Here is a 55438-nt window from a genome sequence, read left to right as displayed (position 1 = left end):
ATGACAATCACTACGCCCGGGTGCGCCCGCCTTTCACGGTCACAGGCCTTGAGCATGTTGATGCCGTTGCCGAGGCGGTGAGGGTTGCAAGATGAGCGCGCCATGACGGACGGCCCAATCCTTGTCACTGGCGCAGGCGGGTTTGTCTGCTCCGAGATTGCCTTGGCGCTGGCGCGGGTGGGCCAGGATGTGGTGGCGGTGGATCAGGCTTTCGATGCGGAGACCGCCGCCCGGCTTGCCGGTGTCCGCCGGGTCGAAGGTCCGCTCGAAGAGATACTACCGGAGCTTGCCAACCTGTCTCTCTCGGCTGTCATCCATGGTGCCGCCATCACGGCCTCGCCGGAGCGTTTGCGGATGTCCAAAGCGGCCCATATCCGCCGTAATATGGAACTCCTGACCGGCGCGCTGGATGTGGCGCAGCGGGCCGGGGCCACGCGGTTCCTCTTTCTGAGTTCGATGGGCGTCTTTGAGCCGCAAGATGGGCCGATCCAGGCCGGACGATTTACCGAAGCGACCCAGCCCAGTGCAGCCTGTACCTACGCCGCCGCCAAATCCGCTGGCGAGCTTTTGACCGCCGCCGCAGCGGAGCCCGGCTTCGCCACGCTAAGCCTGCGCCTTGGCAATATCTTCGGCCCGCATGAGGCCGTCCGCGAGACCCGCCAGCATCTTTGTCTGGTGCAACGTATGCTGGCCGAAACGCGGGCCACTGGCGTTATCACGGTGCAGACGCCCGAGGCCAATCGCGAGTGGTCTTGGTTGCCTGATCTGGCCGAAGGTATCGCGGGATTGATGGCTCATTTCCCCGTGTCCGGTCCAACGGTTCTGCATGCTGGCACACCTCCCGCCGAGACCGATATGGCCGTCGCCCGCGCCATTGCCGACCGGCTGCGGGGCACGCTGATCCGCCTAGCGCCGCCGCCGCACCCGCCGATCCGGCCGCCGATGGGCAGCGATCATCCGAGTGTCTTCCAAACGATTGATTGGACCGGCATGGATCATGCTCTGGATCAGCTTATCCCGGCAGAGGTGACCTCATGACCCCCCTTCGCCTGATCGTTGTTGGCCTTGGCGCGCGGGCACGGACTTGGCTGCAAGTGGTGGGTGACAATCCCGATATCGAGATCGTCGCCTTCTGTGACCCTGATCCAAACGCGCGCAGCCGTGCCGCTGATCAATTTCCCGATTTGCCAATCGGTGAGGCCCTGGACGATGTCATCGGCACCGAGGCCGATGCGGTTCTGCTCTGCACGCCTCCGTCCGGGCGGGAGGCACAGATCGCGGCGTGTTGTAGCTATGGGCTGGCGATCCTTGCGGAAAAGCCGCTCTCGGATGATGTGGCCACGGCGGCGCGCTTCGTGGAGATGGCCGAGGCGGCCAGCGTTCCGCTCATTGTTGGTCTCAACTTCCGCTATCTCGGCGTGACCCAGGCGATGCGGCGTCTTTTGACCGAACGGGCCATCGGCAAACCGGAGTTTGGCCGCTTCATCTATGAGCGTTGGCGCGACGGGACGCAGGACTGGCTGAACTCCTACCCGCTGACCATGGATCACCCGATGCTTTGGGAGCAGTCGATCCATCATTTCGACTTGATGCGCTACGTTTATGGCACGGAGCCTGCGTCTATTCAGGCGCATACGTTCAATCCAAGCTGGACGATGTATCAGGGCGACACGAATGTCTCGGCCCTGATCGCGTTCGAGAACGGGATGACCGTCAACTACCAGGGCACCTGGCAGTCGGGCCACGAGCCGATGAACTTCAACTGGCGAACCGATGGCTCCGAGGGCATCGTCGTGCAACGCGAGATGTTCGGAGATTTGGCATTCGCGCGCCGGATGGAACCCGATCTCACCCCCATCCCGCTGCCAGATCATAAGCCCTGGATCAGCGATGCAACCGCACTTCTGGCCTCTTTCGTGGCGACCTGCCGGGGCACCGCGCCGCCCGAATGTACCGGGCGTGATCACCTGCAATCCCTCTTCATGCTGCAAGCCTGCATTTTGGCCTCAGACCGCCGTGCCGCGGTTGAGATCGAGGAGGTTCGGACCGATGCAACGGCCCGGGCCTGAACGAACCAGAGAAGCTCGGGAAACCGGGCCCAAGATGACTTCAATGACGGCCTACTCCATCAAAAGAAGGATGTAAGACGTGAAAAGTATGACAAAGTTTTTGGCTGCCGCCCTGGTTTCTGGCGCACCCTCTGCCGTCTTGGCCCAACCATCCGAAGATACCCTTGTCGTCGGCCTCAGCGCGGATGCCAGTACCTTTGAGCCGGCTGAGATCCGATCCTTGGATAACTCCAACATCGCGCGCCATATCTTCACGGCGCTCACCAGCATTGGCGATAATGGAGAAATCCTGCCGCGTCTCGCGACCGACTGGAACACCAGCGCGGACGGGACGCGGTTGGAATTCACATTGCCCGAGGGCCGCGTTTGCGAGGATGGCGAACCGCTCACCGCCGAAGATGTCGCCTATTCCTGGAACCGCGCCGCTGACCCAGAAAACGCCTTTGCGGGCAACACGCCTGGATTTGTCTATACCTCGATGCAATTCGCCGGCGCCGAGGTGGTGGATGATTTGACCGTTGCGATCAATGTCCGCTCCCGCACCGGCATGGCATTGGGCTTTAGCTCGCAGGTCTTCATCCATTGCAAAGACAGCTATGAGGCGATGACCGAGGATCAGATCGCGCGCGCGCCGGTGTCTTCGGGGGAATACCGGCTGGTGGATTGGAACATCGGCTCCAATCTCACGCTTGAGAAATGGCAGGGGGAAGGCAATTTCGATCGGATAGAGTTCCGCATCATCCCCGAGGCGTCGACCCGCATTGCCGAGCTTCTGACCGGCAATGTGGATATCATCACAAATGTCTCGCCCGATCAGATGGATGTGGTGAATGCCAGCGGCGTGGCGGATGTCCAAGTCGTCCAGGGGCTGCGCCGGATGTATATCGGGTTCAACCAGTCCGACCAGTTCGACGGAGTCGCCGGGGAGGCTGTTCGGAACGCTGACGTGCGCCGTGCGCTGCAATACGCGGTGAATGTCCCAGCGATCTGCTCGCAATTGCTGAATTTCGAGTGCGAACGAGCGACTGGCCTTGTGAACCCGCCGAACGACAACCCGAACCTTGAGCCATATCCCTATGACCCGGCGACCGCTGAACGTTTGCTGGACGAGGCGGGCTATCCGCGCGGCGACGACGGGGTGCGCTTCGACATCACGCTGCAAGCGCCACGCGGTCGGTATCTGAACGACGCCAATGTCGCCCTCGCCGTGGGCAGCTTCCTGACCGAGGTTGGTGTCAGGACCGAGGTCGAGCTTCTGGAATGGTCGTCGGTCTATGTCCCGCTGATCCGCGGGCATGATGCCGGGCCGCTGTTCTTTCTGGGCTCAGGTGGCGCGCTTTGGAGCCCGCTTTACGACATGGCGGCCTTGGCCACTGTGGAAAGCGGGCCGAACTACACCGACTGGGCTGATCCGCGATGGTTCGACCGGTGGGTGGATATCGCCAGCGCAACCACCCCCGAAGAGGAACGTGAGGTGATCAACGAGATGCTTCAGGTCTTCTACGACGACGGGCCCTGGCTGCACATGTACTTCCAACCCGATTTCTACGGCGTGAGCCGACGGATCGAGTGGCAGGCCCGGCGGGATGAACACGTCAATCTATGGAACGCCCGCCTGGCGGAGTGACCCAAATTCCGGGCGGATGTGACCTCTTCGCATCCGCCCGACAGCACAAAGGAGACATCATGTTAAACGTCGGCATCATCGGGGCCAGCTTCGCCCGCGACGCGTATTTGCCCGCATTTGCTCATATTGAGGGGGCCAAGGTCGTGGCGCTGGCCTCGGGCCGTCTGGAAAGTGCAAAGGCGGCGGCCGCGCCGCATGGGATCACGGTGGTCTATGATGATTGGGAAAAGATGCTGGCCGAGCATGCGCTCGATCTGGTCTGCATCGCGACGCCCACGGTGATGCATGCGCCGATGGTCCTGGCCGCGATTGCGCGGGGGGCGCATGTTCTGTGCGAAAAACCAACCGCGATGAATGCAGGCGAGGCGCGCGCGATGCTGGATGCGGCGCGAGATGCCAATCGGCTGCACATGATCGACCATGAGCTGCGCTTCAACCCGACGCGGGCGCGGATCGCCGCGTTGATCCATGGTGGCGATCTTGGCGAGATCCGACATGTGAACATCACCAATATCGGCGCGTCCTGGGCCGATCCGGCCTCGCGCCCCAAGGGCGATTGGTGGTCGGACGCGGCGATGGGCGGCGGGCGTTTGGGCGCCAATGGCTCGCATCAGGTTGACATGCTGCGCTGGTGGCTTGGGGAACCCGCCTCGGTCATCGGGCAGGCCCTGACCATGGTGCCGAACCGGCTTTGCAAAAACACAGGCGAGCCGTGGACGGCGACGTCCGATGACCTGTCGCATTTCACGCTTGAGATGCAATCGGGCGCGCTGGCCCAGGTCTTCATGAGCGGGGTTGCGGCGGCGAATATGGGCAATGAAACGCAAGTGTTTGGGTCAAAAGGCACGATCACCTTGTCCAACAGCGACGAGAAGCTCTACTTCGCGAAGGCAGGTGAAAGTTTCAATGATATCAGTGTGGAAGACCCCAATGCCACGCTTGAGGGGTTGAACAAAGGCATCTGGAATGTCTCTGTTTTGGCGGCTTTGCAGGAGCTAACCGCAGCCATCATCGAGGAGCGCGGGTTGAAACGGGGTGCAAGCTTCGTCGATGGGCTGCGCAATCAGATGGTCCTGGATGCGGTCGTCGCCTCAACGGTGAGCCGCAAATGGGAAGATCTCAACATGTCCGGGGCGGTGTGATGCCCGCGCTCTCGGATCAACGGGTGCTTATCACCGGGGCGGGGCAGGGGCTTGGCGCCGCCATCGCCCGGGTCTTCGCGGACCATGGCGCCGATCTGGTGCTGATGGATGTGGATGCGGCGGGGTTGCAGGCGGTCCAGGATCAGATCGGTGGCGGGGCGCTGGCCCTGACGGTCGATCTGGCGGATGCAGAGGCCACGGCCAGGGCCATCGCGGCGATCCCCGGCCCGGTCGATACGCTGATCCACAATGCGGCGATCCTGCGACCGGAACCGCTGCAACAGGTGAGCCTTTCCACCTTCACGGCGACCATGAATGTCGGTATCCAAGCGGCGTTTCAGCTCAGCCAGGCGGTTTGGCCGGGCATGAAAGCCAAAGGCGGCGGCGCGTTGATTTTCGTGTCGTCCCAATCCGGCATCAAAGGCTTTGTTGACGAGACCGCCTATTGCGCGGCGAAACACGCGCTGGAGGGGTTCTCGAAATGCCTGGCAATGGAGGGGGAGGCCGATGGCATCCTGTCCTGCACCATCACGCCGGGCAAAGCGATGCATACCCCGATGTCGGAGCGCAACTACCCGCCTGAACTGAAAGCCGAATGGATCGATCCCGCACGCCTTGCGCCGGCCTTCGTGCAGATCGCCACCACCCGCGACCGCGCGTTGAGCGGGCAGCGCCTGAACGCGTGGGACATGTCAGAGCCGGAGGTCAACTGATGCAAGATATCTATGACTATATCGACGCGCATGCCGATGAATTTGTGAAGGATTTACAGGCCTTTGTGCAGCAACCCTCGATCTCGGCCCAAGATATCGGCCTACGGGAATGTGCCGCGCTGATCCGCGATATGATGCATCGCGACGGGCTGCCGGCAGAGTTTCATGAGTTGGAAGACGGCCCCCCGGTTGTCTACGGCGAAATCCCGTCGAAATCCCGCAAGACGCTGCTCTGTTATTCCCATTACGACGTCCAACCGCCCGAACCGATCGAGGCCTGGACCCATGGCGGCCCGTGGTCCGGTGCGGTGGTGGATGGCGTGCTGTATGGGCGCGGCGCGACCGACAATAAATCCGGGGTTTTGGCCTTCAACAAGGCGGCAAAGGCGTTCCTTGCGGTGCGCGGCGAAGTCCCTGTTGGCCTGAAACTGCTGATCGAGGGGGAGGAGGAGATCGGTTCGCCCAATCTTGGGCCCTGGGCGCAGAAAAACGCTGAGATGTTGGAGGCCGATGGGATGCACTGCCTCGACGGGTCGCTTGAGATTGGGGTCGAGGTGCCGGATGTCTCGCTTGGCCTGAAATCGGTGCTGTTTGTCGAGCTGATCGCGCGCGGCCCGAGGACGGATGTGCACTCGCTGAACGCGCCTTTGGTGCCGAACCCGGTTTGGGATTTGGTGCATGCCCTGGCCACCATCATGGATCGGGAGAAAAACATCCTCATCCCGGATTGGGCCGAGGGCATTTATGTGCCCAATGACGAGGATATGGGCTATCTGAAGGACAAAGCGGCGCGGATCGACTTTGACATGCTCAAAGAGGAGATGGGGGTGGATGCCTTCGCGCTTGGGCGCGATGGGGTCGACGCATTGAAGGCGCGTACCTATGAGCCGACCGCCAATATCCAAGGCATTACCGGCGGCTACACCGGCAAGGGCACCAAAACGATTGTGCCGTCAGAGGCGCGTGTGCGGATGGATTTCCGACTGATCCCCAATATCTCCCCCGCCAAAGCCATCGTGAAACTGCGTGATCATCTCAAGGCGCAGGGCTTTGACAATATCGAGGTCAAGGGCGAGGCGCGCACCGAAGACCCCTATAAAATCTCCGCCCGTGAAGACATCTCCGTCTCGATCATCGCGGCGGCGAACGAGGTCTATGGCGAACCGCCGATCGTCAATGGCGTCTCGGCCGAAGGGGCGATCCTGAAACATGTCTGGATTCCATGCGTGCTGACCGGATTTGCCAACCCGGGCTGCAACCTTCATGCGCCCGACGAAAACATCCATGTCGATAAATACATCCAAGGCATCAAATACGCTGCTGCCATCATGGACCATTTTGGCCGCAGCTAAGCGGTTCACTTAAAAGGAAAACCCGATGCCGAAAGTCGATATCGCCTTTGACACCTACTACACCTATCAGCAGATGACGGCGCATCTGCACGCGCTTGCCGAGGCATATCCGCATCTCTGCACGCTGACCTCCATCGCTAAGAGCTTTCGGGGCCGCGATGTCTGGTTCCTGACGATCACCAACCCCGAAACGGGTCCGGCATTGGAGAAACCGGGTTTCTACATCGACGCCCAGATCCATGCCGAGGAGCATGCCACATCCGCCACCGCGCTCTACGCGTGTTGGTATCTGCTGACCAATTACGGCACCGATGAAGAGGTCACCCGCCTCGTGGACGGGCAGGTCTTTTACATCATTCCGCGCATCAATCCCGACGGGGCCGAATACGCGCTGACCGCGCCTTATCACCCCTGGTGCGGCAATGGTCGGTTCTTGCCGGGTGAAGACCGGATCGAAGGTTTGATCCCACAGGATATCAATGGCGACGGCTACATCGTGCAGATGCGGGTGCCCGACACCAAGGGCGAGTGGAAGAAGGACGCCGAAAACCCCGATATCATGGTGCAGCGCGAACCGGGCGAGGAGGGCGGCGAATATTACCGTCTCTACCCGGAGGGCATGATCCGCAATTACGACGGCGTGCATGTCCATATCGAGATGCAGCAAGACGGGAATATGAACCGCAACTTCCCGACCAACTGGACCCCGCAGGAATATGGCGCAGGCGACTATCCGTTCTCCGAGCCCGAGGCGGCTGGGATGCGGGACGTGATCCTGGGCCATCCCAACATCACCGGAATGTGCGCTTATCACACCCATGGCGGGATTATCCTGCGCCCCTCGATGTTGCGGATGGATAGCGAGATGAGCGCGCCGGACCTGTCGCTCTACAAAGCGCTTGGCGACGTCGGGGAACGGCTCACCGGCTACCCGACGATCTCTGTCTATGAGGATTTCACGCCGGATAAGACCAAGGCGCGCCACGGGTCACTGACCGATTGGACCTATGAAGAGATGGGGATCATCTCCTTCGCGACCGAGCTTTGGGATCTGGAGCGCACGGCGGGTGTGCCGAAGGACGGGTATTACAACTTGGGTCCGCGCGATGCAGCCACGCAACGGCTGGTCCACAATTGGGTCGTCGAGAATGTGGGCGATCATGGTTTCCGCGACTGGGAAGCCTTTGATCACCCGCAGCTTGGCCCGGTGGAGGTCGGCGGCATGGTCTATATCTGGAGCTACCGGAATCCGCCCGGCAATATGCTGGAAGAGATTTGCCATAAGAACGTGATGTTCAATCTCAAACATGCCGCCGCCGCGCCCCGAGTTGCGATCGACAGTCTAGAAGTCGAGGCCCTTGGCGCGGGCTTGCACAAGGTCACGGCCGTGGTGTCGAACCACGGTTATCTGCCGACAAACCTGTCGGATGTCGCCGTGCAGAACGGCGTCGCCAAGCCGGTGACGCTGACATTGGAGTGCGAGGGGGCCGAGTTGATCATGAACCCTGGCGATGTGAAACTTGGCAATCTCGCGGGCCGGAATGAACGCCGCTATGCTTACTCCAATTGGGGCCAGCAATGGTCGCCAGTGACGAAAAAGGTCGAGTGGCTGGTGAAATCGCATGAGCCAGAAGGGTCGATCACTGTCACGGCCCGGTCCGAAAAGGGCGGTACTCATCGTCGCAGCACAGGGCTCGGAGAGGTCTAGCCCCCGGACGCCGGTGCGCTCCACGGCCATCTAGGGTGCACCGGCGTCCTGACGCTCCTCTGAGTCCGTCATACTTATCCGAGCACCGAGCCGCGCTGAGACGGCTGGACGCTCAGGGTCGCAGCGGTCAGGTACCTGTTTTAGCGTCGGTTTTCTCTGTTTTTCCGTCCCGTTGGCGAAATGGTTCAGTGGGTTATGCCTCTCCCCACAGCCTTGGCCTCTCGGCTCGCAAGACGGTGCGATGATCTGAGTCGACCCCAGGCAATCGCTCCTCCACCAAAGCTCAGCGTCCCCTCCGGCGGCGCCCGTCGGAGGTTTTCCGCCGATGCCCAAGTGATTGCAAACTATGATAGTGTATGATGCAACGGTTTCAGCGATGCTTTGAAATCGGGCCGCGACAGAAATTTCTGGACTGCCCAGATCGCGCCCTTCGCCAACACATGGGAGATAAACATGACCAGATTAAGCGCTCTATTTACATCCACAATCCTGGCTTGCGCGATCAGCGTACCGGCAGCAGCCCAAAACACCCATCCCGTAACTGGCGAGCCGCTGGCCGAAGATCAGACGTTCCAGTACCGTCTGCTGGATCAGTTTCCCTCCATCGATCCGCAGTTGATTGAAGAGACCGCTGGCGGCCATGTGGCCCGGCAGATCTTCGAGGGTCTTTTGACCCAGAATGCCGATGGCACCCTGCGCCCGGGCGTGGCCGAAGAATGGTCCTCGGAAGACAACCAGACCTGGGTCTTCACACTCCGTGAGGATGCGCGCTGGTCAAATGGCGAGCCGGTTACGGCGCAGGATTTCGTCTTTGCTTGGCAACGCGCGGCCGACCCGGCGACAGCCTCGGAATACGCCTGGTATGTAGAGCTGAGCCAGATTCGTAATGCCGCTGCCGCGATAGCGGGCGAGGTCGGCCCAGAAGAGCTGGGCGTGCGCGCCATTGACGATCGCACACTTGAGGTGACGCTGAGCCAGCCGCTGCCGTATTTCCCACAGATGACCGTCCATTACACCTTCATGCCGACCCATCAGGCGACTGTTGAGGCCCATGGTGCCGATTGGACCCGGCCCGAAAACATCGTCTCCAACGGCGCCTATGTGCTGGACGAGATCGCGGTCAATGAGTTCTTCCGCCTGGTCCCGAACACGGAATACTGGGGTGCCGAAGATGTGATCATCACCGAGGTCACCGGCCTTGTGATTAATGATGCCAACCAAGCCCTGACCCGATTCCAGGCCGGTGAGTTTGACATGATGGATGACCTGCCCGCGGGCAGCTATCCGCGGCTTGAAGCCGATATGCCGGATGTGGCCCATTCGGTGCCGCGGCTCTGCTCCTATTACTACACGGTGAACCAGTCCGAGAGCGGCCATGAGGCGTTGCAGGACCCCCGTGTGCGCACCGCTCTCAGCTATGCGATCAACCGCAATGTGATCACCGATCAGGTGCTGCAAGCGGGCCAAGCCCCAGCCTTTAGCTTCACCCATTGGGCGACGGCGGGCTTCGAGCTGCCTGAGATCGACTATGCGACCTGGACCCAGGAAGAGCGCATGGCGCGCGCGATGGAGTTGATGGAAGAGGCGGGATATGGCCCTGACAACCCGATTGAGCTGAACCTGATCTACAACACGTCCGAGAACCACCGCCAAATCGCGACTGTGGTCAGCCAGATGTGGCGACCTTTGGGTGTGACCACCGTGCTCAACAATTTCGAGTGGCAGTCCTATCTCGAAATCCGCGGCAATCAGAACTTTGACGTGGCGCGGTCGGCTTGGTGTGGCGATTATAATGAGGCGTCGACCTTCCTTGACCTTCTGACGTCGAACAACGCCAACAATGACGGCAAATATGCCAATGACGAGGTCGACCGGTTGATGGCGGAGAGCGTTGCGCTGGCCGATCCGCAGCCGATCTACACGCAGGTCGAGCAGATCTTGGCGGAGGATATGGCGATCCTGCCGATCTACCACTACACGCAGAACTTCGTTTTGGACCCGTCGATCCGGAACTGGGCGATGCAAAACACGGAAAACAACTGGTACGTCCGTGACATTTATCGCGTCGCTGCAGAGTGACCTTGCGTCGGGGCGGGTGACTTCACCCGCCCCTGTGCTACATCGCTCCGATGATTGCTTTCATAATAAAACGTCTCCTGGTCGCGATCCCGGTCCTGCTGATCCTGATCATTGGTACATTCGTGTTGATGTACACCGCCCCCGGCAGCCCGTTTGCCAGCGAGCGCGGTGTGCCGCCAGCGGTGCTGGCCAATCTTGAGGCGCAATACGGGCTGGATCAGCCGTTTTTCGTGCAGATCTGGCGCTATGTCGTTGGAATCGTGACCCAGTTCGATTTCGGGCCTTCCTTCATCTATCGCGATCAGGATGTGAATGACCTGATCGGCCAAGGCTTCCCTGTGACGCTGACCTATGGGTTCTGGAGCTTTGTTGTTGCGGTGCTGGTCGGGGGTACGCTTGGGATTCTTGCAGCCGTGCGTCACAACACCTGGCTCGACTATCTTGCCGTCGGCGTTTCGATCGGCGCGCAGGTTTTGCCGAATTTCGTTCTGGCCCCGATCTTGGTGCTGGTTTTCACGCTCTGGCTGGGTTGGTTGCCTGGCGGCGGCTGGCAAGGCGGGCAGTGGCAGTTCATCATCCTGCCGGTGATCGCGCTGTCGACCAGTTTCATGGCCTCGATCGCCCGCATCTCGCGCGCCTCGATGTTGGAGGTGCTCACCTCGAACTTCATCCGCACCGCCCGAGCCAAGGGCCTGCCGATGCGCCGCGTGATCTTCCGCCATGCGCTGAAACCCGCGCTTTTGCCGGTGATCTCTTATCTCGGCCCCGCCTTTGTGGGCATGATCACCGGCTCTGTGGTGATCGATATCTACTTTTCCACCGGCGGGATCGGGCAGTTCTTCGTCGCCTCCGCGCTCAACCGCGACTACGGCGTGATGATGGGCATCACCGTTCTGCTTGGCGCGCTCACCATCTTCTTCAACCTGTTGGTCGATATCCTCTATGCCTGGATCGACCCGAAAATCCGGTATTAAGCCCATGCTCGCGACCAAAGCCATCGCGGATGATCTGGCGGCTGCTGCCCCCATCAAGGGCCGGTCTCTTTGGGCCGATGCGCGTGCCCGTTTCTTCCGCAACCGCGCGGCTGTGGCCGGGCTCGTCGTTCTGGTGCTCGTGACGGCCTTCGCCCTGATCGGCCCGTTCATCGCGCCTTGGAATTATGAGGATATCGATTGGAATGTGCTGGGCAATGTGGCCGAGGCCGGGCGGCCCTCGCTCGAAACCGGCCATTGGTTCGGGACAGACGCGCTTGGCCGGGATCTCTTCGCCCGGACGGTGCAAGGCACGCAAGTCTCGCTCATGGTCGGGATTGTCGGTGCGCTGATCTCTGTTATCGTCGGCACGCTTTATGGCGCGATCGCGGGCTATTATGGCGGGCGGCTCGACAACATCATGATGCGGATCGTCGATGTGCTGATGTCGATCCCGTATATGTTTGTTTTGATCCTGCTGTTGGTGGTGTTTGGCCGCTCCATGCTGATGCTTTTCATCGGGATCGGGCTGATCAGTTGGCTCGACATGGCGCGGATCGCACGGGGTCAGACGCTCACCCTGCGCGGCAAGGAATTCGTCGAAGCCGCCGTGGCCACAGGCGTCGCGCCGTTTCGGATCATCCTGCGCCACATCATCCCAAATCTGCTTGGCGTCGTGATCGTTTACGCAACGCTGCTTGTCCCCTCGATGATCATCTATGAAAGCTTCATCAGCTTCCTGGGCCTGGGCGTGCAAGAGCCGCTGACCAGTTGGGGCGCGCTGATCAATGATGGTGCGGCTGAGATGAACAATGGCACGCTCTGGATGCTGTTGGCACCGCTTTTCTTTTTCGTCGTCACACTATTTGGCTTCTTCTTCGTGGGCGATGGCCTGCGTGATGCGCTCGACCCGAAGGATCGGTAATTCATGGCTTTGTTAGATGTCACCGATCTGAGTGTCAGCTTCGATACGCCGGATGGAAAGGTCCATGCGGTCAATGGGATGAACCTGTCGCTGAATGCTGGGGATAGCTTGGCGATTGTCGGCGAAAGCGGCTCCGGGAAGACGCAGCTTGCCTTCGCCATCCTCGGGCTGTTGGCCAAGAACGGTCATGCCAAAGGTTCGGTACGGTTTCAGGACCAAGAAATCCTCAACTTGCCCGAAGCGAAGATAAACAAGATCCGCGCCAATGAGATCGCGATGATCTTTCAGGACCCGATGACCTCTCTCAACCCCTATATGCGGGTCGGCGACCAGATGGCCGAGGTGCTGATGCTGCACAAGGGCACGTCGAAGCGCACGGCGTTGGATGAAAGCGCCAAGATGCTGGACGCGGTGCGCATCCCCGATGCCCGCTCGCGGCTTCGGATGTATCCGCATGAATTCTCCGGCGGCATGCGGCAGCGGATCATGGCAGCCATGGCGCTGCTTTGCCGTCCGAAACTGCTGATCGCTGACGAGCCGACCACCGCGCTTGATGTGACGGTTCAGAACCAGATCATGGAGCTGATGGCCGACATTCAACGCGATTTCGGCACGGCGCTGATCCTGATCACCCATGATCTGGCAATTGTCGCAGGGGCCTGTGCCGAAACGCTGGTGATGTATGGCGGGCAGGTGATGGAGATTGGGACGACCGATGATGTGTTTGAAGCACCGTCGCATCCCTACACACTTGGCCTTTTGAACGCGGTGCCGCGCCTTGATATCCCGCAAGCCTCGCTGCAAACCATCCCGGGCGATCCGCCCGATCTGACGGCCCTGCCGCCCGGATGCCCGTTTAGCCCGCGCTGCCCGGCGCGCCATGAACCCTGCGCGTTGTCAATGCCGCCCCTCGAAGGGTTCGGCGATGGCCGGTTCCGCGCCTGTCACGCGGCACGGGAGGATATCGCATGAGTGAGCCGCTTCTCGCCGTCAATGATGTCAGTGTCACCTTCAATGTGATGCGACATGGTGCCTGGCCTTGGACGCCTCCGGCCAAACTGCAAGCGGTGAAGGAAGCGTCCATTACGCTTGAGCCGGGCAAGACCCTTGGCCTGGTGGGTGAAAGCGGGTCGGGCAAATCCACGCTGGCCCGCGCGATTGTCGGCACTGTGCCGGTCAGCGCGGGGCAAGTTCTATGGCGTGGTGAAGACATCATGGCGATGAGTCCGGCCAAGCGACGCGCCCATGGGCGTCATGTGCAGATGGTGTTTCAAGACCCGCTGGCCGCCTTGAACCCGCGCATGACCGTCGGCCAGGTGGTCGCTGAACCCTTGGTCACCCATTACCCCGATCTGTCCAAGACTGAGGTGCGCGACAAGGTCGGCGCGATGATGGAGCGCGTCGGCCTCTTGCCCGCGCTGATCAACCGCTACCCGCATGAGTTCTCCGGCGGTCAGTGCCAGCGGATCGGGATCGCCCGGGCGCTGATCACCGAGCCGGAGTTGGTGGTCTGTGACGAGCCGGTCAGTGCGCTTGATGTCTCGGTGCAGGCGCAGGTGGTGAACTTGTTGCAGGATTTGCAGCGGGAAATGGACCTCTCGCTTCTGTTCATTGCCCATGACTTGAGCGTTGTGCGTCATATCTCGCACCGCATCGCGGTGATGTATCTGGGCCGGATCGTCGAGGCCGCGAGCGCGGCGGATCTGATCGCAAATCCGTGCCATCCCTATACCAAGGCGCTGATCGCGTCTGTCCCGATCCCGTCGCCCAAGGCCGAACGGGCACGTCATCGCCCGGTTTTGGAGGGTGAACTGCCATCACCGCTCGCGCCGCCCTCTGGCTGCGTGTTCCGCACCCGCTGCCCGATTGCGCGGCCTGCCTGCGCGGCAGAGATACCGACGGTTGCGGATATCGGGGATAACCACATCGTTGCCTGCCCGTATCATGCCGAGGCGGGGGATCCGGCGGCACAGCAAGACCTCGAAAACACACCGATGTGAAAAGCTTTGGCATGGGCGGGCAGGGACGTTTGCCCGCTTTCCTAAGCGAGGGAGGCGTCCGTTGTTCTGCGGGTCAGCCAGATCGTCAAAACCGCGCCGACCCACATGAAAAACACCGCGATGAGTGCGGTGATCGACAAGACCGCGCCGCCCGATACGCCCGCGCCCACGGCGCAACCCCCGGCCAGCATCGCCCCGAACCCCATCATGACGGCTCCGAAGAGGTAGCGCTCCATCGGCGCGTCGGGGCCGAACCGTTCGATCGAAAACTCCCGGTTCAGAACCGAGGCGGCGAACGATCCTGCGAACACACCGGGCACCAGGCCCAATCCGAAGGAGAGCGGCAGATTGCGCTCGGCGACCAAGGCCATCAATGTGTCGGTCGAGGGGCCGGTAAAGGTGACACTTGAGACCGGCACGATTTCAAAGGACGTGGCTGCTATGGAGGCTGTCAGGCCCCAGCCCATGGCCACCGCCCCGCCCACAAAGACACCTGCGAGGATCATGCCAGCGGACAAAGCGCGGCGCCGGGCCAAAACGAAAGCCCCCAGAAGGGCGAGACCGGTTATGAGAGCCGTCAGCGTCGGGCCAATGCCAAACGGGGCCAGCAAATGCCGCGCGGTGCCGCCATCGATGGTCCAGAGACCGGCGATGTTCTCTCGCGCTGGCGCCAACACACCGCGATAAGAGGCCTGGGCCACCAATGTCACCACTAGGCCGGTGACCAGCGCCCGCAGATTACCGGTTGCCGACAGAACGAGCAGGCGACTGGCGCAGCCGCGCGCGAAGATCATGCCTGCCCCGAACAGCAGCCCGCCGATCATGGCGCCCGACAGCGATCCCGTTCCGGCAAGTTGCCGCGTGCTGGAGACATCGAACACGCCCGAACCGACACCGGCTTGCGTCAGCGTCAGCGCGGTGAAGAACACAATCAACCAGATCGCCATGCGCGGACCGAAGCGGCCGCCCGCGACCTCAACCGTGGCGGCCCGCAAGCAGAACCGGGATCGTTGCGCGGCCCAACCAAAGATCACGCCCGTCGCGGCGCCGGCGAGCGCCAGCATGCGCGGCTCTCCCAATGTGATGAGCAGATCTTCAAGCATGATCACGCCTCCGTCCCGTCAGTGTGCCGGAGCTTAGCCGGTTGGCGCATGCGCCACGTTGACCAAGGTCAATACCGACGCCTGGTCGGGGTAGGGGACATGTTTCGGTCGCTGCCCTGCCAAAACGGTGAAGGGAAACGGCACCACCGGGGGGCGGTCGGCCTCCTATTCGTTGAGCGCTTCGAGGATGATCGCATCCAGCAAGGCTTCGACCTCTTGCATCGGACCGTCAGGATAGGCCCGGTGACCGATCATGACCTCTCCATCCATCTCGGCCACGAAGATGCCATAGGGACAGTGGGCAAGGTTCATCGGGTCAGCCTCCATCACCCGGCGCGATACGGCCGCCGAACAAAATACGAAGATGTCGGCCTGTTCGAAGATCACCACATCCGAACCGACATCGGCCGCCGTGCGGTTCAGCATGTCACCAACATGGCTGGTGTAATCGATCACCAAGCCGCGGTTCACGATCGCGTTTTCGACGGCGAAGGTCGCATCGTCGAAACTGCCATCATAGTCGAAGGTGATCGCCTGATCCGCCGCAGCCATCTGGCCCGTGATCAGTAGGGCCGCCATAAATGCGAGTGCTTTCTTCATAAGATCTCCTCCGGTTCAGGGACTTGGGCGGTCGAAGTTCAACCCGACCGCCCGCTTTGGGTTATCCAAACATGTCGGACGTGATCGCGGCATACCAATCCAGGCTTTCGCGATAGGTCTCCGCGCGCACCTCTGCGGTTTCGCCGACCTGGCTGACAAAGCCGCCGGTGGAGACAATGCCCTCGTCCGATGCCTCATAGGTCGCGCCGACCTTGATGCCGTCATCGGTGTCGATCAGCGACCAACAGGTGTTGGAGAAGCGCGGCGGGAAGGCCCGGCCATCACTTAGCGCCGCCACGATGGCATTGGCACAGACCTTGGCCTGGCTGTTGGCCGAGAAGCCCGATTTCGGCATCGCGCCTTGGGCCGCACTATCTCCGAGCACATGGATCTCGGGGTCCGCCCGGCTGGACAGATCATAGGCCGAAACGGGTGCCCAGTTGCCCTCGGTGATGTCGGCGGCAAAGGCGATGCTGCCCGCGCGTTGTGCCGGGATGACGTTGCAGACATCCACATTCTCAACCGCGCCATCGATCGACAAGGTCATGGCCTCGGCGTCGACTTCCACCACGTCGCCACCAAAATCCGGCCCGATCCGGGTGATCATACCGGGATAGTGGCGTTCCCATCCGTCTTCGAACAACCCCTGTTTGGAGAAGCCCTCTTTCGGGTCGGCGATCAGGATTTTGGCCGTTGGATTGGTTTGTTTGAGCATATGCGCCACCATCGAAATCCGCTCATACGGCCCGGGCGGGCAGCGGAACGGGTTGGGCGGCGCGACCATGGCATAGGTGCCGCCTTCGGGCATCGCTTCCACCTGGGCGCGCAAAAGCTGCGTCTGGCTGCCAGCCTTATAGGCGTGCGGCATGGCGTTCTGCGTCGCGAGCGACCAGCCGGGCACGCTATCTTCAACGAAGTCGATCCCGGGGCTGAGCACCAAGCGGTCATAGGGCACCGCGCCGCCGCCGGCCAAACGCACGGTCTTGGCATCGCGATCCACCGCGACGGCCCAGTCATGAACCACGTTCACACCATAGGTGGCGGCCAGATTGCCGTAGGAATGGCCAAGACTGTCATAGTCTCGGAAGCCGCCCAGATAGAGATTTGAGAAGAAGCAACTGTAATAGGCCCGCGTCGGTTCGATCAGTGTGACGTCGATGGCGCCCTGGCTATCATTCGCGATGTAGCGCGCGGCGGTGGCCCCGCCTGCGCCGCCGCCAACCACGACCACGCGTGGACGGCCTTGCGCGCTGATCACCATCGGTGTGGCAAGCGACGCCGTGACGGCGGCAGCCGAGCCCAGGAATATGCGTCTGTTGAATGTCATTGTCTTCCTCCCCTTTGCCCCGAAGGGCCGTTTCGTTCCGGTTAAATTGGACACCGGTCGGTCCGCGAAATCCCCCTCACTCTGTGGTTTCGAAATAGGCGGCGAGCGCGGCGATCTCCTCATCGCCAAGGCGCGCCGACAATGTGTTCATGACTTGATGCTCGCGGGTGCCATTGCGGTAGGCGACGATCCCGGCAATGAAGACCGAGGGCGCCATACCGGCGATCGACGGGATGTCTTCGCCACCCGTTGCGCGGTGGCAAGCCGTACATTCCGATGACAGATAGGCGCCATAAGCGACATCGCCCGTGATCTCCAAAATCGCGGCGATCTCAGGGTCGATGGCGGCGGGTTCGGCACCATTCTGAGACTCCGATGTGCCACTTTCGGCGCGCAGATAGCCGATCAGAGCGGCGCGATCTTCCGGTGATCGGATGCCGCGAAACACCATGCTGGTTTGGCGAAACGTATCGCGGGGACCGGCGAGAAACCGGTCCAGCAGTTCTTCGGACCAGATCACGCCACGGTCGCGTGCCGCAATCAGATCGTCGGAGTAGTCATACCCCTCAGCGCCGCCGATAGGCCGCCCAAAAAGGCCGTTCAGATGCGGGCCGACGCGGTGAACGGCCCCCTCACCAATCATGTGACACGCCCCGCAAGGCCGAAACAGCACCTCCCCCTCGGTCCGATCCGCCGCCTGCCCTGGCAGGGCCAAGACAGCAACGGCGAATGCGCCAGAGAGGAACGCGCGGGCCAACATGGTGCTATTCGCCTCCGTTGGCGCGGATATAGGCGATCACTGCGGCGATCTCCTCCTCCGAGCGCAGGCCTTGGAAGGCCATCCGGTTGCCACGCAGGAACCCGCGCGGATCGGTCAAATAAGCGGCGAGGGTTTCATCATCCCAGATCAGCCCGTCTTCGCCCGCCCCGCTCATTGCCGGGGAATAGCGGAACCCCTCGCGCGTGCCTGCGGTGGCCATATAGATACCGTTTAGCAGCGGGCCGGTGCGATTAACCGCGCCTTCGCCGATCTGATGACAGGTGGAGCAGCGGCGGTAGACGGCCTCACCCGCCGCGACCAATTCAGGGTCGGGGCCAGCGGCTTCGGGCATCGCCTCTTCTTCGACGACCGCGGCCTCTTCCGCGACGACCTCCTCACCTTCGGTCTCCGGCGTCACGTCCAAAACTGCGGCGCGCATGGTGATTTCCACCGGATCGCTGCAATCGGTCATGCAGGGCTCTTGGCTGAAGAGCGGCAATTCCACCTCGGCCCGGTTGTCGAGGAAAAATCCATCCTCATTGCGCAGCGCGATCTCGGCGAAGTTCTCGTTGGAGAGGACAAAATCATCCTCCACGACCTCGTTGAGATAGAGCAGATAGGCGAGGATCGCATAAACCTCGTCATCCTCCAGCGATTGCGCCGCGCCATAGGGCATCGCGCGGTGGATGTAGTCCCAAGCCGTTGAAAGATAAGGCCAATAGGAGCCCATGGTTTTCACCGGGTCCTCGCCATCCAGGCTACCGAAGCCCCCCGACAGAACCGGCCAACGGCCCACGGCTTCGCCAAAGTCACCATGGCAGGCCGAGCAATAGTCGACATAGGCCTCTTCACCGGTCCAAACATCGCCTTCGCCCACGGGCAGGCCCGCGCCATCCGGGCGAATGTCGATATCCCAGGCCGCGATCTCTTCGGGAAGCGCCGTGCGCCCGAGGCCATAGCCGCCATCGCGCGATGGGGCCGGGTTTTCCTGCGCCAGAGCGACCAAGGAGAACCCCATCACCAGGGCAGAGGCCGAAAGCAAAATCTTCTTCATGGCTTAGCCAACCTCCACATTTTCGGCTTGGCCCGTTTCGTCGATGGCCCAGGTTTGGATACTGTTGTTGTGATAGATCGAGTTCTCGCCTCGGATCTCGCGGAGCTGATCCTTCGTCGGCTGCACATATCCAGTGGAGTCATGCGCCCGGCTTTGCAACAGAAGCGGCCGCCCGTCCCAATCGAATTCGTAATAGAAGCGGTGCATCGACTTATCGAGGCTTGGCCCCGACATCCGTGCCTGCACCCAATTCGCGCCGCCATCCAGCGACACGTCGACCCGTGGGATCGTGCCGCGGCCAGACCAGGCAACGCCGGTGATCACGGTCGGCCCAGGGCCATGGGTGATCGGGGCTTGCGGGGAGGGGTTCGTGATGACCGACTTGGCGTCCATCTCCCAGGTGAAACGGCGCGCCTGGCCGTCTTCCAGAAGGTCGGTGTATTTCGATGTTTCTTCCCGGTGATGCCAGGGCTCATCGCCCACCTCGATCCGGCGGAGCCATTTGACCCACATATTGCCTTCCCAACCAGGCACGACGAGGCGGATCGGATAGCCTTGTTCCGGGCGCAGCCGCTCCCCGTTCATCGCGAAGGCGACCAGGCAATCATCCATCGCCTTTTCCAGCGGAACCGAGCGGGTCATCGCGGCGGCATCGGCACCTTCGGTAAGGACCCAAGCCGCGTTTGTGCGCAGGCCGGCCTCTTCGAGGAGCAGCCGCAGCGGCACGCCAGTATAGACCACATTGTGGATCATGCCATGGGTGAACTGGCAGCCATTGAGCTGCGCACCGCGCCATTCCATGCCGGTATTGGCGGCGCATTCCAGGAAATAGGTCCGGTTTTCGCGCGGGAACCGCAGGAGGTCTTCCATCGTGAAGACCAGCGGATTGTCCACCAGCCCGTTGATCATCAGGCGGTGCATGCCAGGGTCAATCTCGGCCACGCCGCCATGGTGGCGCTCAAAACAGAGGCCGTTGGGGGTGATGATGCCTTCGAGCTCATGCAGCGGCGTGAAGTTGACCGAACTCACCGCATCCGCCGTCAACCAGGGCACATTGCGGCGCACCACATGCGCCTCAAAGGGGGAGGGCATACCGTAAGGCGCGGCATCCACACCGGGGCCCAGATATTGCTGCCAAGGCTGCAACTCGGTGATCAACGGGTCCGGGCTTGCGGCCTGTGCATGCACCAGTTTGCCACTGGCCAGTACGCCGCCAGCCACGGCCGCCCCGCCGAGAAATTTCCTGCGGGAGGAAGAGAAGTTCGGATCATTGGCCATGCCTGGTCCTTTCGTCTGTTCGGTCATCCGTGTCATGCGCGTCAGGCCCTAGCCCGACACCACATCCACGCTGTTATTCGGTTCGATATTCACGGTGCCTTCGGCCCGGATATGGTCTTCCAACACATCCCAGATCGGCGGCCCTTCTGTGCCTTCGTTGACGCTGGCCCATCCGGCGACGACGTAATTGCGGCTCGGGTCCACCGGCTCGCCCGTGGCCAGGACGGTCATCTCGGAAATGCGGTTGCCGCTTTCGCCGCGCGGGTCGATCCGGTAGCCCATGCCGCCGATCCGCACCATGTCGCCGCCTTGCTGGTAATAGGGGTCGGGGTTGAAGATGTTCTCGGCCACATCCTCGAAAATCGTCTTCAGCCGCTCGCCGCTCATCTCGGTGCGATAGGCGTTGGGGTAGGACATGGCGGTGACGTTGTAGATGTCCTCGCGGGTGATCTCTTGGCCGGGCAGGATGGCCGCGCCCCACCGGAACCCGGGGCTGAGCGCAATCTCGGCGTCGCGCTGCGAGATCAGCGCATTGCAGATCACATCGTCCCAGGTGCCGTTGAAATTGCCACGGCGGAACAGAAGCGACCCCGAGGTGCCAATCACCTCCGCCATCTCGTCCTCAAACGGCGCGCGGGTTTCGGCGACCAAGGCGGCCATCTCTGGGTCTGGCGCGATCACATCGGAGAAGATCGGGATCAGCCGTGTCTCGAGGCCCATCATCCGGCCATCGCGCACGTCCAGGTCCAGCCGGGTCACAAATTTGCCGTGGCTACCGCTGGCGATCAGGAACGTGTTGCCGACCTGGACCGCTTCGGGCAGGGCATCATGGGTATGCCCGGTCAGGATCACATCGATCCCGGGGATATCGCGGGCGAACTGGCGATCCACGTCGAAGCCGTTATGGGAGAGCAGAACGACCACCTCGGCACCGGCGGCGCGCACCTCATCCACCACCTCAGCGATGCGTTCGCGACGCAGGCCGAAGGAGTATTCCGGGAACATCCAGGATGGGTTGGCGATGGGCATATAAGGGAAGGCCTGACCGATCACCGCGATAGACGTGCCATTCCGTTCAAAGATTTTGTAGTCGTCAAAGACCGGCTCGTCCCATTCCACATCGAAGATATTGGCCCCCAAAAAGGCAGGGTTGAGCGGCCCCTCGACAATCTCGCGCACCCGGTCGGAGCCGAGCGTGAATTCCCAATGTGAGGTCATCGCCTCAACGCCAAGCGCGTTGAACAGGTGTACCATATCGGCGCCATCTGTCCGCAGCGCGGGCAGGGAGCCCTGCCAAGTGTCGCCGCCATCCAGCAGCAAAGCATCGGGCCGCTCCGCCCTGATCGCTTTGACCACGGTGGCGATCCGATCCAGCCCGCCCATCCGGCCATAAGCCTGCGCCATCGAAGCGAAATCATCATAGGTCAGCGCGTAATCCATGGCCGAGCCTTGCTCGATCCCATAGGCGCGGCGGAACTCGGCACCGACCAGATGCGGCGGTTGGCCAAAGGCGTCGCCGACACCAAGGTTGAACTCCGGCTCGCGGAAATAGATCGGCTGCGTCTGGGCGTGGATATCGGTGATGTGGATCAAGGTCACATTGCCGAAATTGGAGGAGCCAATCAGGTCCTCTTGGCTGAGCGCCTGTTGCGCCGAGAGCCGTGACCAATTGCCAAAGCCCGAAGCCCCATAAAGTGCGGTTGTGGCCAGGGCGGCCTGGACAAAGTGTCGGCGGGAGATCATGAAACGGGCCTCGCTTTACATTCTGTTTTGTGAATGTGATTGAACGAACCCACCCCAGCCGAAGCCGGGATGGGCAGGGAGAGAACTAGTTGCGGACCGACGGACCTTCGACCGTCAGACCATTGCCGCGTGTCGCCACATACAGCTCCAGCGCGATGAACTCCGGGCTGCCGGGCGCGAAGGTCTCGGCGCGGGTGTCGCGGATGCAGCCGCGGAACCGGCCATGCACCGAGTTCAGACGCGCGTTGCGCAGACGGTAGGTTGGAAAACCATTGATCTGGCCCTGGCTCAGATGGTCCGCACGAATGTTGTTGCCATAGTTTTGCTCGTGGCAGTTCGCGCAGCTCAGCTCCAGAATGCCGTAGCGGGTATAGTAGATCTCGCGCCCCTGTTCCCAGGTTTCGGCAGCCGGGCCGTCGATGGCGACGTTGATCTCCATCCCCCGACTGACCGACGCGATCAGGGCGGTCATGTTGCGCATCGGGCCACTGTCATAGCCGTAGGGTTCGGCACCCATGCGTTCGGTCAAGCATTCATTGACCTGCATTTCGACCGTCTGCACACCGCCATGCTCTTCATCCCACTGCGGATACGTCGCGCGCACACCGCGCAGCGACTCTGGGTTTTCGTGACAAGAGGCACAGCTATTGCCCTCTGTCCCCATGGCCGTGTTGAAGGTGTCGCGGGCTTGATCGACGAAGATCATACCGGGATTGTCAAAATCATCGGCCTGCATGGCCTGGGTCTCATCGGTGCGGAATACCCACCCCGAATAGATCGTCCGCAACGCGCCATCGAGATGCTCCGGCGCCTCGGTTTCGATCACCATTTCGATTTCGCCGTTGACGACAAGGCTTTCATCGTCGCCGATATCGGCGAGCGACAAGCTTGCAAACCCCAGGGCTGCCACCGCGACCCCGCCCATAAGCCCAAGTTTTTTTGTGTTGATCTTGGCCATGTCCATCCTCCCTCGATGGCCGCGCGTCAGTTGACGGCGATATCAGCGGTTTCCTCGTAGACCGACCCGTCGTCGTCATACCAAGTGAAGGTGAAGGTGCCGCTTTCGGGGACCACAGCTTCGAATTGGAAATACGGGTTGGTCGATACCGAGGGCTCGATCGTGACATCCAGCACCGTCTCGCCGTTAAAGCTGCAAACGAAGCGGTTGATGATCGAGCGCGGGATCAGGTTACCATCTCCATCGCGGCGTTGGCCTGTCTCCATCGGGTGGCTGATCAAGGTCCGGATCGAGATCGTCTCGCCAGCGGAAGCTTCGCGAGGAACCCGAACCCGGGGTGTTACGTTTTCTGCCATTTTTAGTCTCTCCTCGCCCGGCTCAGCCGCCGCAACCGCCAATTGTCACGCGCACATTCTGGCGCGCCATTTGATAGGTGCCGTCCCGCATACGGGCGACGGCGATCACATCTTGCTCACCAGCCAGGCGAATCCGGGTCGAGGCCGCGGAGGAGCCTGAGAGCGGGCCGAAATTGAACGTGGCCACATCCGGGTTCGGATTGCCGGGGGCGAAGACGATGATCGACTCGGCGCCGGGGGCGTCGACTTCAATTGGCACCGTGTTGCCGTTCTCGGCGATCTCGGGCGCGATCAACGTGATCCCATCGGAGCCCATCTCGGCTCCGCCGGTGAAGGCGCTGATGGCGTCATCGACCGCATCGGCCTGAGCCAGACCGGGAAGGGTCGCAAGGGCGAGGGCGGCGGTCAGCGTTGTGCCGACGAACTGCCTACGAGTGAATGTCATGCTCTGATCTCCTTTTCCTGCCCGCCGGTCACTCGGTGAGCAATTGTAGATATGCCACGATGTCTTCGACATCTTGCGCTGTGAGGATTGGGTCCACCGGCCCCTCGGCGGCGCGGCCGGTATAGCCGTTGCCGGGCCGAATGAAGCCATCGGTTCGATAGAAAGACGGCATCATACTGCCCGGGAAGGCGTTCTTGGCGTCGACGATGATCCCGCGCAGCGCTGCGACATCCCATCGATCGCCCGCCCCGTCGAGCGAGGGTCCGACCTCTCCGTGGAACGGAAACTCTTCCAGAGCGGTGATCTGGTGGCAAGCAATGCAATTGCCCAAGCCGCGATCGGTCATCACTTCGACGCCGCGCTCGGGGTCACCGGGCTGACTAGTGAGCGATGCCGCGATATCTCCGTATTCGTTTGTTATGACGTCCGATGGCGCGATCACATCGGCGTTTAGGGTTGTTGCGGCCATAATTAGAGCGGCCGCCAACAGCGAATGGCGCATCACTTTGATTTCCTCCCTTAGACGAGTCGGTCGTCTATGGTATACCGTAGCCAGACCGACCCCCTTCTTGCAACAACACATTTGATTTTTTGCATATGAGGGTCGGGTGCCCTTGTTTTTCGATGCTCAGTTTTCCTGAGACAGTTGTGTTTGCAGCATCCGGGCGTGATAGCGCTGGAAATCTTCCTCGCCGTCGTAGCCCCTGTCCAACACCCAGGTCAGCATGTTGAAGGTTGTCCAGCGCTCAAACGCGCCGGGCATGGTGACCACGGCGGCCTCAGTGGCCGTCAGGTCCTCGGGCACGTCCTCCGGGAAAAACAGGATCGTCGGGGTAAACAGGGTGCGCCAGCGCCGCGCGGCATCGCGCTCGCTCATCATCTCGCCGTCGAAATCAGTCACTTCGGTCGAGCCGTGCATATTGATGCGCACGAAAAAGAAATCCTCGGTCAGCATCTGCTCGATCTCGGGAACGACGAAGACCTCTTCATGCATCTGCGTGCAGTAGATGCAGCCGCGCTGTTCGATGATGATCGCCAGCCGCTGACCATTGGCATTCGCTTCGTCCAGATCTTCGCGCAGATCGCGGAACGTGTCGTTCAGCCAGGGCGCGATATGCAGCCCATCATCTCCGACAGCCTCCGCCTGAACCATGACGGGGCTCACCGCCAGCACCGCCGCCGCAATCATCGCTCGGATCCACATGGCAAACCTCCTCCTGAATTGCCGTCCGGTCGATCCTCACCCCATCGTCCGGAACACCTCGAAATTCTCAATCATCCACTGCCCGATATAGAGCAGCCCATTGGTGGCGATGAGCACGCCGAACAGAATCAAAAACGCCCCCATCGTCTTCTCCACCGCGCCCAGATGGCGGCGGAACCGCCCCATCAGCACCATGAATGGGCCGACGAAGGCGGCAGCGCCAATGAAGGGCAGGGTCATGCCCAGCCCATAGGCCGTCAGCAGCCAAGCCCCTTGGCTCGCGGTATCGGTGCCCGCCGCAGTGAACAGGATCGCGGCCAAGACCGGCCCGACGCAGGGCGTCCAGCCAAAGGCGAAGGCCAAACCGATCAGATAAGCGCCGCCGAGGCTGAGATTGGACATGCTGCCGGTGTCGGCCTGCCACTGCCGGTTCAAAATCCCGATTTTGAACACCCCAAGGAAGTGTAGACCCATGACAATGATCAGTCCCGCCGCAATCCAGCGCAAGATGTCGAACCAATCCCGCAAGACCTGCCCAAAGACGGAGGCGGAGGCGCCAAGCCCCACAAAAACCGTCATGATACCAGCGGCGAAGATGCAGGCGGCAAAGATCGCGCGGGTCCGCACCGCCGCCGTAACCGGCGCGCCATTGGCGACCTGCGCGGCGCTCACACCCCCAAGATAACTGAGGTAAAACGGCACCATTGGCAGGATGCAGGGCGACAGGAAGGACAGAAGCCCGGCTAGAAACGCACCCGTTGTCGTGATATCAAACATGCGTTACCTACGTGACTTCACATTCAAATATTCATATTAGAGATAATATGTCGATCCGGTCAATCATCCCTTTTCTAATTCGTCTGTGCTTTGTCACGGTCGTTCTTGGTGTTGCCGGTGTGGCGGCGCCACGCATCGCCCAGGCCGAGATGACATTGGTGATGGTGGAGGAACCCGGTTGTATGTGGTGTGCCCGTTGGCGCGCGGAGGTCGGGCCGGAGTATCCGATTACACCCGAAGGGCTGGCCGCACCGCTGCACAGGGTCACGATGGGCGCGCCCCAAATCGATGACCTGAGCTTGACCAGCGCGCCGGTCTACACGCCCACCTTTCTCTTGATTGACGAGGGGCAGGAGGTCGGGCGGATCGAAGGCTATCCGGGAGAGGAGTTTTTCTGGTGGCAACTTGGACAACTCTTGGATCGAGCCGATCCTGATTGGGCCACACCGACGATTAATTGATTAAGGGAATAGGACGTTTTTATTGACCTCTCAGCCCCCATATCCCATGTCTCAGCCGGAAAAAGGGACTGCCGATGACTGAGAACACCGACATACGCAGCGCCGTTGCGATGGATCGTGCGATCCCGCCAAGCGGGGAGACTGCGATGTCGACGATTCTGCCTGACCTCGACGCCACGATGGACGAAGCGACGAAGGCCCGGATTCGCGCCAATGCCCAGACCGCGTCGGATTTTCTGAAAGCGATCAGCCATGAGGGCCGTTTGATGATCCTCTGCGCCTTGGCCAATGGCGAGCGGTCGGTCACTGACATCGAGCGGCTCTTGGCCTCACGCCAGGCGGCAGTGTCGCAACAGCTCTCCCGGCTGCGGCTGGAAGGGCTGGTCACGGCCCGCAGAGAGGGCAAACAAATCTTTTATCGTTTGACAGATGATCGGGCGCGCAAGATCATCGAACAAGTCTACGAGTTGTTCTGCACCTAAGATCGTCAGTTGAGAGACCTGCGGTCGGTGCATGGGAGGGAACGTGCTCGACCTTATCTCTGAGGCGCAGCTTGTGCTGCTTATTGGGCTTGTGGGCGGTGTCGTCTTGGGCCTTGCGGCGCGGCTGGGCCAATTCTGCACGCTCGGCATGATCGAAGACGTGCATTATGGCGATGACCGGGGCCGTCTCTGGATGTGGGTGGCGGCGCTGGGCGTTGCTATGCTGGCCAATTTTGGCACGAGCGCCGCGGGCTTAATTGACCTGGGCCAGACGATTTACTTGTCGAACCGGTATTCGGTTTTCGGCGCGATCCTTGGTGGCCTCTTGTTCGGCTATGGCATGGCCCAGGCTGGCAATTGCGGCTATGGGATGCTCGCCCGGCTCGGCGGCGGCGACCTGCGGGCGCTGATGATTGCGCTGGTGATGGGCGTTGCGGCCTATGTGACGATCAGCGGGCTCTTCAGCCCGGTCCGCGCCAGGCTCTTTCCAACCATTCCGGAGCCCGATACGGCAACCGGCTATGCCCATATCCTGTCGGGCACCTTCGGGGTCTCGCCTGCGGCGATCGGGGGCGTGATCGGCGCGGTCTTGATCGTGGCCGCGCTGCGATGGATCGGGCCGAGGGACCGCCTTCTGCGCTTGTTCTGGGGCGCGATGGTGGGCCTCGCGATCAGTTCGGGTTTTGTGGGGACCTATTGGGTCGCCACCCATGGGTTCGAAGCACTGCGGATCGGCTCCCACACCTTTACCGCGCCGATTGGCGATGCCATCCGTTATGTGATGTTCTCTACCGTTCTGGCGCCAAGCTTTGGAATCGGGTCCGTCCTTGGCGTGGTGATGGGTGGCTTTATCGGCAGTGTGATCCGCGACGGGTTCCGCTGGGAAGCCTGCGAAGACCCGCGGGAGTTGAAACGCCAACTGGCGGGCGGCGCGCTCATGGGCGTCGGCGCTGTCCTTGCGGCCGGGTGCAGTGTGGGGCAGGGGCTGTCAGCCCTGTCCCTTCTTTCGATCACGGCCCCACTGGTGGCGGCCTCGATCTGGGTCGGAGCCTGGCTTGGACTTCGCCATTTGATTGTTGGGTTGGTCTCGGCCAATTGAGGCGTGTCAAAAATGTCGCCAACGGATACGACGTCGAAATCCGCAAACGCTCTTTTGATTGAGAGAGCCTGTGGGTGAGCACCATCGGGTCTGTGAGCTTGTTCGACACCTTGTCACAATGGGGCAGTTTTATGCGTTGCATCCGCATGGTTTTGGTTGCTATATCCGCGCCACGTTCTGAGAATGAGACCAAGGAACGGTTTGCCCCTATAGCTCAGCTGGTAGAGCATCTGATTTGTAATCAGAGGGTCCGCGGTTCGAGTCCGTGTGGGGGCACCAATTCATAACCTCGATATCTGCTTCCTAAAATATCTTTATTTCAATGGGTTACCTGCCTTGAGCAACCTCGAAGCTTCGGTCATGGGGCTCTTAATACGACGGCGCGGACACGCTGCCGAGTTCGGGGGCACACGTTTTGCAAGAATAGAGGACCCTTTCGCAGAAACTCATAGCGAGTGTAGCTCGCCACGACTTTTTGCAGTGTGTGACAAGGATATTTGCAGCAGAACTTTTTCTGTCTCTGGGCGATTTGGCGACGCGAATGACTGAAAAGTGCAGATTTCCCCAGTTTCCATTTCGAGCGTCCGTCGCATTTCAGGCCAAGGCGGCAAACAATCCTCTCATACAAGCCGAGTAGTGATGCAGGCGTCAGAAGCGGCCTTTTCACCTCTTCAGTATCTGCCACGCTATTCAGCAGCTTCGGTTTGATCGGTGTTGTCGCCAGCGAACAGGCGATCACCTTTCTGCGTGAAAGACAGCCTTGCGGCCTCAAGGAAGTTCTGGTTGCGCACTTTTGCGTCCCGAACCAGCTCTTTCCATTCCACGACCTCAATGGTGCCTTTGTCGTCACCTTGCAGATATTGAAAACGCCCACGTCCGCTCGGGGAGCGATTCCAGTTTCGAGTGTCGGCTTCGAGATCGCCGACAATGTCGGCGACAACGTAACAATGGAACACAACATCTTCCGACAACTCGACAATAGTGCCGGTGTGCGAGCGCACTTCTCGGTTCTTCAGTTTCTCGATGTATCGATTCATCTGACGGCCGAGAACATAGTTCCCGCTGTAACCGGTGCGTTCAGGTTTTTTGAATTCCACAAGAAGAACCCGTGACAGCTTGTCGTCATGTCCAAGGCCCAAACCATGCACCTTGTCCCAGATCATCAAGTCAACCCGATCCTTGTCACCGTCGACCATAAAATCTTCAATTCGTGCGTCCGAGGCGAAATATTTTGCCGGAGCTAACCGTTCATCCAGAAGCCATAGATCATGCGAGGCGGGAGCCGTGCGGTATGGGTCGTTCCCGACAACCCGCATAGGACAAATCAGTTGGTGGAATGTCCCTTCAAGGTGTGTGTCGAACTTCCCGCTTAGGACCCGGACCTTGCCCAGAAGCGCATCCAGTATCTCTATAATGAACTTCCGCCGTATCACGTATTCCATGAGTTGGCGATTTTCGTCTGCCGATGCGGCGGCTGCCACCTTTCTGATTTCTTCTGATAGGTCAGGCTGGATTCCCTCGTCAGTCATCAAACGATCCAGCACTGCCTGCACCTGTTCTCGCCGATCCTTGTCTGCGCGAATCTTGTGCGGGATGAGCGCCTTTGCGAAGGCCTCATGGTTGTCCGCACTCACGGGCGTCCTTTTCAGAAGCGAAGGCGTGTCTTCGAACCCAAAGCTGGGGTAGTACTCGACGAAATCATCCAACCGTCCAATACGGTAATCCTCGTAGGATGAGACCTCTTCGACCACGATATTTGCTTTGGCCTGATCCACGCATTCTTTTGTAAGGTCGGCGGCGACATCTTCGCCGAAATTGAACTGTGTGCGCTCTTGGTTCACCCGCTCATCCAAGAACGGTCCGGTTACGCAGCAATGAAGTACACTGTCATTGTCCGGGCCGATTTTCTTGACCCCGAGCAAGCCGTCGATCTTTCGGGTCTGTACCGTTCGACCAGACGAAACCAAGTGCATCTGGTGGCTGCCGTCGAGATCGGAACTGGCCTCTTTCTTCATGATGTAACCATCAAGAGTCAGATCGCCGAAAGTGTTCGAGGTGAAGTCAACGCTTTCCCGTTTCTCAACCAACAAATCATTCACCGCTTGCGGAAACGATGCATCGCGGTCTTCGAAGCTCACCGTCATCGCAGGCGCTTTGCCCAACAGAAAGTCTGCGAGGAAATGGGAGGCGAAGTGTTTCTGAATTACCGCAAACTGGACTGGCATGGCCGTTGCGTATGAGTTTGACCTTAGGCCAGTGAGCGTAATCGCCGTCCCGGTCTCGGCGCGTCCAGATATCTCCGATAGCTCCTCGTTGAATATCGGTTCGACGCCCGAAAGACTGAAATCAAAGGTCCGGCGATACAACCTTCCGCCTTCTTCGAATATACTATTGACGTGGATCATGCTGAACGCGTCCAGCCACAGAAGCCTTCCCACGCCTTTGCCACCGCGCGCAATCTTGAATGCTGTGTCTGTGGTGCAAAACGCATTGAAGCGCTCGTCATCGAGCCCAATCCCGTTGTCTGTAACAATGACTTGGTACGTCGCCGAGTTGCGGATGTCTTCGAAAAGAACTTGCAACGACCCGGCCGACTGTGCCTTGTCGCGGAACTTGTCTTGTATCGCGTGCATGCCGTTGCTGACGGCTTCGAACACCGGTTGCAGTGCATCGGCTGTGTTGGAAGGCTTGGGTAGGCGAAGCACTCGGTTTGCTACGTCGCCGATAAGTTGTGTCATGCCGTCCCCCAAATACTAACTGTCCCAGCTTCCTACCACGGTGAATCGCGGCAACGCGAAGGAAATCGCATGCTCACTGAGCGCCCAAAGGTTGATTGCTCATCTTGAAGGGAAGCCACGAGTTCGGACCCCTACGGCCATAAGGGCTGTTTGCAGTAACGTTTGTAGCCGCTCGAAGTGTTTAAGCGGCGTCGGATGCGGCCTGTTCAAGCGAGACCTTGAACGGTACTTCAGGCAAATCTACACATCGGCCCAGTACGTCCTTTTTAAATTCATCAGGTGCCATTGCGAGGTCTCGCGCGGCTCGGTAGCCTTCGATGTAACCGAAGATCGCACCGACGTAAGCCAAAGCTGACATAGGGGAAGACACTCCGGTTTTGTCCATCGGGTTTTTTATGCGGTGGAGTACATCGGCGCAACTCGCTTCGGAAACCCACGCATCCGGTGCCAGGTCTTCAGCGATTGCTTGAGGTGCGGTCAGGGCGAGCGCTAGAGCGGTCGATGCTACCAGTTTCATTAAACCGTGTTCCTTCGATAGTTCAGTCGAATCTAAAGTTCGAGATCAGCAGTTCGGCGCGCTGGCCTCGTCCTTCATTGACCTTGCTGACCGAATAGGTAGTGGAAACCTGACTTAGGTGGAAGGCGTCAAAAATCTCACGGATTTCGGGTACGTCATTAATCGACATCAGGAAGCGGCCTTTGATCCGGCCGAGCTGGTCTGCCATCTGATCAAACTCTTCACGGGCGAACATATCTTTGCCGTAGTCACTCTCGCTGCCCCAATAAGGTGGGTCGAGATAGAACAGAGTAGCTGGGCCATCATAGCGCCAGATGAACTCGGCATAGTCCAGGCATTCGATCACGACACCCGCCATGCGGCTGTGCAAGTCTTCCAGCATGGGTTCTAGCGTGGTCAGGTTGAAGCGGCCCGGCCGATCCTTGCTGACACCAAAGTTGCGGCCTGAGACCTTGCCTCCGAAAGCGGTGCGCTGCAGGTAAAGAAAGCGCGCAGCACGCTCCAGATCGGTTAGGGTGTCTGGATCGGTATCGACCAAGCGTAGAAACTCGGCGCGGGTGGTGAGCTGGAAGCGCAGCACCTCCAGGAATTGCGGATAGTGCCTTTGCAGGATGCGGAACAGATTGCTGACATCGCGGCCGAAATCGTTGATCACTTCCGAGCGCGGCTGCATTGCGCGCCGCAGGAAGATACCACCCATGCCGACGAATGGCTCGGCGTAGGTCTGGTGCTGGACACCATCAAGGATGGCGGTGATCCGCTTCGCAAGATTGCGCTTCCCGCCGAGCCAAGGCGCTACTGGATTGACGGGTTTAACGGGGTGTAAAAGCTCTCTTTTCATAGGGTGTAGAATCGTGCCTCAATGCCGATCCCTTCGAAGGGAGGAGCGGCCATAAGCTTTTGCTGGTCGGCGGGGTCGGATGTGAGAGTTTGGCCCCGTGTTGAGGGGCGTTGGCGCGCCCCTTGACCTCCGTTATTCGACGCTCAATTCGCTCATCCCTTGCCCTTCTCATTGTCGCGCTCGGCATCAAAGCTGGTGGTCAGGGTGTCGGTTAGACGGTGCTGGACACGGGTGATTAGCCATTCGCCGGTCAGCTCAGGCTTGATGCCCTGGAGATCGACCTTGGCCTCGGCCATTAGGTCACCCCAGAAACCACCCAGTTCGATGCTGATCTTGCCGCTGGCCCGGCGTGAACGCGTGAGGGCAGCGTCGGCCGCACTTTGGGCTTCAGCTTCGGTGGGATAGCGATGGCGCAGCGCCAGCTCTGGCTCCCTGTCCCCGGCGGTCGCCCTGCGGGTAACTGCGGTACCGCGCTCGCCCCATTCAGCAGTCACCCGGCCGTATCTCCCGCGCCCGGTGATTTTCCAGGAGCCACCCTTCATTTGAGTGCGGTGAACGACAAAGATGGGCAAATCTGATCCGTCCGCAGCTTTGCCTTCTCCGTGCTTGGTGAAGACTAGGTATTCGCCTGCGGGCTTTGAGACAGCGTCTAGACCCTTGGCCAGCCGGGTCAGGAAGTTGAGATCGCTCTCGGATGTCTGCGCTTGGTACCTGTAAGAATGCGCCTTCAAACTGTCGCTCACCAGCGATTTAAGACCGTGTTCACCGGCGATCTTGCCGACGATGTCCTCGATCGTCACGTCGCGCCAGCTTCGTGTCTTGCGGGCGCGGATACCACTCAGCATATCGGTCGCCTTGGCGCTGATCGTCATGGTGTCCGGCGCGATCTCCCCGCTTGTTTCATCGACAACATAGGTTCCGATCTCGACAAGGTCTCCGACAAAACCGAGAGCGATCTTGAGCTTTGCGCCAGTTTTAGGCAGCGCGACCAGGTAATCGCGATCATCAACCATGATCTCGGCCGTGTCGGACTTCAGCCCGGCCTCATCGATGATGGTCAGGCTCGTAAGGCGGTCCTGAAAGTTGCCGGTGACATCCGTTCCGTCAGCGATGATCTGATAAGCGATGTGCATGGATCACCCCCAGAGCCGGATCGGTTTGCGGACAGTTTGCTCGGGCACGTTGGGCAGCTTGATCAACACGCCCTTTGGCAAGACTGGCCCAAGCGCGGCGAGGCCGGGATTGGCATTATAGACGGCGACCGTCATATCTTCGCGGCCGTAATGAGACTTACAGATGGCATCGACCATGTCGCCATCGATCGTGCGGTAGGTACTCATAGCAGACCTCCGATGAACGAAGCCAAATCGCCAGTATCCGGCCCGTAGCTCTTAAGAGTGAGTGAGAACTCAATCTTGCGTGGCGCGCCGTCGCGTAGGAGATAGCTCTTGCGCTCTTCCACCCGCACAATCACCCAGCGTTTCCAAACCCAACCCAAGCCATCGACCATCATCATCGGTAGGCCATTGCCTGCATTCAGACGCATCAGATCGACCTGGTGCAGTCCCCCCTTGAAGTGCGGATAGATCACGCCCTCGATCGCAACCTCCTGTGCGCCGGGACCGAGATACTGCAACGCCGGTTCGCGGCCGATACGTTCGACCTCGTTCCAGCGATACCCGGCGTTTCGTGAAAACTGTTGGTAAGCCCCGTTCGTCATTCCAAACCGAAAGCTTCCGAGCGCCATCATGACCAGTCCAAGCTGCATCAGTAATCCACCCCGTCGTGCAGATCTGCGCGCCGCGCATCTTCACGCCGTGCCAGACGACGCTCAACCTCGCGGCCAATGTCTTCCGCACTCATGCCCTGCGTCGGATAAATGTTGATCGTGACAGTGTCGCCTTCTCGGGTGATCTGTGGCGCGGGAGCTGGAGCCGACATCACCGGGCGACGATCAAGAGTTTCGACGATCTCGGCATGGGAGGGCATCGCAGCAACCGGCGCGGCAATCGCCGAGGCCGCCATTGCGGCCTTCAGCACACGACCGGGCAGAATGGTGCCCGATACGCCCGGCACGAAAATCTCCGGGCTGCGTTCGCCCACCAGGTAAGGCATGCCCGCACGGACCGGGCCTCCGCGATCGCGTTCACCGTTCGGGTTTGCTTCAGGCGCATCCTCTGCCGCAGTCACCCAGTTCCAGGCATCCTGCATCCAGTCTGGCACGATGCTAGACAACTTCTCTGAGATCGCGGCAACCATCTGCGGCACAAGGGAGGCCATTCCGTCCCATAGCCCCTGCAGCAACTCGACACCGACATCAAATAGGCTGAACTCACGGAACGCTTGAACGATCTCTTCCGGGACGCCCAACAATTCCATGACATAGGCTATCAGACCCTTCATTGCCTCGGTCGCAAGCGTAAACGGATTGAACTCAGCCAAGAGTTTAAACACCCCGTTTAACAGCCCTTCATCAAAGGCCGCTTTGACGGCATCCACCTTCTCGATGACGAAGCTGACGATCTGATCCCAGTTGTCGTAGACGACGTAGGCAAGCGCTGCGACACCGGCGATGATCAGCCCGATCGGATTGGTCAGCATCAGAACGCCGAGGCGGATGAATGCCTTGGATAAGAGGCCAACGCCGCCTAGCAACCACTTGATCGGACCAGTTGCTACCCACGCCAGAACGCGACCAGCGGTGCGGATCGGAGCCATTGGGAACTGCCAGATCAGGCGGAGTGCAAAGAACCACGCATAGAGCCTGGCAACGGTGCTGATCAGCCCTTTGTTCTCTTCAACCCAGCGTGCAACACTACCGACCACCTCACCGAGGGCTTCACCGGCGTTCTGACCCCAGCTCAGCCATTGCTCTTCGGTTGCATCCATCGGACCGAGCAGGTTCGTGAACCATTCCCAAATCTGCTGGGCGTAGTTGATGATGGCGTCAAGCATGGGAGCGGCCGGGCCAAGCGCCTCGCGGAAGGTGCGCCAGAAACCGACAAAGAAAGTCTTCAAACCCTGCCAGTTGTTGTAGATCCAGATGCCCGCCATCGCGACACCGGCCAACAGTGCACCGATCCCGGTAGCGAGAAATGCAAGACGGATCGCAATCAACGCGCCGCGCACCAGCTTCATCGGGTTTAAGAGTGCCAGCAGCGCGCGGCCGAGCTGCGGCAGAAGCACCAGGAGCCAGCTTCCGGCGCGGATAATATGCAAGATTGGTGTCAGTATTGAGAACAGCACCCACCGCAGTGCTATCGAGCCGAGACGGAAGACCAGAAGCCCAGCAGTCAGTTTGAAGATCAAGCCGATCAGTTCTGGGTGTGCCTCGGCCAAGCCCTGGAGAGCTGCGATCGCAGGAATGACAGTCTCAATCAATGCGACGATCTCGGGTAACAGCACTGTGCCGATCGAGATCGCCGCGCTTTCAGCAATGCTTTGCAGTCGCTTCAATGACCCTGCTGTGTTCTCATTGAGTTTTGCGGCCACACGCGCAGCCGAACCTGCCTCGGTCAGGCTATCGGCATAGGATTGCAGCGCACCGCTGCCCGCCTGTTCGAGAAGGATCGTAGCGGCGCTGGCGGCTTCCATGCCGAAGATATCGTTGATCAGCTTGGCTTGCTGGCCAGAGCCGAGGCGCTGAAGGCTCTCATGCACTTCGGCAAGGATTGTGGGCATGTCTCGCAGGTTGCCGCTGGCATCAACGGTCTGTACGCCCAGTTCGGCCATTGCGTCGGCCGCAGGCTTAGGAAGCGCCGCCAGACGCAACATCATGGCCCGGAGCGCGGTGCCCGCCTGGCTGCCCTGGATGCCAGCATCACCAAGCTTGCCCGCCATCGCCGCTGTCTGTTCAAGAGATACGCCAAGCGCAGCCGCATTCGGGGCTACGTATTTCATGGTGTCACCCAGCATGGTGAGATCGGTGTTAGAGGTGGTGAAGGTGTTGGTCAGCACGTCGCCCAGACGGCCCATCTGATCGGCTTCCATGCCGAAGCCACTCAAGACGTTCGAGGCAATATCCGCCGCCTGACCGAGATTGATTGCGCCGGCGCTGGCAAGGTTGAGCATTCCGGGCATTGCCTCAACAGTCTCGTTGACCTCGAAACCTGCCATTGCAAGAAAACGCATCCCCTGGGCGGCTTCCGACGCAGCCCAGGGTGTCGTTGCGCCCAACTCTCGGGCGGTCTCTGTCAGCTTGGCAAGCTCTTCATCATCAGCGCGGGCGACGGCCGCGACCTCGGCCATCGAGCGTTCAAAATCAATCGCTGGCTTTAGCGAGGCGGCCAGCGATCCAGCCAGAGCGGCGACACCGAAAGCTTCGCCCATGAGGGCCGAACGGCGAGCCTGATTTGCGGCCAGTTGCTCATTGGCCCAGGCGACACCGGCGCGACCCGTTTCTTCCGTGACCGCACCGATCCGGCGGAGGGAGTTCGTAACAGCGCGTGCTGGTCCGGTTGCCTGATCCACCAGCTTCAGAATGAGCGCAATGTTCAGGTCGCCAGCGGCCATCTCGTTTCCGTTCCTATCGTTGGTTCAACGGGGAACGTCCCGGGTTGTTCTGAACCTCGAAGCGTTCTCGTGCCTTCTCGCGCCACCGTGCCAACTCTTCGAGGGGCATGCCCCTCATCGCATCAGGCTGCCAGTGGAAGACCGAGGCGATGTCGGCCATCGCGTCTTCCACATCGTCGGGTAGCTTCAGGTATTCGCTTCCAGCGCCTGAAGCTCCGACTTCTTCGCGAAAAAAAGCACTGTCTTCCCGCAGAGCGCCACGAAGTCGGCCGGATCCAGTGCGGCTACCTGAGCCGAGGTCAGCGGGGGTTGAGTGATGCGTGGCAAGAGCTTGATCATGGCGTCGGTGTCCATCTGAAGCACATCCGTCATCTTGAGGCCGCGCAGTTCGCCAGTCTGGGGCTTGCGCAGATCAATGCCGGTCACGTCTTTGCCGTCGATCTTGACGGCAGCGGACAGGGTAACGTCATGTTTCTTCTTGGTCATGGTACAAATCCTGTTTGAGAGGGTGTTTTAACCAGGCGTGAACGGGGATGCGCTAACGCCTGGAGGTTCACTGTAGGCGGTTCAGAAGCCCATCGCGGCGCGCAACTCAGCGAGCTGATCTACACCGCCGATGATCCGCTTGCCTGCCTCGATATCGATCTCGAACAGCTCGTCGCCGTCCTTCAGCATGCGGAAGTAATCGACCTCGAGCGTCAGCTTCAGCGGCATGTCAGACCCGGACTTCAGATCACCGAAGTTGGTCATGGACCAGCGACCACCAAGCGTGCCGACATAGCTGTCGGCCGAGAAGTCATTCTCGCCCATCGCGCCGGGACGCAGGGTCATCCGCTGGCGGGTGCCAAACATCTTGATCAACTCGGGTGGCCATTCAGCGAGGGTCAGCTCGGCCTGCATTGCCTCCATGCCCATATCGACAGCGACAGGGCCGTCCATACCGCCACCACGGTGGCTTGCCGTCTGTATCTTCAGTTCGGGCAGTTTGCCCTCCAGGACGCGACCAGCGTAGCTGACCCCATCGACGAAGGCGTTGAAGTTACGGATTGTGCGCGGGTACTGCATCATGATCAGTCCTCCTTATGCTGCCGCGCCAACTTCGGCGATCAACTCGTCGTAGTAGTCGCCGTTGCGGTGTGCGCGGAAGATCAAGTGCTCAAGCGGTGCGGGTGGTTCAAAGTCGAAGTCGAGGTAGAGTTTCCCGGCCTTCAGAGTGGCTTCTGTGTTCAGCTCGGGATCCAGCCAGCAATTGAAGCCCAAGAGAGCGCCAGTGTTGACCATCTGCTGACCGAACGCCTGAACGCCGTCGCGAATGTCCATGAGGAGTTGCGCCGACATTGGGCGGTCCATCGCCCAGAGATGGGCGCGCTCAATGCTCTCATAGATGATGTCGGCCGTGCGGCGGACAGACAGGAAGGCCCATTGCGCATCAGGGCTGGTGCCCCGGTTGCCCCAGAGCCGGAAGCCGTCGCGGCGGATGATTGTCGCAACTTCGGCCTCATTCATCCGGTTGGCCTCGGTTTCGGTTGAACTGAGGTGGAAGCTGACCGGGCGCGCCGTGCCGGAGATCCCATTGATCACCTGGTTGGACGGCGACCACCAGAAGCCCTTCTCGATGTCGCGCTTGGCGATCAGCCCGGCAACATAGCCAGAGGCCGGTCGGGTCACGTAAGAGGCCGACACGTTGTCAAACACGGTCACGGCGGGATCTACAATGAACAGTCTGTCGGACCCCCAGTTTTGGCGGTCTGCCTTGGCGTCGGTTTCATTGGTGTTTGGGCCATCCGCCACCACCACCGCTCGCAGTTTTTCGGCGACTGCGATCAGGTTGGTGACGACCGGGCTGGCAGGCTCGCCAGGCACGGTTTGGGTGAAGCCGGGTGCAGCGAGGATGCGCGGCGTCAGGTCAAGCTTGGATGCGGATGCCTCAAAGGCCCAGAGGCCGGTGCCTTGGGTGGCATCGCCGACCACTTTAGCCAGCGTCGTGGCAGCATCCGCACCTTCGGCGACACGAACCATCACGACCAAGGAAGCGCCCTGGGCATAGACCGCTTCATAGGCATCCTTCAGAGTGCCCGCGTCACCGAGCAGCGCCGCTTTGCGCGGTCCTTCGATCAGTAGCGGGGTGTCTTCGGGGAACTCGTCGACGTTAGCATTTGGGGCGGTACCCACGAGGCCGATCACCGAGCTTTTGGCGGTGCGAATGGGGCGAATACCATCATCAATCTGGATGACTTCCACCCCGTGGAGAAACTGCTCAGGCATGGGTGCCTCCTTTGGTTGCAGATTTGTTTTGCTTTTGGATTGTCATGATTGGCCTCCTGCCAGCGTCTGAAACGCGGCAAGAGCCTCGGCGTAGAATGCCTCACGTGCGGCTTGCAGGTCGTCATGGGTGGCAGCGGCCTTGACGGCGGCGCGACCCGAGGCACGAAGAGCAGCGGCCTGACCGATGTGGTCATGATATGCGGCGTCTTCCAACTCATTCTTGTTGATGATTTTCTCGGCCAGATCGTCAGGCGAGATACCCCCGCCCGCCGCCTCGGTTTCAATCAGCGCCGTCTGAGCATCTGTGGCCGTTCCGGCCATGTATGCTTTTGCGGCACTGGCCTTTATGGGCCATGTGTCCCGCTCTTCCTGCGAGGCGCTCTCAAGCAGCGCACGCAGATAGCTTGCGTGCGCTGCGTTCACTTCGGCCAAAGCATTTGCCTTGGCGTCTTCAAACGGGACGACCGGGGCAGCAGGCGGCGTGAATGTCTGGCCGTCATAAACATCATTGATACGAACGGCGGCGTCTGCTTCGACCCAACCTTCAGGGACGGGCGCGTCATCCTCAATCCTTATGAGATTTGAAACACAGCCATCGGTGATTTGCGCTGCCTTTTTCATCAGTAGTACTCCGTAACGATGATGATGCCGTCAGCGCCATCTCGCCCCTCAGATCTAGGAGCAGGAGGAGGGGGCACCCCGACAGGCTGAGTTGAGGCCGTAACCCGAGTGACGCCGCCAGCGCCGCCGGTGCCGGGTACTGTGGCAGCTTGCTGAATGTCCTCGTCATTTAACGAGTCAGACGGCCCGAAAATGGACCCACCCGGCATTTTTGGACGCTCTCGGCCTTCGCTGTCTTCGAACCAGTTCTGAATGCCCGGAGAGCCGCGAAAATTGAGGTTGCCCCCCGATGCATGTGCTGTCGGGCCGGGAAGGGTCCCACCGCCGCCATTCGCGCCAATGTGCCCAAAGGAGGTATTGCCGCCTTGGCCTCCCCATGCGCCGTTGATCCCGCCAGAACCGCCCGAACCACCTGCACCAACTGCGTAGGCGTACTCCTGTCCCGGGTCTGGCGTCAGCCATGCTTCAAAACCCGCGCCGCCGCCGCCCGGATGTCCATAGCGCCAATCACCTGATAGGGTGGCGAAGGGTTGTTCACCTCCCTGACCGCCAGCCACTCCTTTCACATGTATGGCCTTGCAGCCTACCGGTGTGGTGTACACGCCCGCGCCATGTGTGAATATTCTGACCGTTGGGGGTCTCACTCCCTTGATCGCTTCGTCCACGCGCAGGGGGGACATTGCCTTGTCTGCACGCTCGCCCGCCAGCGCTTGGGCTTTGGTGGCGAAGTCCAAGGCGAATGTGCGATCTTCGGTCAGATCGCCGCCGCCCTTCAGGCCAGTGCCTGCCGTCAGGGTGCGGTCTGCCGATGCGTAAGCGGTGCTGACATCGACACGGATGATCAGGTTTTCCAAATCTGAAAACACCACGTTGATCCGCAGATGCGCCGAGACTGTGTTAAGCGGCTTGTTTACCGGCGGGTCATACATTGCCACGGCAATCATGTCGCCATCCGCATCGAAGAGACCGGCCTCGCGGATCACAAACGGACCTTCATTCTCGGCCAGCAGCACTTCGAAAAAGGCAGTGTTGAGCGCACCTTCCGTGACACCCTGTGCCGAGACCGGCTTGCGCCCCTGTTCATTCTCCAGTGCGATCTCGCCGCCAGCCGGAATGCGCTCGCCATCGCCCCACGCAATCTCGGCAATGTTGAGTGCCGAGGCATTGGCAAGAGCCGCCGCTTCTTTGTTGCGACCGACACTTGTGAGCATTGCGTAAGACGCCATCTTAACCTCCTTCAGCTCCCAGCGCGTCAAACGCCGCCTGTGCCTCGGCCTCGAACGCGTCCAGTGCGGCTTGCAGCGCATCGTGGGTGGTAGCGGCCTCGACGGCGGCGCGGCCCGAAGCACGGAGATCGTCGGCCTGACCGATATGGCCAAGGTATGCGTCTGCCTTGGTGATGATGGTCCCGGCCAGCCCGTCAGGCGTGACGCCGTCGCGCGCCGCCGCCGCGTCCATAAACGCGATCTGGGCAGCGGTGGCGGTGCCCGCTAGGTAGGCTGTTGCAGCCGCGCTCTTCGCAGGCCATGTGTCCCGCTCTTCGGGCGTGGCGTTGTCAGTCGCTTGGCGCAAGTAACTGGCGTGCGTGTCGTACACTGTCGCTATGGCCGAGGCTTTGGCCTCTTCAAACGGGATCACCGGAACTGCAGGGGCAGCAGGGGCCGTGAATGCTTGGCCGTCAAAGAGATCGCCGATACAAACGGCATCGGTGCATTCGACCCAGCCGTAAGGCACAGGCGCATCGGCTTTGATCCGCGCGATATTGGTCACACGGCCATCGGTGATTTCAGCGACAGTCTTCATCAGTAGTACTCCGTCACGACGATAATCCCGTCAGCGCCAGACCTTGGGAACATGGGCGCCCCCGTAACGCCGCCAACACCTCCTGTTCCGGGAACTGTGGCGTCTTGCCCGCTGCCCCATGCAACTATCGAATCTGACGGTCCGAAGATGGACCCCCCGGCATCCTGAAAGAATTCACGGTTGTCGTCGGAACTGTAGCTGTCACGTCTTCCCGGTGATCCGCGAAAAGTGAGCACTTTCGTTAACGGATCGTTGCCATGCCATGCCGTCGCTGTCGTTGACGGATGGACGTTGGTACCGCCATTGGCAGTGATGCTCCCAAAACGGGTGGTGCCGCCGGAGCCGCCGGAGCTGCCCTGCCCATCGCTGTAACTGCCAGGCGAACCGCCTGCACCAACTGTGTAGGTGAACTCCTGCAATGGCTCCGGTGTGAGCCACGCTTCAAACCCGGCACCACCGGCACCGGGCATGCCAAAGCGGATTGGGATGCCTGTGTGGCTTCTCGGGAATTCACCTCCCGCCCCCCCGCCAACGCCTTTGACGTGCAGCGCTTTGCAGCCTTCCGGCGTGACGTAGGTGGCGTTTGCGCCCTCGGTGAGAAGTGTGACTGTCGGGGCTTTCAGCGCTCCAATCGCTTGAGCCAACTGCTCCGGTGTGACGAACGCAGTGGAGGCGTCAATCTGAATAATCAGGTTTTGTAGGTCGGTGAAAACCACTTTGATGCGCAGATGGGCCGAGACTGTGTTGAGCGGTTTGTTCACCGGCGGATCATAATGAGCGATGGCGATCATATCGCCATCCACATCGAAGATACCGGCTTCGCGGATCACAAACGGTCCTTCGTCCTCGGTCAACAGCACATCGAAAAAGGCCGTGTTGAGTGCGTCTGCAACAGTGCCCTGGCCTTGGACAGCTTTACGTCCTTGTTCATTCTCCAGGGCAGTTTCGCCGCCTGCCGGAATACGGGTGCCATCGCCCCACGCAATTTCGGAGATTTCGAGTGCCGTGGCATTTGCCAGCGCCGCCGCTTCCTTGTTACGGCCCACATTCGTAAGCATTGCAAACGATGCCATGTCAGCCTCCGACTTCCACGCGCAGGTGGGTGTGCGCCACCGCTGCATATCCAGATTGCGCCGTCAGAACCGGTGCGGGCGGTATGTCTGCCACCGCTTCTGCCCTTATGGCTGTGTGTTGAAACGCCCCGGCATAGGCGGGGGTATCGATGCAGACATTGAGCGCCACGTCGAAATGCGCCCGCACCGGCTTCACGTTGTCGATTACTTCGACGATCTCGGCCAAGAGGTCCGGGCTGATCTCGATGCCTAAGGAGTGCGAGCCGAGAACATCGACTGCGATGCGGAAGGTGTACGGTGTTCCGCCATATTCGAACCATTCGGAGATATCGATGGCATAGCCCAGCGTCTCCAGTGCCCGCCGCACAGCGCCGATCGTACCCTTCAGGCGGTGCAGTTCGATGCTGCGCTTGATGACCGCGCGCTTGGTAGCCTCCGGCCAGCTTGCCTCCCAGGTCTCGACCGAGAAGGCCCAAGCGAGCCACCCAAGCAATTCGGAAGGGCATGTGTCGGGGTTCATCAACGTGGCCACCGACGTCAGATCGGGGGTGCCCTTGCGGATCGCCTGCTCAATCGCCTGGTCATGCCGCGTCGCGTTGGGTTTGAGGACCGAAGAAAGATCAGACATCACGACCTCCCACGGTCAGGGTGATGCCGGTGCAATACGCCGCCTGATAATCATCCACCTCGATATGGGCGGCGGGCTGGATCAGATCGACATTCTGCACTCCGGCTTGGTGTAATGCCGCATGTAGGCCAGAAATCGTGATGTCGTGGCCAAGCCGGTGATGCTCGTCCACGTAGGCTTCAATGGCCTCTCGGGCGGCTGCAAGCACAAGGCCTTCGTCTGGCCCGTTGTAAAGGGTCAGCATGGCTTCGACCTGATAAGGAATGATTGTGGGGGGTTTGACGCGCGGATGATCGGTCAGAGGACGAATATCTTCTTCGTTTAACCCGGTGCTAACGGCACTCAAATCCTGCTGTGACGGAGTGCCGTCACCATCGCGGGAAAGAACCGTAACTGCCACATCGCCCGGCATAGGATCGTCAAGCCCAGCGTCATCGACGACCCGAAGCACTAAAACATCTGCGGGCAGTTGAGCAGCAATAGAGGGATCAAGCTCCAGCTTATCAAAGCGCGGTGCGTCAACAGACACGTCCTTAATTGCACCCGACGCAGACAGCGCCCAGAAGATGTAAGCGCCTCGCGGTCCCGCTGTTGGGAAGCCTTCCGGCGCGAGATGCGCACGGATGCGCAACCGGTCGTCATCCTCAAGCACCTCGGGTATTGGCGGCACCGCATTCGGGTTAGCCTCTTGGATCACTTGCCGGGTAACGCCAAAAAGAGCAGCGAGCTGATCGAGGTTGCTTCCGGTGGAAAGCGCCAACATGCAGGCCCTTGCCCCGTCATTGAACTCCAGTCGATCGAGCATCCGGTAATAGGCGCAGACCCGCAGGAGCTGCGCGGTCGGTTCACTCTCGAGCGACAGATAGGCTTCGAGATCAGGCATAAAGCTGATTGCCTCGGCCTTCATTTCAGCCAGCAGCACCTCATATTCGACCGTCTTGATAACCTCTGGCGCGGGCAGTTTGCTCAGATCGATCGAAGTGAAACCACTCATGCTGCCACCTCTGCATTGAGATCGACAGGCATCGGGATCACGTTTCCTTCCGCGTCATACAGTTCGAACTCGGCGTAGCCCGCACGGGTGGCAACCAATTCGATACGGGCCAGATCGATGCGAGGCTCCCAAAGGTCAAGCGCCTCGGCTGTCGCGAGGTAAGCGTCGATCATGGTCTCGCCATTGAGCGGCTGGTCGATCACGTCAGGCAAATCGGAGCCGTAGTCTCGCAGCATCACCAGCGAGCCTTTGGGCGTCGTCAGAATGTCGAGGATCGACTGCGCCAGATGCGCTAGACCTTCGATCTTCCGACCCGTATGCCTGTTCATACCGATCATTTCTTGGTGCGGCTCCGTTTGTTAGTTTCAGCTTTTGCCTTGTCTGCCGAGATCTCGGTGACAACGGTTTCGTCAGCGCCTCCAGCCAGATCGATGCCGATCAACACAAGAGTGACGTTTTCGTACTTGGCTTCGACAGCGGTCAGAGACACGGTGCTGCCCTTGGCGCGCCACTTGCCTGCAACCCAGCCATCGGCTTTGACGGTGTAATCTTTCTTTTCATTCATCAGATCGGTTTCCCTGTGTTGGAAGGTCCACGCTCGACGCCACTGTGGGTGTGGTTGGCAAGGCTGACGCCCTTGGCAGAGACGTCGCCGTTAGCCAGCACAGCACCGCCAACATGAACAGCGCCCCCAACGTGAACGTCCCCGCCGACCTGAACATCACCGCCAACATGAACGTCGCCCTCAACGTTCACATCGACGGTCACGTTGAGCGTTCCCTTGATGATCATCTCACCACCGGCCAAGTTGATTTGCGGGACGGCGGCGTCGGAGCTTGGTGCGTTTCCCGCATAGATCGAGGCTGCGATACAGCCCTGAGCGATTTCACCGCTCTCGGATATGACGATCACCTGCTCCCCAACTGTGGGCATCCACCAAAACTGCATCCCACCGGCGCGCAGTTGAGAAACGGGTAAAGGCGGTGATGAAAAACTGCCAAAATCAACGATGGCGGTGGCGGTACCAGGATCGACAGAAGCGATCCGGCCTACGCGGACGATGTTCTCGATACGGCGATCCGCTTCGGCGAGCGCTTCAGACATCAGCCTTGCCCCCCGATTTGGGTGTAGTCTTCTTCGACCTCAGGCTCGTCTCCAGACACCTGCGCCACATACAGCTCTACTCCGAGCGGTCGCGCTTCAGGCTGAAAGAAGCTGATCGGTTGATCCCATGTCACGGCCCAAAGCGAGACTGCATGATCCTTGGCCTTGGAGGAGACAAGCGTATGCATTCGGACGTTGCGGGCTTCGCCCATCGCCGGGTTGTCCCAGTTTTGACCAGGAACGAATGACAGGATCTTTTGACAGATGTTCGCTGCACGCACGTCGCGCGGCGCTCCCAGCCCATCCCTGACCACGACATAGACCGCCATTTGCAACATGAAGGTGTTGGCGTGTCCGGCATAAGTGGTGTCTTGCTTTGCACCCAGAACCGAGACCAGGACCGAGGGCGACGGCAAACCTTTGCGCTTCAACTCCTCAAGCGAGAATTTGCCCGCGTGCGGTTTGCATTCGGCCAGATCAGGCATGAAGGACTTAACCATTGTGCTGACGGTCTTGGGCAGGTCGGAAAGCAGTGTGTCGCTCATTGCAGACGCTCCTCCAGTTTGCCGGTGACCAGATCAGCCAGATCGATCTCGTCTTCATCGGAGATCCCGAGATAAGGACGCGCTGGGATCCCGCTGCCGATCTCATCGCCGCCAAAATGATGATGCGCGGCGTAAATCAGGTTCGATCCCACATGGACTTCGCCGCCGCTTGAGTAACTGGCGATGCTGTCGCGTAGATCACCCTCTTCAACGAGCAGCGAATGGCGATCTTCGCGGGTGTCGTCATAGGCTTCGGACCAAGGCACCCAGGCCGCACCATCCGGGGCGGTCTTAGTGTCGAAGCGATTGCGGGTGGAGCTTTCCAGAATTGCACCGGCCGCGTCGGTCAACTCGGCCATTTGGAAACCTTCGAGACGGCTCAGCCGCTTGATTGCCGCGTCAAGTCCTTCGGTCGTCAGGGATGCAGTTACACCAGCCATGCTTACAGACCCCGCATTTTCTCGCGTGTGAACACACGCGGAGGCCCACCGGCCACGATCGGACGGGGTGAGGTGTGAGTGGCTTCCCCGGTGTTGGGATCCACAGGACCACGCAGGTTCAAGGACGCGGTGCCTTTGGCGATCTTTTCGAGGTGCTTGATCGTGTCTTCGTAGCGGCGGCGATGTTCTTCAGAGAGTACATCGCGGGACAACGCCAACCGATAGAGCGCGATATCCACACAGAACTGCTTCAACAGCTCTTGGGCTGCGACCGCATCAGCCAAATCTAGCGGTAGGGAGTGGCGCACGCCAATAAAGCTGTCGATTTCGCCAGAGGCTGAGGTCAAAGCGCGGGTCACAGCATCGGCATCAACCACACCATCACCATCCCGATCCGCAACATAGAGCGCGTCCTCGGAATAGAGCGTGATGATATCTTGCTGCGTGGCGTAGGCCATGATCTTCCTCTGTTTGAGTTACCCGGCCAGCGGTGCTGCCATTCCGCCGACCGGGCTGATCCGACGCGCGCCACCTGGGGGATGTCTGCTCGCCCGCGTGTCGGGTTTGAATTCGGGGGCAGTTTTCTGACATGCCCAGGTCGTGGCGTGTTGGGGGCTTCGCTTTGCGCTACACTCTTGGCGTCCCCTGCGCCGGTGCCCCGAGGGTGCTTTCAAACCGGCGGTCTATGGGTGCTGACGGACTTGCGGCCCGGACCAGTTGCCCCTCTCTCAGGTATTGGTCAGCTCGAAGCAGTTGGTGCTTTGAACCCGTTTTCTGTCATGGCGACCCAGACGCGGTCGCGTTCTGCGCCTGTGATCTTGCCCAGCTCGTCGCTCAAAAGGGCGTTCAAGCTGTCGAGCTTGGGCTTACCGTCACGCTGGAAGTCCTCGGCTGAGAACGCGGAGACCGCTTCAGCGATCTTCTCAAGCCGCTCCTTGATCGCGGCGGCATCGTCGTCCGATGCCTCCTTGATGCGAAGTTTGACCTCGGCCTTCAGGCGCTCCCACTCCTCGTCGGTGAAGTCGGCTGCATCAACCAAGATGCCACTTTCGGTGAAATGCCGACCGCAGCGCCAGAAACCAGCGGCGACGGTGGCAGCAATTAGAAACTTACCAGTCATAGCTCAGCTCCTCACGCGACCCACGGCGTGTCGAGAACATCGACCGCCTCGTAATTGGCATTCGACGCACCGCCTGCGCCCAGCATGACCTTGACGGTCTTGTTTGCAGCGGAGCGCAGCTTGGGACCAACCACCATCAGGCTCGGCTTGATGCCCAGCGGGCGTCCGTTGCTATCGCGCAGCCCGCGCATCTTCTCGATCGCCGCGTCCAGGCTGTCGCCATCAAGCGCCGCATTCGACGCATAGGCCATCTGCCAGAGACCGAAGCCCACATTGCTGCGGGCATCGACGCCGTAGAGGAACTCCTTATTCATGAAGACATGATCGGAGTTCTGCGGATCGGTCTTCGCAACGAACTGGGGCTTCTTCCGTTCCTGATAGATCATCGGCTTCAACGGCCGGGTCACATCGAGCAGATACCACCAGGGGTTTCCAACCGCGCCGGAAGCATCGACGTTGGAGACGGTGATTGCATCGCCGTTTTCGTTAAACGAGGGATGGTCACCGTCAAAGAAGTACTGGCCATCATAGCAAGTCTCAACGCGACCCTGGGCCATCAGGCCAAAGGTCAAGTCGTCAGGCTGCTGCGCGGCACTAACCCCCATCTCCTGCATCAGTGGACCATAGACACCCAAGTTATCGTCCTCGATGTCGTTGCGCTCGACGCCAACGGTGGACTCAAAGTCCTTGTTCGTGATCGTGTAGCCCTTGGCTTCCATGTCCTTGATCACGCGGGCACCGACCCATTCCCGCATCTTCGGGAACTTGCCGAGCCAACCATAGGTTTCCGACTTGGAAGTCGAAGTGATCACCGTGGCGACGCTGGTGAAGTCAGCGTCAGGCCGGGTTGCGGTGAACGCGTCCTGGAAGTTCTTCTTGAAACCGACCTGAAGGGCGGTGAGGGATGCGGCTGTGACCATCATGGCGGTTTACTCCTTGTTCTCGTCAGCCTTGGCGGCGGCGAAGTCCTCTTCGGTCATCCCCAGGGCACGGCAGGTGGCCAGCTCTTCGTCGGTTAGAGCGGTTTTGTTTTGGGCTTCGACCTTCTTGCCATCGAGGTCGCTTTTGGCAGCGATCTCGGGGCTGGCCTCGACCATCTTCTGAAAGCGTTCGAGACCGCCTTCGTCGCGGCAGGCGGCTACATGATAGTCACGGCTGGCTGGAGCGATTTTGCCCGCCTCAATGGCAGCGTCGACGGCAGTGTTGATTGCTTCGTCTTCGCGTTCTACTTCGGCGTCCTCGAACTTCTTGATCCTGTTCAACGCGAGATCGTGGTCAGCACGAGGCACAAATTTTGAGGCGTCGGGATTTTCGGCGCGATTGCGCGCGGTGGCCTCGTCGGATTTCAGCTTGTTGATCGCCGTCAGGGCATCCGTTTCAGATGCGCCCTCAGACAGGCCAAGGGCCTCAAGGATCGCCTTGTTCATGGCAGGTTCCTCCTGATCGCCCTCAGTATTGAGAGCGGCGAGTTGCAAGTTGGGTTGATTGGTCAGACCGGCAGAGAGCATCTTGAGGATGTCGCCTGCAGCCTTTTTGAAAGTGAACACAGGGCTGATGTAGCGATAGCCTTTGGATGCAATGGCCTGTCGACCAACTTCGTTCCATTCGACACGGCCCCAGATCGCGCCGCTCCGAACTTCCAAATCCTTGATCCAGCCAATCGCAGGGGCCGCTTCGCCCTTGGGACCTTTCACTTGCGTGGCATGTTCGAAGTCCACAGGCAGATCCGCAGCGTTGCGTTTGAACGCAGCGACGACCTCTTCGGGGTTCGGCAAAACCCATTTGCGACCGTCACGCCCCTCAATGTCTGGGCCTGCCGGTGTGAGCTGAATCCAGTCTGGCACAGCATCACCAGACGCATTCAGCGCCAACGCTATTGTTTGCACGGAAGTGTTCACTGTCATGGGGCGACAATGCCCCGCTCCTACAAGCGATTGCGCCCCGACAGTTGTCGGGGGTAAGACTGCGTGTCAGTGATGGTTTTGGGTCAAGCGCTCAGAGGGCCGGAGAGGGCCATCATTGGTCAGACGCTACTGTGGGCCGGAATTTTTCTCAAGGTCGCTCCTGACCCGTTTAAACCCTGTTTAACGGCGAAGCTTGTATAGACCCTTGCCCACGTTTGAGGCTCCGCTCCATGACAGGGTCGGTTCGGTTGAAAATCCGGGGCAGATTGCTTATGCTTGGATTGCGTCTGAGCCAAGCGGGCAGCCGGTCTCGAGCCGCGAAGGAGACACCGTCCTTCCAGACGCTTTATTCCCTCACCAGATCGACGCCATCGCGCTCAAGAAGTCTGCGCCATTTGGCCAGCGTTGTTCGATGGAAGGTGCTGAGGAAAATCTCATCACCCACCACCGTGCGTTTCAGCACCAGACGCCAACGCCGATCGGCACCACCTTCGATAATCAGACTTTCCGTGCCGGTGGAGGAGACCTCCCGAGCCACTGAGCCAGTCTCTAGCAGATCCGCCACGCGGACAAACTCTTCTGCTGTCGCCTCGCCATGTTTGCGCCGGGTCTTTTCGGCGGTGTAGTCGGAGAATTGGACGACGCGGGTGCGCGCGCTGATCGCTGAGGCTAGCTCATCGGGCAACACTGCCACAGGGACAGCGCCCTTAGCACTGCCTTCATGAATGCGCCGCAGCCGCCAGCTTGCGGCCATGTCCCGCGCGGCAGCACCCGCAACTGCCGGATCGGCCGCATCCAACTTGCCCGTTAGGAAGCGCTCCATCTGGCGCTGACGGTAAAGGCCGGGGTTCATCTCCCAGCCGGGATCGATGCCGGAAGGGATGCGCTTGATTTCGCCAGTGCGCCGGTTGAAGACTTCTCGCATCGGGATCTCCGGGCTGTCCGAGATCCCGCGTCGCTCGGCCTCGCGCCTGGTGATCTGGCGCACATGGCATTTGCAACCCCAGCCATTGGGCGGATACCAACTCTGCCAGAACGGGTCATCTACGGGCAACACCAGACCTTCCTTGGCCTCATGGTGCGGACGATGGTTTTCGCTGGGGCCAAGCAGGTAGATCAGATAGGGCAAGGCGTCCTTCGTGCGCTGGATGCGATCCCACTGACCTGCAGCACGGGCCGACCGGATGTTCGCCCGATAGATTGTCTTGAGACGGCGCGGACTGCCAAGCCGTACCTTGCGCACATCGCCAGTGACCGGATCAACCTGTTCTTTAACGCCCCACCAGCCGAGTTTGCGCAAGCGTGGCTTCAAATCTTTGGCAAACTGCTCATAGGGAATGCCTTCGTCGATAGCCTCTTGCAATGCGCCCTGGATCGCCTCCAGCACATCGACCTGCATGGCCTTGGCAACCGAGAAAGCCACGGCATGCTCTTCAGGTTCGACATCCTGCCAATCAAAACTCGGCCGTAGCCCTTTGTTGCGAAAAAAGGACGCCACCTCGGGCGGCGCACCAGGGTTGAATGCGTAGCCCGGCTTATCCGAGAACTCAGTCATCCTCGGCCTCGCCAGACGCACGGGATTTAACAGAGGCTTTAACGAGGGATTCAATCATGGCTTTATCGCCGAGCTGTGGGAAAGCATCCGAGATGATCCTGCGGGCCTCGTCATAGCTGGATGCCCCTTCCAGAAGCGCGAGCGCAGGCTCCAGCACATCGCCCATGACCTCCTCCCAATCGGCAAAGAGATCATCCTCCACCTCGTCGAGATCCGCATATGGGTCATCCGGCTCTGCCCGGTTACGCGCCTCGGCTGTTTTGGCCGCTGGCTTCACACCGCCGATCACCTCGTCGTCATCGTCCGGTTCGGAAAAGCCCAGTTTGGATCGCAGCTCCGATTGTTTGACGCGCAGGCCCTGGCTGATCATGCGGAAGGCGTTCTTCATGATCATGTCAGTGTCTTCGACTTCCTCGACGAGGATCGACAGACGGGGGTAACGCTCCTGGATCCCGTAGTTGAGATCGACATAGGGCTTTATCAAGTCGCGGTTCAGCGTGCCGGAAACCGAGCGCGCATCTGACTGAGCTACGTCATGGCGCACCTCGTTATGCACCTGCGCCTGCGCCATTGAGGAGCCATTGTCCGAGGTCATGGTTTGACCCAACACCGCCTTCGATGTCTGCTCATCTACCCAGCGTGCCAGTTTCTCGAAGATGTCATTGCCTGGGCCACCGGCGATCTGCTCGAAGTCGATCCGCATACTGTCAGGCAAAACGGCGGCAGCATCGGTGCCGATGTTGGCAACAGCAGTGAAGAGCGTTTCGACATCCTCGGCAGTGGCGCTGGCCCCATATCGGCCAAGGCGCAGCGGCAGGCCATAGGTTTCAATGAAAGCGATCCAGTCTTTCAGGGTGTAGCTCTTACACATCCAACCGAAAGCAATGAGGCGCGCCAAACCACCTCGGCCGACCAACCCGGACTTGAGTTTGGCCTTGTGGCTGATCCATTTGAACGGCTCGAGCGCCAGCCCGTTAACCATGTCACTCTCATCGATCAGGCGCACTTCCCGGCCGGTATCTCGATCAAACATGAAGAAGCGGGGATCCCGGTGAATGAATTCCTCGATCCACCAAGTGCGTTTGCCACGGCCCCAAATCAGCTCGACCTGCGAAAAACCTTTGCCGAGCGCATCAAGCATATCCTCAACCAGATCGGTGAAGCTGTCATGTTGGGCCAGATTGGTCCGAACATCATCAGCGATCTTCACGTCTCGCGGATCATCAGAGGAAGGCTCGACGATCGGGGCGACACCGGAGACGGCGCGCTTGCGCACACCCAGCACGGAGGCATAGTGCGCATCGCGCTCCTCCATCTCCTCGGCCAGTACCAAATAATCATAGAGGCTGCCCTCTGCGGCGGCTGCCAGTATGGATGACAGACGAGATGGTGTAAGGCCGGATGCAACAGAGTGCGCCCATGCCGTGCGAATGGATGTGATGCCTGGTTCAGCAATACGCTCGGTCAGAAGCTTCTTGCGCACCGGGCGCTCATATTGGTCCACAAGTTGATAAGCCATCACCACACTCCTTTCTGTGTCCGGAACCCGGCCGTCAGCTTAATCGGGCGGCGCACATCTTTTCCCCCACCTGGTGGGACAGGGCGATAAACATAGGGTTGATACTCTGTCTGGGACGCCTCAACGGCTAAGGCTGCGGCCCAAAAACGGTCGGCGTGACCATCCGTATCCCCGTCCGCGACAAGCCGCCGAACACCTGTCGCGCCGACAGTTGATTTTATTGCATGCAAATCGGCACGCAGAAGAGGCTGGCCTTCAGGGATAAGAAGCCCTCTTTCTTCCATTGTCTCTTTCAGACCGGTTGCAAGATCAAGCTTGGATGCGACGCCAAACAAGATGCCTTCCACCCGATCCTCGCCATGGGTGGCCTTCGCATCTTCGACCGGCTTTTCGCCCATGCCGGTTTGGTCCATGCAGCACCGCACAACACGATACCGCCGGAAAACACCGGCAAGTAACTCATCCTGCTTTGAGAACTTGATCTTCTTCTCTTCGATAATCTCGCGGGTGATGAGCTGTCCTTCGACCACCTCACAAACCCAGATCACAAACAGGTCGTTGCGCGCGGCAATATCAACGCCAACAAAGCATGGACCGCCTCGGTAAACAGAAGGATGACCCGCGCGAACATCTTCACAAGACGAGATCAGATCGTAAGTCAGCCACGCAGAAGCAGCATCCATCCACTTGAGTTCGAATTCCTGACCCCAGGCGTCTTCGTCGTTCAGCGCCCTTCGCAGCTCATCTGGATCAACATCGAGGCCCTGTTTAACGGCTTCGTAAATGTCGACGTGATGTTTGGACCAACCATTTTCTGTGGTGGTCATCAATTCGTAGAATTTGTTCCCTTTACCGTTTGGTGTCGAAATAGCTCTGATCTTATGGTTCCCGCGTGCGGCAACGGGGAAAGCCGAGGCCCAGATCCTGCGGCTGTCTCGGTGAAAGGCAAACTCATCAAGAATGAGGTTGCCGCCATAACCACGGGCAGCATCCGGCGACGCAGATATGGCAGATATTCTGGAACCGCCGGGAAAGCGCACTTCCTGGACTTTGTATGTTGCTTCCTCGACATGGACTTCATACACGCGATCGCCCTGATTGAGGGTCTTGGTGTGGGCGGGGACGATAAAGTCTTCTTCGCTGAACTCGGGTTCCCCATGCTTGGCCAGCGTCGAGTAGACCGAATAATATGCTTTGGTCATCGGCTTTACGGCATCTTCGATCGCCTCTTTGGCCGTGCCCTCCGATCGGCTGAGAATTGTCCAGCGTTCTTTGCGCCCCTCAATCTCGGCCTGAGTACAGTCGTCAACAGCTTCGCCGCAGGTCGCGAACGTCTTGCCCCCACGGCGCGTCATCATACCAACCTTGAAGCGGGACTTATCCTTTATCCACGCCTTCTGATAAGGAAGAAAGTCAATGACCGGCTCCACACTCATGCGCCTGCCTCGCGAGCTTCGGCCCAGGCACTCATGTAGCGTGCGGCAAGGCTGTCTTGTGCCTGATCGTTGCCGAGCAGGTCAGGTGCAAAATCGGCGGGGCCGAGCCGCCAGAGGTGACGACAGTGCAGTGAATTTACCACATCACCCTCGGCCGGGTAGACTTCGATCGCGCGGGCATCACAGCCCCACACCTCATTCTTGATCGCCTGAAGCTGATCCCAGGTGACCTTGCCATCATGGATGACCCACAGGTGTCCGATCTCATTGTCGACGTGTACCTCATAACCGTGGCGCTCCCCCCACCAGTTCTCGTCGTCATAGGACATCAACCAAACCCCATGATCTCGCGAGCCTTCTCAGCGGCGGCGCGATCAATCTGCCCGGAGGCCACCGCTTGGTCTAAGCGTTCGGATTGCGCGGCACGTTCGGCTTTCAAGATGCCGTCACGCAGGCTGGTTGACCGGATCAGGTTGTTAAGCGCGGTGGTCAGGTCTTTCATACCACGCGGGTCGGGAAGTTGATCGGGATCCGCCATCATCATCTGCAAGCGCCACTGGATCGTGGTGAGCTGCTGAAACAGCGCCGAGGTCACATCGACCTCTTCCTTCAGGCTGGCTTCTTCAAGGAAGGCACGGATTTCATCCTGGGCTTGCTCTTGCATTGCCGCGTATTGCTGGAATTCCTGACCATATGCGTGAACAGCCGTTTTGCCGATCCGTAATTCCAGACCTTCATCAGCAAGACGGAAATTCAACGCTTCCGTCAGCTCGTCATAACCTGAGAAACCTCGGTCCTTCAGCTCATCCTGAAGCCATTGCCGAAACTCCCTCGGCAACAAATCAATCTTGCGGCGAGGAGGCATATCACACTCCCGGTCGAGGACGCTGCACTCCGTCATGGCGGGCTTTGCCCTGGGCGATCTCGACACCGCGCGTCGTGGCGGTCACAACGATAAAGTCGCCATGATCTTCGAACGTCACCATGCCTTGCTCTTTCAGCCAGGCCACTTCACCGGCCACTTGGTCACGCGTGGAAGTGACGCCGAAAGTATTGCAAACCTCGACCATGATTGAGGCGTTCGAGGTGTATTCAGGGCTGTCCAAGAGGAATTTTAGGATTGTCAGGCGACGGTGTTTGGAAAGGGTGCCTACATAGTCGTTCATTTACCTTTACCTCCCTCGAGTAGGTGATCTTCATGGCGGCTCACAATGGCCTCGAGGCGTGCCATGATCTTGGCATTGCCCTCCATCACCGCGCGCATTTCGTTGAGAGAGCCGGTCTGCTTGACCAGCTCGAGTTGAAGGGAATGCATGTCGTCCTTGCCAGGCATGGTCTGGACGGTCTGCTCAATCGTCGCGATCCGGTTCTCGTGGCGGTCCATCCGATTGGAGCCTTCTCGGAAACGCTCATCCACATCCTTTCGCCGGTTGACGAAAAAGGCATAGACCATGGCGGCAATAGATAGTCCGAAACTTGCCAGCTTCAGACCGGTGTCGATGTCTAGTGTCACGCAGATGCCTCCCGCCAAGCCTGGACGGCCGGGTTGTCGCTGGGTTCGATCGACGCAACGGTCAGCTCAGTATCTGT

63 protein-coding genes and 1 tRNA gene (2 of these 64 only partly in view) are annotated in these 55438 nt (G+C 59.9%); 17 read left to right on the top strand and 47 right to left on the bottom strand.

Features of this window, described 5'->3' with window-relative positions; genetic code table 11:
• The 13 genes from GTF44_RS12140 to GTF44_RS12080 all read left to right on the top strand — a co-directional run.
• Positions 1 to 95 carry the 3' portion of a dihydrodipicolinate synthase family protein gene (locus tag GTF44_RS12140; RefSeq protein WP_171558798.1) on the top strand. It extends 793 nt beyond the left edge of the window, so 95 of the gene's 888 nt are visible here — the last part of the coding sequence; its start codon lies beyond the left edge, outside the window; it ends in the stop codon at positions 93 to 95.
• 7 nt (positions 96 to 102) lie between these two features.
• On the top strand, positions 103 to 1038 hold the full coding sequence (locus GTF44_RS12135; RefSeq protein WP_171558800.1) for an NAD(P)-dependent oxidoreductase: 936 nt from the start codon (positions 103 to 105) through the stop codon (positions 1036 to 1038).
• Positions 1035 to 2069, top strand: coding sequence for a Gfo/Idh/MocA family protein (locus tag GTF44_RS12130; protein WP_171558802.1), 1035 nt, complete (start codon positions 1035 to 1037; stop codon positions 2067 to 2069). Before GTF44_RS12135 ends, GTF44_RS12130 begins: the two co-directional genes overlap by 4 nt.
• Before the next feature lie 88 nt (positions 2070 to 2157).
• Positions 2158 to 3696: an ABC transporter substrate-binding protein gene (locus tag GTF44_RS12125; protein ID WP_171558803.1), complete on the top strand. Its 1539-nt coding sequence runs from the start codon at positions 2158 to 2160 to the stop codon at positions 3694 to 3696.
• 59 nt (positions 3697 to 3755) lie between these two features.
• Positions 3756 to 4838, top strand: coding sequence for a Gfo/Idh/MocA family protein (locus tag GTF44_RS12120; RefSeq protein WP_171558805.1), 1083 nt, complete (start codon positions 3756 to 3758; stop codon positions 4836 to 4838).
• Complete coding sequence (locus tag GTF44_RS12115) at positions 4805 to 5551, top strand: SDR family NAD(P)-dependent oxidoreductase (RefSeq protein ID WP_253261196.1); 747 nt, start codon at positions 4805 to 4807, stop codon at positions 5549 to 5551. Before GTF44_RS12120 ends, GTF44_RS12115 begins: the two co-directional genes overlap by 34 nt.
• Complete coding sequence (locus tag GTF44_RS12110; protein ID WP_171558806.1) at positions 5551 to 6903, top strand: M20/M25/M40 family metallo-hydrolase; 1353 nt, start codon at positions 5551 to 5553, stop codon at positions 6901 to 6903. The genes GTF44_RS12115 and GTF44_RS12110 overlap by 1 nt, the downstream gene beginning before the upstream one ends.
• A gap of 25 nt (positions 6904 to 6928) precedes the next feature.
• On the top strand, positions 6929 to 8611 hold the full coding sequence (locus GTF44_RS12105) for a M14 family metallopeptidase (protein ID WP_171558808.1): 1683 nt from the start codon (positions 6929 to 6931) through the stop codon (positions 8609 to 8611).
• Between the two features lie 453 nt (positions 8612 to 9064).
• Positions 9065 to 10690 (top strand): peptide ABC transporter substrate-binding protein, encoded by a 1626-nt coding sequence (locus GTF44_RS12100; RefSeq protein ID WP_171558810.1) that lies wholly within the window; start codon positions 9065 to 9067, stop codon positions 10688 to 10690.
• A gap of 50 nt (positions 10691 to 10740) precedes the next feature.
• Positions 10741 to 11664: an oligopeptide ABC transporter permease OppB gene (gene oppB / locus GTF44_RS12095; protein ID WP_145207987.1), complete on the top strand. Its 924-nt coding sequence runs from the start codon at positions 10741 to 10743 to the stop codon at positions 11662 to 11664.
• 4 nt (positions 11665 to 11668) lie between these two features.
• Positions 11669 to 12586, top strand: coding sequence for an ABC transporter permease subunit (locus tag GTF44_RS12090; RefSeq protein WP_171558812.1), 918 nt, complete (start codon positions 11669 to 11671; stop codon positions 12584 to 12586).
• 3 nt (positions 12587 to 12589) lie between these two features.
• Positions 12590 to 13558: an oligopeptide/dipeptide ABC transporter ATP-binding protein gene (locus GTF44_RS12085; RefSeq protein ID WP_171558813.1), complete on the top strand. Its 969-nt coding sequence runs from the start codon at positions 12590 to 12592 to the stop codon at positions 13556 to 13558.
• Entirely contained in the window at positions 13555 to 14586 is a 1032-nt protein-coding gene (locus GTF44_RS12080; protein WP_171558815.1) for an oligopeptide/dipeptide ABC transporter ATP-binding protein, read from the top strand. Before GTF44_RS12085 ends, GTF44_RS12080 begins: the two co-directional genes overlap by 4 nt.
• Positions 14587 to 14627: 41 nt before the next feature.
• Here GTF44_RS12080 and GTF44_RS12075 read toward each other — a convergent pair whose 3' ends face one another.
• The 13 genes from GTF44_RS12075 to GTF44_RS12015 form a co-directional block, all read right to left on the bottom strand.
• Complete coding sequence (locus GTF44_RS12075; protein WP_171558817.1) at positions 14628 to 15689, bottom strand: YeeE/YedE family protein; 1062 nt, start codon at positions 15687 to 15689, stop codon at positions 14628 to 14630.
• Positions 15690 to 15854: 165 nt separating this feature from the next.
• Positions 15855 to 16289 (bottom strand): DUF302 domain-containing protein, encoded by a 435-nt coding sequence (locus tag GTF44_RS12070; RefSeq protein WP_145207996.1) that lies wholly within the window; start codon positions 16287 to 16289, stop codon positions 15855 to 15857.
• Positions 16290 to 16350: 61 nt separating this feature from the next.
• A complete protein-coding gene (locus GTF44_RS12065) occupies positions 16351 to 17616 on the bottom strand; it encodes an NAD(P)/FAD-dependent oxidoreductase (RefSeq protein WP_171558818.1) in 1266 nt (421 codons plus the stop codon).
• Positions 17617 to 17692: 76 nt separating this feature from the next.
• Complete coding sequence (locus tag GTF44_RS12060; protein WP_171558820.1) at positions 17693 to 18376, bottom strand: c-type cytochrome; 684 nt, start codon at positions 18374 to 18376, stop codon at positions 17693 to 17695.
• A gap of 4 nt (positions 18377 to 18380) precedes the next feature.
• Positions 18381 to 19430, bottom strand: coding sequence for a c-type cytochrome (locus tag GTF44_RS12055; protein ID WP_253261197.1), 1050 nt, complete (start codon positions 19428 to 19430; stop codon positions 18381 to 18383).
• A 3-nt stretch (positions 19431 to 19433) separates the two neighbouring features.
• Entirely contained in the window at positions 19434 to 20708 is a 1275-nt protein-coding gene (soxC, locus tag GTF44_RS12050) for a sulfite dehydrogenase (RefSeq protein ID WP_171559833.1), read from the bottom strand.
• A gap of 48 nt (positions 20709 to 20756) precedes the next feature.
• Entirely contained in the window at positions 20757 to 22451 is a 1695-nt protein-coding gene (gene soxB, locus GTF44_RS12045) for a thiosulfohydrolase SoxB (protein WP_171558821.1), read from the bottom strand.
• 85 nt (positions 22452 to 22536) lie between these two features.
• Complete coding sequence (gene soxA / locus GTF44_RS12040) at positions 22537 to 23376, bottom strand: sulfur oxidation c-type cytochrome SoxA (protein WP_171559834.1); 840 nt, start codon at positions 23374 to 23376, stop codon at positions 22537 to 22539.
• A 59-nt stretch (positions 23377 to 23435) separates the two neighbouring features.
• Positions 23436 to 23765 (bottom strand): thiosulfate oxidation carrier complex protein SoxZ, encoded by a 330-nt coding sequence (soxZ, locus tag GTF44_RS12035; protein ID WP_145208004.1) that lies wholly within the window; start codon positions 23763 to 23765, stop codon positions 23436 to 23438.
• Between the two features lie 22 nt (positions 23766 to 23787).
• On the bottom strand, positions 23788 to 24210 hold the full coding sequence (soxY, locus tag GTF44_RS12030; RefSeq protein ID WP_171558823.1) for a thiosulfate oxidation carrier protein SoxY: 423 nt from the start codon (positions 24208 to 24210) through the stop codon (positions 23788 to 23790).
• 28 nt (positions 24211 to 24238) lie between these two features.
• Entirely contained in the window at positions 24239 to 24712 is a 474-nt protein-coding gene (gene soxX, locus GTF44_RS12025; protein ID WP_171558824.1) for a sulfur oxidation c-type cytochrome SoxX, read from the bottom strand.
• A gap of 126 nt (positions 24713 to 24838) precedes the next feature.
• Positions 24839 to 25399: a thioredoxin family protein gene (locus GTF44_RS12020; protein ID WP_171559836.1), complete on the bottom strand. Its 561-nt coding sequence runs from the start codon at positions 25397 to 25399 to the stop codon at positions 24839 to 24841.
• 51 nt (positions 25400 to 25450) lie between these two features.
• The gene (locus GTF44_RS12015; protein ID WP_171558826.1) at positions 25451 to 26191 is read right to left on the bottom strand and encodes a cytochrome c biogenesis CcdA family protein; all 741 of its coding nucleotides are present in this window, start codon (positions 26189 to 26191) and stop codon (positions 25451 to 25453) included.
• Positions 26192 to 26238: 47 nt separating this feature from the next.
• Between GTF44_RS12015 and GTF44_RS12010 the strand changes: the two genes are divergently transcribed.
• The 4 genes from GTF44_RS12010 to GTF44_RS11995 all read left to right on the top strand — a co-directional run bounded on the left by GTF44_RS12010 (position 26239) and on the right by GTF44_RS11995 (position 28512).
• Complete coding sequence (locus GTF44_RS12010) at positions 26239 to 26652, top strand: hypothetical protein (protein WP_253261198.1); 414 nt, start codon at positions 26239 to 26241, stop codon at positions 26650 to 26652.
• A 179-nt stretch (positions 26653 to 26831) separates the two neighbouring features.
• Positions 26832 to 27134 carry a metalloregulator ArsR/SmtB family transcription factor gene (locus tag GTF44_RS12005; protein ID WP_253261211.1) on the top strand — a complete coding sequence of 101 codons (303 nt, stop codon included), beginning with the start codon at positions 26832 to 26834 and terminating at the stop codon, positions 27132 to 27134.
• Between the two features lie 43 nt (positions 27135 to 27177).
• Positions 27178 to 28233, top strand: a complete 1056-nt coding sequence (locus GTF44_RS12000; protein ID WP_171558828.1) for a YeeE/YedE thiosulfate transporter family protein — start codon at positions 27178 to 27180, stop codon at positions 28231 to 28233.
• Positions 28234 to 28436: 203 nt separating this feature from the next.
• Positions 28437 to 28512, top strand: a tRNA-Thr gene (locus tag GTF44_RS11995).
• 407 nt (positions 28513 to 28919) lie between these two features.
• Here the strand turns inward: GTF44_RS11995 and GTF44_RS11990 are convergent.
• The 34 genes from GTF44_RS11990 to GTF44_RS11825 form a co-directional block, all read right to left on the bottom strand.
• Positions 28920 to 30971, bottom strand: a complete 2052-nt coding sequence (locus GTF44_RS11990) for a hypothetical protein (RefSeq protein WP_171558830.1) — start codon at positions 30969 to 30971, stop codon at positions 28920 to 28922.
• A gap of 181 nt (positions 30972 to 31152) precedes the next feature.
• Complete coding sequence (locus tag GTF44_RS11985; protein WP_171558832.1) at positions 31153 to 31488, bottom strand: hypothetical protein; 336 nt, start codon at positions 31486 to 31488, stop codon at positions 31153 to 31155.
• A gap of 22 nt (positions 31489 to 31510) precedes the next feature.
• A complete protein-coding gene (locus GTF44_RS11980; protein WP_171558835.1) occupies positions 31511 to 32329 on the bottom strand; it encodes a DNA adenine methylase in 819 nt (272 codons plus the stop codon).
• Between the two features lie 152 nt (positions 32330 to 32481).
• Positions 32482 to 33462, bottom strand: coding sequence for a contractile injection system protein, VgrG/Pvc8 family (locus tag GTF44_RS11975; protein ID WP_171558838.1), 981 nt, complete (start codon positions 33460 to 33462; stop codon positions 32482 to 32484).
• Positions 33463 to 33465: 3 nt separating this feature from the next.
• The gene (locus GTF44_RS11970) at positions 33466 to 33669 is read right to left on the bottom strand and encodes a tail protein X (protein ID WP_171558841.1); all 204 of its coding nucleotides are present in this window, start codon (positions 33667 to 33669) and stop codon (positions 33466 to 33468) included.
• Positions 33666 to 34097, bottom strand: a complete 432-nt coding sequence (locus GTF44_RS11965) for a phage tail protein (RefSeq protein WP_253261199.1) — start codon at positions 34095 to 34097, stop codon at positions 33666 to 33668. Before GTF44_RS11965 ends, GTF44_RS11970 begins: the two co-directional genes overlap by 4 nt.
• A complete protein-coding gene (locus tag GTF44_RS11960) occupies positions 34097 to 36841 on the bottom strand; it encodes a phage tail tape measure protein (protein WP_171558844.1) in 2745 nt (914 codons plus the stop codon). The genes GTF44_RS11965 and GTF44_RS11960 overlap by 1 nt, the downstream gene beginning before the upstream one ends.
• Before the next feature lie 13 nt (positions 36842 to 36854).
• Positions 36855 to 37001 carry a GpE family phage tail protein gene (locus GTF44_RS11955; protein WP_171558847.1) on the bottom strand — a complete coding sequence of 49 codons (147 nt, stop codon included), beginning with the start codon at positions 36999 to 37001 and terminating at the stop codon, positions 36855 to 36857.
• Between the two features lie 26 nt (positions 37002 to 37027).
• Positions 37028 to 37327: a phage tail assembly protein gene (locus GTF44_RS11950; protein ID WP_171558849.1), complete on the bottom strand. Its 300-nt coding sequence runs from the start codon at positions 37325 to 37327 to the stop codon at positions 37028 to 37030.
• A gap of 81 nt (positions 37328 to 37408) precedes the next feature.
• Entirely contained in the window at positions 37409 to 37909 is a 501-nt protein-coding gene (locus tag GTF44_RS11945; RefSeq protein ID WP_253261200.1) for a phage major tail tube protein, read from the bottom strand.
• Positions 37910 to 37921: 12 nt separating this feature from the next.
• The gene (locus GTF44_RS11940) at positions 37922 to 39106 is read right to left on the bottom strand and encodes a phage tail sheath subtilisin-like domain-containing protein (protein WP_171558852.1); all 1185 of its coding nucleotides are present in this window, start codon (positions 39104 to 39106) and stop codon (positions 37922 to 37924) included.
• Between the two features lie 42 nt (positions 39107 to 39148).
• Positions 39149 to 39727 carry an FAD-binding dehydrogenase gene (locus GTF44_RS11935; protein WP_171558854.1) on the bottom strand — a complete coding sequence of 193 codons (579 nt, stop codon included), beginning with the start codon at positions 39725 to 39727 and terminating at the stop codon, positions 39149 to 39151.
• The gene (locus GTF44_RS11930) at positions 39727 to 40953 is read right to left on the bottom strand and encodes a phage tail protein (RefSeq protein WP_171558857.1); all 1227 of its coding nucleotides are present in this window, start codon (positions 40951 to 40953) and stop codon (positions 39727 to 39729) included. Before GTF44_RS11930 ends, GTF44_RS11935 begins: the two co-directional genes overlap by 1 nt.
• A gap of 1 nt (position 40954) precedes the next feature.
• Positions 40955 to 41530: an FAD-binding dehydrogenase gene (locus tag GTF44_RS11925; protein WP_171558860.1), complete on the bottom strand. Its 576-nt coding sequence runs from the start codon at positions 41528 to 41530 to the stop codon at positions 40955 to 40957.
• On the bottom strand, positions 41530 to 42603 hold the full coding sequence (locus GTF44_RS11920; RefSeq protein ID WP_171558862.1) for a phage tail protein: 1074 nt from the start codon (positions 42601 to 42603) through the stop codon (positions 41530 to 41532). Before GTF44_RS11920 ends, GTF44_RS11925 begins: the two co-directional genes overlap by 1 nt.
• Position 42604: 1 nt before the next feature.
• Complete coding sequence (locus tag GTF44_RS11915) at positions 42605 to 43231, bottom strand: phage tail protein I (RefSeq protein WP_171558865.1); 627 nt, start codon at positions 43229 to 43231, stop codon at positions 42605 to 42607.
• Complete coding sequence (locus GTF44_RS11910; RefSeq protein ID WP_171558868.1) at positions 43224 to 44225, bottom strand: baseplate J/gp47 family protein; 1002 nt, start codon at positions 44223 to 44225, stop codon at positions 43224 to 43226. Before GTF44_RS11910 ends, GTF44_RS11915 begins: the two co-directional genes overlap by 8 nt.
• On the bottom strand, positions 44222 to 44554 hold the full coding sequence (locus GTF44_RS11905; protein WP_216365348.1) for a GPW/gp25 family protein: 333 nt from the start codon (positions 44552 to 44554) through the stop codon (positions 44222 to 44224). The genes GTF44_RS11910 and GTF44_RS11905 overlap by 4 nt, the downstream gene beginning before the upstream one ends.
• A gap of 5 nt (positions 44555 to 44559) precedes the next feature.
• Positions 44560 to 44790 (bottom strand): hypothetical protein, encoded by a 231-nt coding sequence (locus GTF44_RS11900; protein ID WP_171558873.1) that lies wholly within the window; start codon positions 44788 to 44790, stop codon positions 44560 to 44562.
• The gene (locus tag GTF44_RS11895) at positions 44790 to 45329 is read right to left on the bottom strand and encodes a phage baseplate assembly protein V (protein ID WP_171558876.1); all 540 of its coding nucleotides are present in this window, start codon (positions 45327 to 45329) and stop codon (positions 44790 to 44792) included. Before GTF44_RS11895 ends, GTF44_RS11900 begins: the two co-directional genes overlap by 1 nt.
• Positions 45329 to 45874, bottom strand: coding sequence for a hypothetical protein (locus GTF44_RS11890; protein WP_171558878.1), 546 nt, complete (start codon positions 45872 to 45874; stop codon positions 45329 to 45331). Before GTF44_RS11890 ends, GTF44_RS11895 begins: the two co-directional genes overlap by 1 nt.
• Positions 45871 to 46314, bottom strand: a complete 444-nt coding sequence (locus GTF44_RS11885; RefSeq protein WP_171558880.1) for a phage virion morphogenesis protein — start codon at positions 46312 to 46314, stop codon at positions 45871 to 45873. Before GTF44_RS11885 ends, GTF44_RS11890 begins: the two co-directional genes overlap by 4 nt.
• 2 nt (positions 46315 to 46316) lie before the next feature.
• Entirely contained in the window at positions 46317 to 46772 is a 456-nt protein-coding gene (locus GTF44_RS11880) for a gp436 family protein (RefSeq protein ID WP_171558883.1), read from the bottom strand.
• A 281-nt stretch (positions 46773 to 47053) separates the two neighbouring features.
• The gene (locus GTF44_RS11875; RefSeq protein ID WP_171558886.1) at positions 47054 to 47434 is read right to left on the bottom strand and encodes a hypothetical protein; all 381 of its coding nucleotides are present in this window, start codon (positions 47432 to 47434) and stop codon (positions 47054 to 47056) included.
• An 11-nt stretch (positions 47435 to 47445) separates the two neighbouring features.
• Complete coding sequence (locus GTF44_RS11870) at positions 47446 to 48357, bottom strand: Mu-like prophage major head subunit gpT family protein (RefSeq protein ID WP_171558888.1); 912 nt, start codon at positions 48355 to 48357, stop codon at positions 47446 to 47448.
• Between the two features lie 6 nt (positions 48358 to 48363).
• Entirely contained in the window at positions 48364 to 49338 is a 975-nt protein-coding gene (locus GTF44_RS11865; RefSeq protein ID WP_171558891.1) for a phage protease, read from the bottom strand.
• Positions 49339 to 49684: 346 nt separating this feature from the next.
• Positions 49685 to 50893, bottom strand: coding sequence for a phage minor head protein (locus GTF44_RS11860; protein ID WP_171558894.1), 1209 nt, complete (start codon positions 50891 to 50893; stop codon positions 49685 to 49687).
• Positions 50886 to 52412, bottom strand: coding sequence for a DUF935 domain-containing protein (locus GTF44_RS11855; RefSeq protein WP_171558897.1), 1527 nt, complete (start codon positions 52410 to 52412; stop codon positions 50886 to 50888). The genes GTF44_RS11860 and GTF44_RS11855 overlap by 8 nt, the downstream gene beginning before the upstream one ends.
• Complete coding sequence (locus GTF44_RS11850) at positions 52412 to 53848, bottom strand: terminase family protein (RefSeq protein ID WP_171558899.1); 1437 nt, start codon at positions 53846 to 53848, stop codon at positions 52412 to 52414. The genes GTF44_RS11855 and GTF44_RS11850 overlap by 1 nt, the downstream gene beginning before the upstream one ends.
• Positions 53845 to 54177 carry a hypothetical protein gene (locus tag GTF44_RS11845; RefSeq protein ID WP_216364960.1) on the bottom strand — a complete coding sequence of 111 codons (333 nt, stop codon included), beginning with the start codon at positions 54175 to 54177 and terminating at the stop codon, positions 53845 to 53847. Before GTF44_RS11845 ends, GTF44_RS11850 begins: the two co-directional genes overlap by 4 nt.
• Positions 54177 to 54713, bottom strand: coding sequence for a phage protein Gp27 family protein (locus GTF44_RS11840; RefSeq protein WP_171558902.1), 537 nt, complete (start codon positions 54711 to 54713; stop codon positions 54177 to 54179). The genes GTF44_RS11845 and GTF44_RS11840 overlap by 1 nt, the downstream gene beginning before the upstream one ends.
• 1 nt (position 54714) lies before the next feature.
• Complete coding sequence (locus GTF44_RS11835) at positions 54715 to 55014, bottom strand: hypothetical protein (RefSeq protein ID WP_171558905.1); 300 nt, start codon at positions 55012 to 55014, stop codon at positions 54715 to 54717.
• The gene (locus tag GTF44_RS11830; RefSeq protein ID WP_367383368.1) at positions 55011 to 55361 is read right to left on the bottom strand and encodes a DUF2730 family protein; all 351 of its coding nucleotides are present in this window, start codon (positions 55359 to 55361) and stop codon (positions 55011 to 55013) included. Before GTF44_RS11830 ends, GTF44_RS11835 begins: the two co-directional genes overlap by 4 nt.
• Positions 55358 to 55438: the final stretch of a holin family protein gene (locus tag GTF44_RS11825; RefSeq protein WP_171558907.1), read on the bottom strand. Its footprint extends 495 nt past the window's final position; the window shows 81 of its 576 coding nt (coding positions 496-576); its start codon lies off the right edge, out of view; the stop codon is at positions 55358 to 55360. Before GTF44_RS11825 ends, GTF44_RS11830 begins: the two co-directional genes overlap by 4 nt.

The sequence above is a fragment of the Roseobacter sp. HKCCD6576-2 genome (genome assembly GCF_013179285.1).
Lineage (GTDB): Bacteria > Pseudomonadota > Alphaproteobacteria > Rhodobacterales > Rhodobacteraceae > Rhodophyticola > Rhodophyticola oceani.
This window is presented reverse-complemented; position numbering and strand designations above follow the sequence as displayed.

Bases quoted from the DNA above. Each gene is read 5' to 3' on its own strand.
- GTF44_RS12135 (WP_171558800.1), top strand. From the start codon at position 103: ATGACGGACGGCCCAATCCTTGTCACTGGCGCAGGCGGGTTTGTCTGC.
- GTF44_RS12130 (WP_171558802.1), top strand. From the start codon at position 1,035: ATGACCCCCCTTCGCCTGATCGTTGTTGGCCTTGGCGCGCGGGCACGG.
- GTF44_RS12125 (WP_171558803.1), top strand. From the start codon at position 2,158: ATGACAAAGTTTTTGGCTGCCGCCCTGGTTTCTGGCGCACCCTCTGCC.
- GTF44_RS12120 (WP_171558805.1), top strand. From the start codon at position 3,756: ATGTTAAACGTCGGCATCATCGGGGCCAGCTTCGCCCGCGACGCGTAT.
- GTF44_RS12115 (WP_253261196.1), top strand. From the start codon at position 4,805: ATGGGAAGATCTCAACATGTCCGGGGCGGTGTGATGCCCGCGCTCTCG.
- GTF44_RS12110 (WP_171558806.1), top strand. From the start codon at position 5,551: ATGCAAGATATCTATGACTATATCGACGCGCATGCCGATGAATTTGTG.
- GTF44_RS12105 (WP_171558808.1), top strand. From the start codon at position 6,929: ATGCCGAAAGTCGATATCGCCTTTGACACCTACTACACCTATCAGCAG.
- GTF44_RS12100 (WP_171558810.1), top strand. From the start codon at position 9,065: ATGACCAGATTAAGCGCTCTATTTACATCCACAATCCTGGCTTGCGCG.
- oppB (WP_145207987.1), top strand. From the start codon at position 10,741: ATGATTGCTTTCATAATAAAACGTCTCCTGGTCGCGATCCCGGTCCTG.
- GTF44_RS12090 (WP_171558812.1), top strand. From the start codon at position 11,669: ATGCTCGCGACCAAAGCCATCGCGGATGATCTGGCGGCTGCTGCCCCC.
- GTF44_RS12085 (WP_171558813.1), top strand. From the start codon at position 12,590: ATGGCTTTGTTAGATGTCACCGATCTGAGTGTCAGCTTCGATACGCCG.
- GTF44_RS12080 (WP_171558815.1), top strand. From the start codon at position 13,555: ATGAGTGAGCCGCTTCTCGCCGTCAATGATGTCAGTGTCACCTTCAAT.
- GTF44_RS12075 (WP_171558817.1), bottom strand. From the start codon at position 15,689: ATGCTTGAAGATCTGCTCATCACATTGGGAGAGCCGCGCATGCTGGCG.
- GTF44_RS12070 (WP_145207996.1), bottom strand. From the start codon at position 16,289: ATGAAGAAAGCACTCGCATTTATGGCGGCCCTACTGATCACGGGCCAG.
- GTF44_RS12065 (WP_171558818.1), bottom strand. From the start codon at position 17,616: ATGACATTCAACAGACGCATATTCCTGGGCTCGGCTGCCGCCGTCACG.
- GTF44_RS12060 (WP_171558820.1), bottom strand. From the start codon at position 18,376: ATGTTGGCCCGCGCGTTCCTCTCTGGCGCATTCGCCGTTGCTGTCTTG.
- GTF44_RS12055 (WP_253261197.1), bottom strand. From the start codon at position 19,430: ATGAAGAAGATTTTGCTTTCGGCCTCTGCCCTGGTGATGGGGTTCTCC.
- soxC (WP_171559833.1), bottom strand. From the start codon at position 20,708: ATGGCCAATGATCCGAACTTCTCTTCCTCCCGCAGGAAATTTCTCGGC.
- soxB (WP_171558821.1), bottom strand. From the start codon at position 22,451: ATGATCTCCCGCCGACACTTTGTCCAGGCCGCCCTGGCCACAACCGCA.
- soxA (WP_171559834.1), bottom strand. From the start codon at position 23,376: ATGGGCGGGGTCGCGGTGGCAGCCCTGGGGTTTGCAAGCTTGTCGCTC.
- soxZ (WP_145208004.1), bottom strand. From the start codon at position 23,765: ATGGCAGAAAACGTAACACCCCGGGTTCGGGTTCCTCGCGAAGCTTCC.
- soxY (WP_171558823.1), bottom strand. From the start codon at position 24,210: ATGACATTCACTCGTAGGCAGTTCGTCGGCACAACGCTGACCGCCGCC.
- soxX (WP_171558824.1), bottom strand. From the start codon at position 24,712: ATGCGCCATTCGCTGTTGGCGGCCGCTCTAATTATGGCCGCAACAACC.
- GTF44_RS12020 (WP_171559836.1), bottom strand. From the start codon at position 25,399: ATGATTGCGGCGGCGGTGCTGGCGGTGAGCCCCGTCATGGTTCAGGCG.
- GTF44_RS12015 (WP_171558826.1), bottom strand. From the start codon at position 26,191: ATGTTTGATATCACGACAACGGGTGCGTTTCTAGCCGGGCTTCTGTCC.
- GTF44_RS12010 (WP_253261198.1), top strand. From the start codon at position 26,239: ATGTCGATCCGGTCAATCATCCCTTTTCTAATTCGTCTGTGCTTTGTC.
- GTF44_RS12005 (WP_253261211.1), top strand. From the start codon at position 26,832: ATGGACGAAGCGACGAAGGCCCGGATTCGCGCCAATGCCCAGACCGCG.
- GTF44_RS11990 (WP_171558830.1), bottom strand. From the start codon at position 30,971: ATGACACAACTTATCGGCGACGTAGCAAACCGAGTGCTTCGCCTACCC.
- GTF44_RS11985 (WP_171558832.1), bottom strand. From the start codon at position 31,488: ATGAAACTGGTAGCATCGACCGCTCTAGCGCTCGCCCTGACCGCACCT.
- GTF44_RS11980 (WP_171558835.1), bottom strand. From the start codon at position 32,329: ATGAAAAGAGAGCTTTTACACCCCGTTAAACCCGTCAATCCAGTAGCG.
- GTF44_RS11975 (WP_171558838.1), bottom strand. From the start codon at position 33,462: ATGCACATCGCTTATCAGATCATCGCTGACGGAACGGATGTCACCGGC.
- GTF44_RS11970 (WP_171558841.1), bottom strand. From the start codon at position 33,669: ATGAGTACCTACCGCACGATCGATGGCGACATGGTCGATGCCATCTGT.
- GTF44_RS11965 (WP_253261199.1), bottom strand. From the start codon at position 34,097: ATGCAGCTTGGACTGGTCATGATGGCGCTCGGAAGCTTTCGGTTTGGA.
- GTF44_RS11960 (WP_171558844.1), bottom strand. From the start codon at position 36,841: ATGGCCGCTGGCGACCTGAACATTGCGCTCATTCTGAAGCTGGTGGAT.
- GTF44_RS11955 (WP_171558847.1), bottom strand. From the start codon at position 37,001: ATGGCCGACATCGCCTCGGTCTTCCACTGGCAGCCTGATGCGATGAGG.
- GTF44_RS11950 (WP_171558849.1), bottom strand. From the start codon at position 37,327: ATGACCAAGAAGAAACATGACGTTACCCTGTCCGCTGCCGTCAAGATC.
- GTF44_RS11945 (WP_253261200.1), bottom strand. From the start codon at position 37,909: ATGATGCAGTACCCGCGCACAATCCGTAACTTCAACGCCTTCGTCGAT.
- GTF44_RS11940 (WP_171558852.1), bottom strand. From the start codon at position 39,106: ATGCCTGAGCAGTTTCTCCACGGGGTGGAAGTCATCCAGATTGATGAT.
- GTF44_RS11935 (WP_171558854.1), bottom strand. From the start codon at position 39,727: ATGAAAAAGGCAGCGCAAATCACCGATGGCTGTGTTTCAAATCTCATA.
- GTF44_RS11930 (WP_171558857.1), bottom strand. From the start codon at position 40,953: ATGGCGTCTTACGCAATGCTCACAAGTGTCGGTCGCAACAAAGAAGCG.
- GTF44_RS11925 (WP_171558860.1), bottom strand. From the start codon at position 41,530: ATGAAGACTGTCGCTGAAATCACCGATGGCCGTGTGACCAATATCGCG.
- GTF44_RS11920 (WP_171558862.1), bottom strand. From the start codon at position 42,603: ATGGCATCGTTTGCAATGCTTACGAATGTGGGCCGTAACAAGGAAGCG.
- GTF44_RS11915 (WP_171558865.1), bottom strand. From the start codon at position 43,231: ATGTCTGATCTTTCTTCGGTCCTCAAACCCAACGCGACGCGGCATGAC.
- GTF44_RS11910 (WP_171558868.1), bottom strand. From the start codon at position 44,225: ATGAGTGGTTTCACTTCGATCGATCTGAGCAAACTGCCCGCGCCAGAG.
- GTF44_RS11905 (WP_216365348.1), bottom strand. From the start codon at position 44,554: ATGAACAGGCATACGGGTCGGAAGATCGAAGGTCTAGCGCATCTGGCG.
- GTF44_RS11900 (WP_171558873.1), bottom strand. From the start codon at position 44,790: ATGAATGAAAAGAAAGATTACACCGTCAAAGCCGATGGCTGGGTTGCA.
- GTF44_RS11895 (WP_171558876.1), bottom strand. From the start codon at position 45,329: ATGTCTGAAGCGCTCGCCGAAGCGGATCGCCGTATCGAGAACATCGTC.
- GTF44_RS11890 (WP_171558878.1), bottom strand. From the start codon at position 45,874: ATGAGCGACACACTGCTTTCCGACCTGCCCAAGACCGTCAGCACAATG.
- GTF44_RS11885 (WP_171558880.1), bottom strand. From the start codon at position 46,314: ATGGCTGGTGTAACTGCATCCCTGACGACCGAAGGACTTGACGCGGCA.
- GTF44_RS11880 (WP_171558883.1), bottom strand. From the start codon at position 46,772: ATGGCCTACGCCACGCAGCAAGATATCATCACGCTCTATTCCGAGGAC.
- GTF44_RS11875 (WP_171558886.1), bottom strand. From the start codon at position 47,434: ATGACTGGTAAGTTTCTAATTGCTGCCACCGTCGCCGCTGGTTTCTGG.
- GTF44_RS11870 (WP_171558888.1), bottom strand. From the start codon at position 48,357: ATGATGGTCACAGCCGCATCCCTCACCGCCCTTCAGGTCGGTTTCAAG.
- GTF44_RS11865 (WP_171558891.1), bottom strand. From the start codon at position 49,338: ATGACAGTGAACACTTCCGTGCAAACAATAGCGTTGGCGCTGAATGCG.
- GTF44_RS11860 (WP_171558894.1), bottom strand. From the start codon at position 50,893: ATGACTGAGTTCTCGGATAAGCCGGGCTACGCATTCAACCCTGGTGCG.
- GTF44_RS11855 (WP_171558897.1), bottom strand. From the start codon at position 52,412: ATGGCTTATCAACTTGTGGACCAATATGAGCGCCCGGTGCGCAAGAAG.
- GTF44_RS11850 (WP_171558899.1), bottom strand. From the start codon at position 53,848: ATGAGTGTGGAGCCGGTCATTGACTTTCTTCCTTATCAGAAGGCGTGG.
- GTF44_RS11845 (WP_216364960.1), bottom strand. From the start codon at position 54,177: ATGTCCTATGACGACGAGAACTGGTGGGGGGAGCGCCACGGTTATGAG.
- GTF44_RS11840 (WP_171558902.1), bottom strand. From the start codon at position 54,713: ATGCCTCCTCGCCGCAAGATTGATTTGTTGCCGAGGGAGTTTCGGCAA.
- GTF44_RS11835 (WP_171558905.1), bottom strand. From the start codon at position 55,014: ATGAACGACTATGTAGGCACCCTTTCCAAACACCGTCGCCTGACAATC.